Here is a 57,671-nt window from a genome sequence, read left to right as displayed (position 1 = left end):
AGGTATACACAATGGAACTTCAATTTTCACGTCATCGCCGTTTACGTTCAAGCGCCAGCATGCGTGCGCTTGTTAGGGAAAATCATTTAAAGGCGGACGATTTCATTTATCCGCTGTTTATTTATGAAGGGGAAAATATCCGTAATGAGGTATCTTCCATGCCTGGAGTATATCAAGTATCGATGGATCACCTCCATGCAGAAATGGAAGACATCGTCAAACACGGCATCAAGGGCGTTTTATTATTCGGTATTCCGGAGACTAAGGATGAGTGCGGCGGCGGAGCGTACCATGACCACGGTATTGTCCAAGTAGCCACCCGCTATATCAAAGAACACTTCCCGGAAGTGTTAGTTGTTGCAGATACCTGCTTATGCGAATACACAAGCCACGGTCACTGCGGTGTTGTTGAAGGCGAAAAAATCCTTAATGACCAATCATTAGACCTGCTTGTAAAAACAGCCATCGCTCAGGCTAAAGCAGGCGCAGATATCATTGCGCCATCCAACATGATGGATGGTTTCGTGGCTGCGATTCGTGCAGGTTTAGATGAGGCTGGCTATACAGAAATTCCAATCATGTCATACGCTGTTAAATATGCATCTGCATTCTACGGACCGTTCCGTGAAGCGGCTGAAGGTGCACCGCAATTCGGTGACCGCAAGACCTATCAAATGGACCCTGCTAACCGCATGGAAGCATTCAGAGAAGCAGAATCAGATGTGGCGGAAGGGGCAGACTTCTTAATAGTGAAGCCAGGCATGCCATACCTTGATATTGTTCGTGATATTAAAAACAACTTTAATTTGCCGGTCGTTGTTTACAACGTCAGCGGTGAATATGCGATGATCAAAGCGGCTGCGCAAAATGGCTGGGTTGACGAGAAAAAGACTGTTCTTGAAATGTTAATGGGCATGAAGCGCGCAGGTGCGGATTTAATCATTACCTACCATGCCAAAGATGCAATCCGTTGGCTGAAGGAAGAAGAATAATATTTTTTGAAAAGAGGGAAAAGGATGCGTTCGTATACCAAATCGATTGAAGCATTTAAAGAAGCCCAAAAATTGATGCCAGGCGGTGTAAACAGCCCGGTTCGCGCCTTTAAATCCGTAAACATGGACCCGATTTTCATGGAACGCGGCAAAGGTTCGAAAATCTATGATATCGACGGTAATGAATATATTGATTACGTTCTTTCATGGGGACCGCTTATCCTAGGTCATTCCAATGACCAAGTAGTTGAAGCGTTGAAAAAAACTGCCGAGTCAGGAACAAGCTTCGGAGCTCCGACGCTATTGGAAAACAAACTGGCCAAGCTTGTGCAAGACCGCGTACCATCAATTGAAATTATCAGAATGGTCAACTCGGGTACGGAAGCTACGATGAGTGCCTTAAGGTTAGCTCGAGGATTTACAGGCCGCAATAAGATTTTAAAATTCGAGGGCTGTTACCATGGCCATGGTGATTCATTATTAATTAAAGCTGGATCCGGAGTTGCTACACTTGGTTTGCCTGATAGCCCAGGTGTACCTGAAGGTGTTGCTTCCAATACAATCACAGTACAATACAATGACCTTGAAGGCGTAAAATACGCTTTTGAACAATTTGGCGATGATATTGCTTGTATCATTGTTGAACCAGTTGCGGGCAACATGGGACTTGTTCCACCACTACCAGGGTTCTTGCAAGGACTACGTGATATTACCACCCAATACGGAGCTCTTCTAATTTTTGACGAAGTCATGACCGGCTTCAGAGTCGGCTACAATTGTGCTCAAGGTTACTTCGGTATCACTCCGGACTTGACCTGTTTAGGAAAAGTAATCGGCGGCGGGCTTCCTGTCGGCGCCTACGGTGGCCGTGCGGATATTATGGAACGCATTGCACCAAGCGGCCCGATTTACCAGGCAGGTACGTTATCCGGAAATCCGCTTGCGATGACAGCAGGCTATGAAACCTTAAGCCAGTTGATACCAGAGCACTACAATGAGTTTATCCGCAAGGGAGATATCCTAGAAAAAGGTATTAAGGCTGCTGGGGAAAAATATGGAGTTCCAGTTACCTTTAACCGTGCTGGCTCGATGATTGGTTTCTTCTTCACGAATGAAGAGGTCATCAATTATGAAACAGCCAAATCATCCAATTTGGAATTCTTTGCCGAATACTACCGCCAGATGGCCGATCAAGGCGTATTCCTGCCGCCATCTCAGTTTGAGGGATTATTCCTATCAACTGAGCATTCGGATGAGGATATTGAAAAGACGGTTAAGGCTGTTGAGGTTGCTTTTTCGAAGCTTAAATAGAATTTGTTTTTATAAGAAGGCAGTGGATTAAATTTTAAAATTAGTCCACTGCCTTTTTTGTGGTAAAATATGTAACAATATATTATTCTTTTGAAAGGGATTTTATTGGTCTTACAAAAGGTCTTTAATCAAATCGTCGTAGAAAAAGTCGTATGAGAAGCGGGTGCAAAAAATGATAGAATACTATATTGACGGCTCAACCAAGGAACACACCATCGGAGTAGGAATCGTAAGGGTAAACGAATTTGGCTTCATAGAAAAACACCATTTTAAAACTGAGCATATCAACCCTACCTCAAATATAGCAGAAGGCTATGCATTAGAAAAAACAATTGAATTAATAAAAGAAAACGACATCCATAAACATGAAATCATCAACATCTACACCGATAGTCTAAAAATATTTCAAACACTCATGTACAACGAAAACAACGAGTTTACTAGAGGTGATTTTTTTGTCAAACAAGAGTCTAATAGCTACCTCCAACATTTAAGAAGCCTGTACATAGCATTGATATCGAGAAACGCCCAGTATCCTTTATATTACTGCGACAAAACAAAAGCGCCCCGGCCCCTTATTAAAATATTTTTTAAAGACCAAGCAGTAGATAAAAAATATTTACAGGAGGCCCACTCATTAAGCCGGACTTATATTAAGGAAGAACCCGTCCCGATTAAGGTAGAATTTAAAGCGGTTAAAGAGAATACCAAGTGGGTCATAGTAAAGAACAATAAAGATGTTGTCGCGGAAAATAAACGGCCAATAATTGCCCTGTCAGATGCCCTAAAACAGACCGATGCACACACAAAGCAAATCAAATTGTGCCCCCAATTAGAAACTATTTTAAAAAACACAATGAAAAACAAGTTATCTAATGACTCAATGAAATCAGCCATTAAAACAATCGAAGATTATAAATCTTTGATAAACCATTAGAACAATCCAGCTCTCCAATTAGGGGAGTTTATTTTTTTGCCTCTTTTCTGCACAATCCAGCTTTTTTATTCATAAATAAAAATTTCCCCTCATAAAGTGTAAGTGACATAGTGATTTTGCATTAGGAAACGAAAGGAGGAGTCGCTTTGTCTCAGGAGAATCAATCGTACCTAAGATTTTCTGTGGAGGAGTCCCTGTGGTTTAGAAAAGGACAGGAAGTCGAAGAGCTTATTTCCATTTCCTTAGACCCGGATATTACCATCCAGGAAAACGATCAGTACGTCACCATACGCGGTTCGCTGGAGCTTTCCGGCGAATATAAATGCTACAAGGACCAAGAGGAAGGAAATGAAGAGGGTGCTGTCTCACAGAAGTTTGTAGAACGGGTGGCTGAGCGTGAGGAGGGAGTAGCTGAATTTTCACATCGATTCCCGGTTGATATCACGATTCCTAACAATCGAATTCAAAGTGTGTATGATATCGATGTCCTTGTGGAAACGTTTGATTATTCCATGCCTGAGCGCAGCTGCTTAAAGCTGTCAGCAGAGTTGACCATCAGCGGCCTCTATGGAAATGAGCAGCAACAGCAACAGCAGCAGGAGGAAGAGCCTGAACTTGAACTCCTGTACCGAGCCGGAGCCGAGGAAGAGGAGGAAGAATACGAATTCCCTCAACCAACAGCACAAAGCCCGTATCAAAACAATTTCTTATTCCAGACGGAAGCACGTAAACCGCAGGAGGAAGAACAGAGCACAGATGCATTTTCAAAGTTCCCAAACTTTAATTATCAACCTCAGGAACAAACTCAGGAGCAGCAGGAATATCGGCCGCCTTGGCAGTACCAGGAGTATAATGCCGAAGCAAACGAACCTGCATGGCGTTATCAGGAGAGAAAAGAAGAAAAACAGCCTGTAGAGGTTGAAGTTCAGTTTGAGGAAGAAATCATTGTGGAGGAATCCCCAGCAGTAGTCGTGGAATATGAAGAGGAAAGCTCGTCATCTTCATCGTCATCTGAAGAGGAGCCAAAGCATAAGAAGAAGCTGTTTGGTGCCAAGAAGAAATCGATGACCCTGACAGAATTCTTTGCCCGAAAGGACGAAGGTTCTTCGCAAACAAGGTTAAAGGTTTGTATTGTTCAAAGAGGGGATACGGTAGAAAGTTTGTCTAAACGATATGATGTTTCAGTTCAAAATCTCCTTCGTGTTAACAATCTTGAATTGAACCAGGATGTTTATGAAGGTCAAGTATTATATGTTCCGGCAGCCTTTGCCAAAAAATAATCAGACCTTAGAAGGTGAGCGGGTTCGAACGGGGCCTGCTCTGCTTTCTTTTTATGCCCTTTTGCTTTTCTAAATGAAAGAGAGTGAATTCTCATGAATGACTCGAATAGGCTGGAGACCCTTACGCCGATTTTGGAGAACTACCAGGTAGAGCCGTATTTTGTAGAGGATTTTGGCGGCATTCAAAAAATTTATTCTAACAAAGGTACCTTTGCCCTGAAAAAAATTCCCCCAGCCTTAGGGACAGATTTTATTCGGCATGTCCATTATCTCTATCAAAAAGGCTTTAACCGGATTGTCCCCATTTATCCCACAATGGACGGCAGATATGCGGTATTGCATGATAATAATCTTTACTATCTCATGCCTTGGATGGCGAATGACCAAAGAGAAGACCACCAGTACAAAAGCCAGCAGCTTTTTCGTGAATTGGCCCGGCTTCATACCCTTTCCGCAAAGGAAATCGAAGTAAACAAGGAGGAGCGGGCCGAGCATTACGAAAAAACCTTGCAGCTGCTTGATAAAAATCAAGAATTTCTTGATGGATACATTGATGTTTGCGAAAAGAAAACCTATATGTCACCATTCGAACTGCTGTTTTGCCTATACTACAATGAAATCAGCCAGGCGCTCCGGTTTTCAAAATCAAAATTTGAAGAATGGTATGAGAGCACAAAGGAAAATGAGAAAGCCCGAATGGTGGTTGTCCATGGGAAGCTTTCATCCGATCATTTTCTTTATGATGAACGGGGATACGGCTTTTTTATTAATTTTGAAAATGCCCGTTACGGCTCACCAATCCATGACCTGCTCCCATATGTATCAAGGACTTTAAACACAAGTCCAAAGCGAAATGATGATGTGATTGGTTTGGTTTATCATTATTTTAAATATTTTCCGTTTAAGCCGGAGGAAAAATTATTATTCAACAGCTACTTGGCCTACCCAATACCCATCATCCAAATGGCAGAGAAGTATTATCGGAAGCCTCGTCCGAAAAATGAGTTAAAATATGTCCGCCAGCTGCAGCATCGCTATTGGCATTTAAAAAATACCGAATATATTGTGATGCGGATGACGGAAATTGAGAATCAGCAAAAAGCAGCCCAAGAGGCAGCACAGCAGGCAAAAGAAGGAGCCCAATAGCAGGATTCATCTGCACATAGGGCTCCTTAAATAATTTCAAAATAAATGGAAATGGCAATGACGATAAAAAGGGATAATAACAGAACATCAAAAATAGTTGGCAGAAAAATGGTTCGTATAAACTGAAAGATAATAAATGGGACCACCAGCTGTCCGGACAATCTCCGAAACGTTCTAAACCAGGGACGGTGTTTATATTTGTGGAAATTCTTCACCCCAAACCCCCCCTTTCCCAATTTACCCTTATCATATGTATATTCGAAAATTTGTGTGAATGCCCCAAAATTCATCCAAAACTTACCGCTTTAAATTCAGATTGAATAAATTGAAAAGAAATGGAATAATTAGAAGTAATTGAAATACTAGGTGTTTTTACACAGGACTTGCGACATAAGGAGTTATTTGAATGTATTGGTTTCTATTGTTTTTTCCGCTGATGATTTATCCTTGGGGGTATGACCCATACTATACAACCATAAAGACAGATTATTTGTATCTATTTGTGATCTGCACATGGGTTTATATTATTCTTAAACGAAAATATTATAGTTTAATCCCTGAAAAAAATAACCGCACTATTTTATATATTATAATTCTATTTTTAAGTTTAATAGAGATATCGACAGCTTTTTCAAAATATAGTTACACAGCGGTGTATGGTACAATTGACCGCTGCGAAGGTTTGATTACTTTCTTTTGTTATATTAGTGTATTTCTATTTTGCTATAGGCTCTTAGACACTCGGAAAATAACGAAACTTCTTTCGGGAATGGCAATAGTTTCGTTAATAGTTTCTCTTTATGGAATATTGCAGCATTATTCCTTGGATTTTTTGCCTAGAAACAGTGCTATGCGTCATTATTCTGGTACATATACCTTTTTCGATAATCCTAACTTTTTTGGGTCTTATCTTGTTTTAGTTTTGCTTTTAAGCATGACCCTATATATTACTGCTCGAGATAAAAATCTAACCAAGTTATTTTTTATTTCTATCTCGGTATCATTTATCTCAATGCTTTTTTCAAATACCAGAAGTGCATATTTAGGTGTTTTTTTAGGAATGGTGTTTCTTACTATATTTGTAATCTTTAAAAGGAAAAATCTTTGGAGGAAATGGGCGGTCCTAGTAATAACTTTAATACTGTTAGCCACGGGAATTAATACATTGGAGAAGAGCCATTATTCATTTCGGGCATATTCAATCATTTCAGATTCATATAAAGTGGTAACAAATCAAAGTAATGGACATGAAGGGTCTTCCCGATTTTTTATATGGAAAAAATCGCTTCCGCTTGTTAAGGAATACTTCTGGATTGGGTCAGGTCCCGATACTTTTGAGTTTATTTTCAAGGCTACCCCTAAGGAAAGAAAGGAATTTTTAGGTAACCAAAATACGGTAGTTGATAAGGCACACAATGAGTATTTACAAATCGCAATTACTCTAGGGATTCCGGCATTAGTAACCTATTTACTATTTTTAATATTTGTTATCCGAAAGGCAATTCGAGCAGTTCAAATGGCTGAAGGGAAAGATAAAATCATTCTTTATGGATTACTGTCAACCGTTTTCGGATATTTAGTTCAGGCTTTTTTTAATATTAGTACTGTACCAGTTGCTCCGATATTTTGGGGGATTCTTGGAATTACCCTTGCGAAAGCTGAATCCATTCTAAAAAATACATTAGGTCTTAACTCATCAGGAGAAACTATGGAAAAATATAAGTCAGCTTAATAACCTGTAAGCAAGCAGCATCCTTTTTGCATATAGTATAAATTATAAAAAATAAGGTTAACCTGATTGACGTGAACCCCGTTTTTTGGGTAGTATAACTATATAATTAAAAATGAAAGCTTTGACAGGGAAGAGTACGGTGAAAGCCAGCTTTTAGAGAGGGGAACCATTAGCTGAAAGGTTTCCTAAGCGGATCATCGGAAAGTCGCCCAAGAGCTTCTTCTGTGAACAGGTCAAAAGACTCCAGTAGTAGAAGACGGATGAAATCCGTTATCCGATGAAGTGCCAATCATCACTATGATTGGAAAAAAGGTGGTACCGCGAAGCAACTCCATTCGTCCTTTTATGACGAATGGGGTTTTTTGTTGTTTCTAGAAAGACAAAGGAGGAAAATTCAGATGGAAACAAAAGAAATTACGATGCCGACCAAATACGACCCGCAAACCATCGAAAAAGGTCGTTATGAGTGGTGGCTGCAGGGGAAATTTTTCGAAGCAAAAGATGATGAGGGAAAACAGCCATATACAGTCGTTATCCCACCGCCTAACGTTACTGGAAAACTCCATTTAGGGCATGCATGGGATACAACTCTTCAAGATATCATCACACGCATGAAGCGGATGCAGGGCTATGATGTTCTTTGGCTTCCGGGTATGGACCATGCTGGAATCGCGACCCAGGCAAAGGTTGAACAAAAGCTTAAAAGCGAAGGCAAAAGCCGTTATGACCTTGGCAGGGAAAAATTCGTTGAGGAAACATGGAAGTGGAAGGAAGAGTATGCTTCCCATATCCGTGAGCAATGGGCAAAGTTAGGTTTAGGACTTGACTATTCCCGAGAGCGTTTCACTCTCGATGAGGGACTTTCAAAAGCGGTTCGCGAAGTATTCGTTACCCTTTACAACAAAGGCTTAATCTACCGCGGCGAATATATCATTAACTGGGACCCATCCACAAAAACGGCCCTTTCTGATATTGAGGTTATTTATAAGGATATTCAAGGTGCCTTTTATCATATGAAGTATCCGTTAGCAGACGGTTCCGGCTACATTGAAGTAGCAACAACTCGTCCGGAAACGATGCTTGGGGATTCTGCGGTTGCGGTTCACCCGGAAGATGATCGTTACAAGCACCTAATCGGCAAAACGGTTATTCTGCCAATCGTTGGCCGGGAAATCCCGATTGTTGGCGATGATTATGTTGATATGGAATTCGGTTCTGGGGCTGTTAAAATTACTCCTGCCCATGACCCGAACGACTTTGAACTAGGAAACCGACACAATCTTGAGCGTATATTAGTCATGAACGAAGATGGGTCTATGAACGAAAAGGCCGGCAAATACAAAGGTCTTGACCGCTTTGAATGCCGCAAGCAAATTGTCAAAGACCTTCAAGAACAAGGCGTTCTGTTTAAAATTGAAGATCACCTTCATTCCGTTGGCCACTCTGAGCGCAGCGGAGCAGTTGTAGAGCCTTATCTTTCTACACAATGGTTTGTTAAAATGCAGCCATTGGCAGATCAAGCCATTGCGCTTCAAAGCAAGGAAGAAAAAGTACACTTTGTTCCAGATCGCTTTGAAAAAACATACCTGCACTGGATGGAAAACATTCGCGACTGGTGTATTTCTCGACAGCTTTGGTGGGGACACCGCATCCCGGCTTGGTACCATAAAGAAAACGGTGAGGTATATGTCGGCCATGAAGCACCTGCAGACAGTGAAAACTGGGAACAGGACAAAGACGTATTAGATACTTGGTTCAGTTCAGCGTTATGGCCATTCTCGACTATGGGCTGGCCAGACATAGAAGCGGCTGATTTCAAGCGGTACTTCTCAACGGATGTTCTTGTAACAGGCTACGATATCATCTTCTTCTGGGTATCCAGAATGATTTTCCAAAGCTTAGAGTTCACAGGTGAGCGTCCATTTAAAGATGTTCTCATCCATGGACTTGTTCGTGACGAGCAAGGCCGTAAAATGAGTAAATCTCTAGGAAACGGTGTTGACCCAATGGAGGTTATCGACAAATACGGTGCAGACGCCCTCAGATACTTCCTATCCACTGGTTCATCACCAGGTCAAGATTTACGTTATAGCACGGAAAAAGTTGAAGCAACCTGGAACTTTGCCAATAAAATTTGGAATGCTTCCCGTTTTGCTTTAATGAATATGAACGGTCTCAGCTATGATGAAATTGATTTCAGCGGGGAAAAATCTGTTGCCGACAAATGGATTCTAACACGCTTAAATGAAACAATCGAACATGTGACAAAGCTGTCAGAGCGGTATGAATTCGGTGAAGTTGGCCGTGCCCTTTATAACTTTATCTGGGATGACTTCTGTGATTGGTATATTGAAATGGCGAAGCTTCCTTTATACGGTGAAGATGAGGCGGCTAAGAAAACAACCCGTTCCATTCTTGCCTATGTTTTAGACCAAACAATGAGATTATTGCATCCGTTCATGCCATTTATCACCGAGGAAATTTGGCAGAACCTGCCTCATTCCGGTGAATCGATTACGGAAGCCAAATGGCCGGAGGTTAAACCTGAGTATACAGATGAAGAAGCTGCACAGGAAATGAAGCTTCTGATGGAAATGATCCGCTCTGTACGTAATATTCGTGCTGAAGTTAACACACCTATGAGCAAGAAAATCAACATGTTGGTGAAAGCTAAGGATGAAAAAATATTAACGGCTCTTGAGAAGAACCGCAGCTACATCGAAAAGTTCTGTAACCCAGAAGAACTGCAAATGGGGCAGAACATCGAAACCCCTGAAAAAGCAATGACCGCGGTTATTACGGGTGTCGAAATTATCCTTCCGCTCCAAGGCCTGATCAATATTGATGAAGAAATTGCCCGCCTTGAGAAGGAATTGGATAAATTAAATAAAGAGGTAGAGCGTGTTCAAAAGAAATTAAGCAATGAAGGCTTTATGAAAAAAGCACCTGAAAGTGTTGTAGCCGAAGAACGTGCCAAAGAACAAGACTACCTAGAAAAACGAAATATTGTAGAAGCTCGTATTAAAGAGTTAAGAGGTTAATGAAGCTGAAGGCGAATCCACTTTGGATTCGTCTTGGCTTATTTTTTTAACAAAAGGGGTGTAAGACATGTTTACTACTTATAAAGAAGCCCTCGATTGGATTCATGCAAGGCTCAGGCTCGGCATTAAACCGGGGTTAAAACGGATGGAGTGGATGATGGACAGACTCGGCCACCCGGAAACAAAAATCAAAACTGTCCATATAGGCGGGACAAATGGAAAAGGCTCAACCGTTACCTATTTGCGTTCCGTTCTGCAGGAAGCAGGTTATACAGTCGGTACGTTTACATCTCCTTATATCGAACAATTCAACGAGCGAATTAGTGTTAACGGCAAGCCTGTCACAGATCAAGAAATACTTGAATTAACAAATGTCATTCTTCCTTTGGCAAATGAGTTAGAGGAAACAGACCTTGGCGGACCGACAGAATTTGAAGTTATCACAGCCATGTCGTTCTATTATTTTGCCAATCACCCTGAAATCGATATCGTCCTTTACGAGGTTGGGCTTGGCGGACGATTTGATTCCACGAATATAGTGCAGCCATTGGCATCGATTATCACAAATATTGGTCTCGATCATACCAACATACTTGGTAACACCCATGAAGAAATTGCATTTGAGAAGGCGGGAATCATCAAGGAAAGGACGCCGATTTTTACAGCGGTCAAACACCCTGGAGCACTTAAGGTAATCGAGGAACAGGCGGAGAAAAAAGAGGCACCAATTTATCGATTAAATCAGGAGTTTTCGATAAGTGCTCATGAATCCATACAAAAGGGTGAAATATTTACTCTACTAACAAATGGTGACACCTTAGATAAACTTGTAATCAGTATGATTGGTCAGCACCAAACCGAAAATGCCGCACTTGCCGTCAGTACAGTTCTATATTTAAATCAACATGCTATTATTTCAGTTCCTGAACAGGCCATCAGGAATGGATTAAAAAAGGCCTATTGGCCGGGCCGCTTTGAGGTTTTATCGGAAAACCCTCTAGTCATCATCGATGGCGCGCATAATGATGAGGGAATTACGGCATTGGTTCATGAGCTGTCAACCCGTTATCCTAGTCGCAACATCCATATAATATTTGCGGCGTTAAAAGATAAGAAGCTAGACAAAATGATAGCCAAGCTTGACGGAATTGCTGGGCAAATTTCTTTTGTCAGCTTTGATTTTCCAAGGGCGGCTAATGCTGAAGACTTGCTGAAAATCAGCCAATCTGCAAATAAATTCGCAGTCGAAGATTGGCAGCCTTTTATAAAAGAAGAAATTTCTCACCTGCCTCCCAATGACAATGACATGCTTGTCATCACGGGCTCTCTTTATTTTATCTCAGAAGCAAAGCCAATTATTTGTCAATATTTGAAAAATATGACGATTTCTCTGTGACAGATTGGCTATTTTTTGGTAAAATAAAATTATCTTGAATTAATAATAATTAGGTGAGGAGGGGAAGGAAGATGGGGGTTAAACCGCATGTCCAAACAGCAATTTATCTGATCTGGATTATGTTAGTACCAGCTGGAATGTGGTTCACCTATCAAACTTTTCCCCCGCACCTGTCGGGAAATTGGCATGAACTTATTGCCTTTTTAGCGCTTATGGCCATTGTGGCAAGTATGCCAATTATGATCAATAATGTGCCGATTTTTCTCATTCAATGGGTGTCTTTTACCGTTTTTTTAATTTTCGGATTGTTTGTGGAAATGGTATTTACTCAGATTGCCGTACTTGTTTTATTACTAAAACTAAGAATTCAAAAAGAGCAACTATTTCGCTTGCCGCTTAATATGATCATGTTCTTTATTGTTTCGTTCTTGAGCGGTACTGTTTATTTTCTGCTCGGTGGTCAAACGGCTCCGCTCCTTACGAAGGATAGCGAAGCTTTTTTGCTGGCTATTTTGTATACGGTGTTAAATTATTTTATTAATCAAGTCATTGTTTCTTTCAATCTATTTTTTATCTATAAGCGTAAGAACGCTTACTTTGGAAAAGATTTATTGGTAGAGACTTTAACGACAATTATTACCATTCCAGTCGGTGTTGTGTTATATATTCTTTATAATGAATTAAGGTTATTGTCGCTTCTTTTTGTAGGGATTCCGTTCGTCAGCTTATCGGTTATTTTTAATCTCTATTACTCTAGTGAAAAAATTAATCAGTATCTGCAAAAAGCGGCTGAAATCGGGCATCAAATGGCGGAACGCCTTCAAGTTGATGATGTCGTTACCTTATTTATCCAAAAACTGGGGGGAATGCTCCCAGTAGATTATGCATATGTCTTTGAAGTTTCCGGTGATGAACTGAAATTGACCCGCTATGTTGAAGAAGGAAGGGTAGATCCATATAATAGGCCGCCTTTGAAAAAAAATGAAGGAATTTCCGGGATGGTTTGGGACAAGCAAAAGGCTTGTTTTTATTCACGGAAAAAGGAATGGCAGCATCACACAAGCGGAGGATATCTTCCACAGGATGCTAAAAGTATTTTAAGCGTTCCCATCATGCGTAATAAAATGGTTATTGGCGTACTGTTGCTTGCTTCAAAGCAGGAAAGAGCCTATGAAAAATATCAGCTGACGATTGTCGATATTCTCTGCTCGTATTTTGCCGTTGCCATGGAAAATGCCAAGCATTACGAACGCACGAAAATGCAAAGCGAACGCTGTTCACTCACTAAATTATATAATTACCGCTACTTTGAAAACGCATTAATAAAGGAGTTTGAGCAGCTTAAACGCTATGAGCGAAATGTAATTTCTTTAATTATTCTTGATATAGATCATTTTAAAACGATTAATGATACATACGGTCATCAAAGCGGAAACGAAATTCTGATAGATATTGCAGGAAGAATCAGTAAATTAGTAGGGAGCCAGGGCACTGTTGCCCGTTATGGCGGTGAGGAATTCGTTGTTCTCTTACCTGATGTTTCGAAAGAGGAAGCTTATCAAACGGCTGAATTAATCAGGGAGTCCATCGCCAATTGGCCATTTACCCTCTTTGAAACAATTGATCAGGATAAAAAGAAACAGCAGGTAAAAATAACAGCCTCAATTGGAGTGGCGACCGCACCAGAGGATGCAGAGGATGCCCTTGCCCTGATTCGGCATGCGGACCGGGCGTTGTATGTTGGTGCGAAACGGGCTGGGCGGAATCGGGTGGCTGAATATTCATCATGTTAAAAAAGGTGTGACCTGTTGTCACACCTTTTTTATGATATTCTTAATAGTCAACATTACTAATAATTGGACTAACATCATTGCCCCAGTTTATTTGGAAAGCAGGAGGGACATAGGTTCCACATTGTTTTTTGAATGAGTCAAAATTCATATTTCCTTGTCCTGTAACTTCATTATAATTATAGGTGTTATTAGGAGTTTTCACCCCTTGATAAACTTTTCCTAATACTAAAAGATTGCTTGGATTATCTACTGTTTTGCTATCATTTACATACAAATTCCCATATACACACATTTTTGAGGAGGAAATGGTCAGTTTTAGTACAGTTGCATTTTCCCCTACGTACACAAATGAATTATTAGATATATCAAATTGTTGAGCAACAGATAAACTTTTTTTAACTAATAATTTTGATGTGGTATCAACTTTTAAGTTTTGTTGAAAGGTTGCATTCCCATTTGTTTCAATTAGCATATTGGTTTGGCTATTCATATTTTTCCCAATGATAATATCTCCATCAGCATGAATTTTTAGATTCGTAGTATTGCTTTCGTTACCCTGCCCTGTAAGAGTTAATGTACCAGTTGTATAGATCGTTTTGTCACTAGCTAGTAAATTATTTCCATCATACGCTTTATCCCCCTCAACATAAACGGGGTTACAGGTTTCCAACGTACCACATACCGTTGGTGGTTTCATGATATTTGTGTAATTTGGCAGTTGGTAATTGTTTGGATCATCTGATGTAGGTAAATTAATGATGGTGTCTAAGTTTAGATACATTTCCGCTAATAGTGTTGTCTCTTTGCCATCTTCATTTCCAACAATATAAAAGCTGATATTAACTTTATATGAGTTGGAAGCGGGGTCAGCAGCTGCAACAAAATTTTTTAAGTAAAATGAAGCATTTGGATGCTCATCAACTTTTATTGGGGCCAGGGAAGTCCCGCTAGGAATCAATCCCTGCAGCTCAGTTGCCATTTTTAAAGTTGCTTCCCGTTTAAAATCTTTTGTCGTTGAAGCGTTAGGTTGACTCATGATGGAACTGACATATGAATTGACTGCATCTCTTTTTGATTCGTACATTTGTTGGATTGCCACTTGATAATAGGAGATTCCCATTTCGGCTGCCGAAACTGAACGCGTGCTTTTTTCAACTACTTGATTTTGTTTAGTTGTTGAAAGAGCTTGTCCCATAAAGGAAAGGGATAAAATCATAAAAACTGTTATAATGACCAGTACGATTACAAGAGCATAACCTTGTTCATTTTTATTATTTTTCATTGATATTTAACTCCCTTTACTCGATAGAGAAATGTATCTATTGCTATTTTATTATTGGGATCTTTTTTGTCACTGGTAGTCAACTTTAATTGAACATCATTTCCAGTTCGATTAGGTATAACAGGATTGGTAATAGCATTTTTAATTTCAAACTTAAAGCACATATTAGGATGATTAAATATTTCTGTTCTTGTAGAGTTATCTTTATTCGTTATAGTAACGGTTATTTCACAACTGGAGCTAGTGTTTAGGATGGTATATTGTTTAGCTGATTGATGAATCTTTAGCAAATTGGTAATTAAAAGGTTTGTTTCTTGTTGCATCTGGTTTTTTGAAATTGCTTTTTGTGAAAAGTTATAGCCTTGGAAAAAGACACTCCATATAATGACACTTACAATTGCAAAGATTGTTAAAGTGGCTAAAACTTCGACTAATGTTAAACCGCTCTCATCCCGATTCAAAATCATCCTCTCCTATCTCCTATCTAGTAACATATCCGAAAGTTTCAGCCACAACATTCCCTCTTTTATTGATCAGCTGAACGATTATTTGATGAACGTAGGAAATACTTGAACTTTTGTTTGGTGATTTCTTGATTTTTATCTGAGCATTATAATTATTTTTTGTTGTTTCAAAATAATAATAGCCAGTGTATTTTGTTGAAGAAAAAAAAGTATAATTTACTTTTTCGTCCACATACGCGGGGGTAAATCCAGCTGTTTGGTTATCACTTGCTAAATATGTTTTCACTACAGTAGATTCTTGCCAATTAATTAGAACTTCTTTAGCCGAATTAATTGCCTGAGTTTTTTCTTCGTTTTGCTTATTCACTAGTCCCATTTGTGGAAAAAAACTCATAGTTGTCAAAAGAACCATAGATAATAGGACAATTGATATAAGAACCTCTAATAGAGTTAGACCTTTTTCATTTTTTAACAATTCCATGCTAATCAATTCCCTTCTTGGGACTATAAATAATTTAATAGATACATTTTATCAAATTTTAGTGAAATTGATTTCCGAAAGTCAGTAGTTATTACCTATAAAAGTTTTCCATCTTCTTTTAAACTCATTTAAAATATTATACAATATTTAGTAGGCGAAATTTGTCTATTTTTTGGATAAAATAAATAAATCTAAGTTAATTTGAAAAAAATTGTAGATTAATAGGATAAAAGTTCAGTAAAAGAGAGAGGAAGTAATTGAATGCAAACAATCATTTGGGCTTTTGGGGCTATGTTGATTTTGATGTTAATAGTAGCCTTTATACCTATTGGCATAACGTTAAGAGGAAAAACTCTCGTTGTCATAACTAGTTTCGTGCTGGCCCTTGGAGGACTTGCAGCTGTTACAACTTTCCCGCTTTGGCAAACGGCATTAATTATTTTTTTACTAAGCTTAGTTACGGCATACATGATGAACAGTCGTCTTGCGAAGATGATCTTTAATCAGCAAATAGACTCAGTTGAAGATGAGAATGACGAAGGTCCAGTATCATTGGACTTTGCCAATCAATCAGAAAAAACTGCAGACTTAGACTTTTTTGATTTGGGAGAAATTGACATAACAGAACCGTCCATAAATGCTAACGATAATCAGGATGATCTTTCTTTAGAACCACAATTGTCCAAAGAAAATGATGATTTTATTGAACAGGCTGTTGATGAAGACATTTCATTTCTACATGACAGAACTGAAACGGACCCTGTTGAAATCAATGATGAACCCGAAACGGAATCTGGTTATTTAGCTGATATTGAAAGTTTAATCTTTAATGATTCAGTTGAATCGACAACTCCAGAAGACGACTACTTACTTGAGGAAATAGTTGATAAAAAAGATGTTAAGCTTCAAGAAGAAAAAGTAGATTATGATGATGAAACTGACTTGGAAGAGTTGTTTTTTGCGATAAAAGAAGCTGCTGCAAGTAATGAAGAAGATACAGGTGAAGAAAGAAATATAAAAAAACCGGTGGACTTGCAAAAATAATGTAAAGGAAAGGAGGAATAAGAATGAGAAAGAATCAACAGTTTATTAATCTCTTTGTCGTCCTTTTTTTCGGCACCGCCTTTATTTTTAGTTTTTCTCATTTTGGGGCAAGGGCATTCGGAGTGTTAGGAAATGCAGATGGGAAATATTCAGATGGAACGGCAATCGGAAGTTTAGATATTTCCGGAAAAACAGACAGTGAAGCGGCTAGTATGCTAGAACAAAAATATGTCGATTGGCTGAAAAACACAAAGTTTGACCTTCAATATAGTGAGTTAAGTGTGCCTTTTGACCTGAATAACTTACAACTAGATAAAGAAACTACAATTAATTCAATCAAGGACGGTCAACAAAACCCAGTTTATATTCGCATTAATCAAATGGATGCTGAAGATCAGTTAAAAATCCTTTTGCCTCAGATAAATAGTAAAGAAATAGATCTAAATAAACTAAATACCAATATTGAAACGACTGCGGCAAAATTTACGGCAGGAACATTTACATTCAATCTAGCTAATGATTATCTACTTGGGGGTAAAAAAGATGTTATCGTAAGTGAATCACTGCTTAATTTAAAGGACATTCCTGCAGACCTTCAAACGTTTGTGGAGAAAAATCCTGAAATTAAAATTGCTGATGGCGCTACTTTTTCTATGCTTGAATTTGCCAAGAATCAAAAGATAGAAAAATCAACTGTGCTTAGTGTAATTGCTACCGGAATTTATCAGACAGTCTTGCCAACCAATTTTTCAATTGTTGATCGGAATATTAGCAGTTCACTACCTGATTATGCCGTGTTAGGATTTGAAGCGATGGTCAGCCCTTCACAAAATACAGATTTTGAGTTTACTAATCCAAATAAATCCAGCTATACGATTCATCTGGAATTAAATAACAATCAGCTTAGAGTGAGCCTCCTCGGTGAAAAACTGCTATATAATTATAAGATTACTATAAAGGACCAGCAGCAATTAAAACCGAAAACAATTGTACAATACAGTCCACTGCTTAAAGCAGGGCAAACGATGGTTAAAACCGAGGGAGCAGATGGCATCTTTGTACAGGTATATCGAGATATTTACCAAGGAGAGCAGTACTTGAAAAGTGCACTGATAGCTAAAGATTACTATCCACCTGTTTATCGGGTAGAGGTTCATTCTTTAACTGGAACACAACAAGGTACCCCGGTTCCAACAACTGGAAGCCAAACTAACACTACTTTGAATTCTTCAACTCAAACTAATCCTGATGGAAGTCAAACTACTTCAACATCTATTACCACACAACAAGATTCTGATGTTGATGACCTTTGGGGGAAGCCAAATGAACAGCCGAAATAGTGCTGAAATAAATAAAAAGAAGCAAGGCAGAACACGTCTTGGTGATTTGTTAATTGAAGAAGGACTCATCACTGTCGAACAGTTGGAAACTGTCCTAGATGAAAAAGGGGCAAACCAAAAAATTGGCGAAGCCTTGCTGCAAAGAGGATACATTACGGATCAGCAGCTGGCTGAGGTGCTTCAGCGCCAGCTTGGCATTCCGCATGTAAATCTTTTTCAGTATCCTTTTGATGCCAATCTCTTTTCAATCATTTCCAAGGATACGGCAAGACGGAATTTAATTGTGCCTCTCAAAAAAGAGGGCAACAAGCTATATGTTGCCATGGTTAATCCGATGGATTTTATCATTATTGATGATTTGCGTTTATCAACTGGATTCCAAATCGAACCTGCAATTTCAACAAAAGATGATATTTTACGCACTATTAATAAATATTATGATGATGACGATGCCTTGGAAGAGCTTTTCGATGATTTGTTGCCAAGTGAGCGTGGCCGGGATGAGGATGTCACAAACCAGGACTCTCCGGTTGTTCGGTTGGTCAATCAAATTCTTACAAATGCCGTTATCCAAAAGGCTAGTGATATTCATATTGACCCGCAAGAAACAAAGATTGTTGTCCGTTATAGGGTCGACGGAGTATTAAGGGTTGACCGTGTTTTGCCACGTCAAATGTTAAGTGTGTTAACAGCAAGAATTAAAATAATGTCGAATCTTGATATTACTGAACACAGGATCCCCCAAGATGGCAGGATTAAGCTGCACCTTGATTTCCATCCGATTGATCTTCGTGTCTCAACACTGCCAACCGTATACGGTGAGAAAATCGTTATGCGTCTTTTGGATATGGGGGCAGCCCTCAATGACTTAAATAAGATTGGTTTTAATGCGCTGAATTTTAAGAGGTTCAATGACATGATTGAACAGCCAACCGGAATAGTTCTAATTACCGGACCGACTGGATCAGGGAAGTCTTCGACATTATATGCTGCTCTTAACAAGCTAAATAGTGAAGAGGTTAATATTATTACCATTGAGGATCCTGTTGAGTACCAATTGGAAGGGATTAATCAAATTCAGGTTAACACCAATGTCGGGATGACGTTTGCTGCTGGACTTCGTTCAATACTCCGTCAAGATCCTAATATTATCATGGTTGGAGAAATTCGTGATAAAGAAACAGCAGAGGTTGCCATCCGTGCATCATTGACCGGGCATTTAGTTCTAAGCACACTCCACACGAATGATTCATTGGGCACCGTAACACGCTTAATAGATATGGGAGTCGAACCGTTTTTACTTGCCTCTTCACTTACCGGAATTGTTGCTCAGCGCTTAGTCCGAAAAGTCTGCAAGGATTGTGCTGAAGTTCAGGAGCCTTCATTGCGGGAAAAGGATATTTTTGCAAAACGCGGCTTGAAAATAGATAAGGTAAAGCGAGGAAAGGGATGCCCTTCTTGCAATATGACAGGTTACAAAGGAAGGATAGCCCTTCATGAAGTATTGGTGCTTAATGACGATATGCGAAGAGTCATTATGAATGAAAATTCCTTTCAAAAGCTTAAGGAACATGCGATTAAAAATAAAACCATCTTCTTGATCGATGATGGCTTATTAAAAGTAAAACAAGGCTTAACAACAACAGAAGAAGTATTACGTGTAGCCATTCTGGAGTAGGAGTTCGAACATATGAAAGAAAGAATCGACAATATATTACGAGCCGCACTTGAATTTAAAGCATCCGATATCCATTTAACCGTAGGAGTTCCTCCTGTTTTCCGTATTAATGGAGATATTAAGCGCTATGGGAAGGACATGTTGTTACCTGCGGATACAGAAGCGATTGCCAAAGCAATTGTCCCAGAAAACATGTATGACTTATTTAAGGAAAAAGGAGAACTGGATTTCTCATATGGGATTCCTGGTGTATCACGTTTCCGTGTCAATGCCTACCATCAACGGAAGAGTGTTGCCCTTGCGCTTCGTGTCGTCGCATCAAAAACGCCAACGATTGAAGAGTTGGATTTGCCAGAGATTGTTCCTAAGCTAATGGAAAAGCCTCAAGGATTAATTCTCGTAACAGGACCTACTGGAAGTGGTAAATCAACGACACTAGCATCGATGATTGATTATATGAACCGAACAATGCGAAAGCATATCATAACCCTTGAAGATCCAATCGAGTATCTTCATAAACACGGCAATTCCATTATTGACCAGCGTGAGGTGGGGTTTGATACGAAATCCTATGCCAACGGTTTAAAAGGAGCACTCCGTCAGGACCCGGATGTTATTTTAGTTGGGGAAATGCGTGACTTAGAAACGATCGGTATTGCCATCACGGCAGCAGAGACTGGGCACTTAGTCCTAGGGACCCTTCATACCTCAAGTGCTCCGGCAACCATTAACCGGATTATTGACGTTTTTCCTCCGGCACAGCAACCGCAAATAAGAGTACAGCTTGCATCCGTTTTAGTAGGCGTTATTTCGCAGCGCTTATTTCCGACGGTTGGTAAAAAGGGACGGAAAGCTGCAACGGAGATTTTAGTAAATAATCCGGCAATTGCCAACCTCATTCGGGCTGAAAAAATCCACCAAATTTCAAGTACAATGCAAACGTCTCGTGCCCAGGGAATGCATACACTTGAAATGAGCATTCGAGACATGCTTGACCGTAATTTGATTGAAAAAGAAGCTGCAACAAAATACCTCCATGAAAAGATGATGCAGGATGCCTAGGTTTAAGTATTCAGGCCGTGATAAGCGTGGCAAAAAGCAGGGCACTATTACCGCCGCTTCTAGACGGGAGGCAATGGTTAAGCTTAAAGATGATGGCGTAAGGGTTGTCGAAATGAAGGAAGTGCCTGAAACCCTTATGACAATGGAACTAACGATTGGAAATCCGGTTAAACTTCAGGATTTTGTTATTTATATTCGACAATTTGCAACCTTATTAAAGGCCGGGGTTACCATTGTTGAGGCTACATCGGTACTTGCTGCCCAAACAGAAAGTAAAGCGTTAAAGCGAATATTACTGGATGTAGAGCAGGAACTTCGTGAAGGGAACCCGTTTTCGGAGGCTGTTTCTAAGCACAAAAAGGTATTTAATTCGATGTTTGTTAATATGGTAAAGGCAGGAGAAGTTAGTGGTAATATAGATGAGACTCTCGAGCGACTTGCAGAGGATTTTGAAAAACAACATCACACAAGGCAAAAGGTTGTTTCAGCACTTACTTATCCGCTTGTAATCGGTATTATAGCTATCTTTGCAGTTATCTTCTTGCTAGTAGGAGTTGTCCCTAAATTTGTAACCATGTTTGCAGACATGCATGCAGAGCTTCCCGGAATAACGAAGTTCGTTTTAGCGTCAAGCGAATTTATGAAATCATATTGGTGGATTGTTTTACTTTTATTTATTGCTATATACCTATTCTTTACGTTTATGAGAAAAAATAAGCAGACTAAATACTATTTAGATTATGCTCTTTTAAGAATGCCGGTTTTCGGCAAAATGATGCAGAAGGCACAATTAGCGAGAATGATGCGGACACTTAGCACTCTATTTTCTAGCTCTGTTCCTATTCTACAATCAATGGCAATTGTAGAAAAAGTAGTTGAAAATGAAGTGATCTCCAAGGTTATTCGTGAATCTAGAAACTCTCTGGAGAAGGGTCGATCCATGACAGAGCCAATGAATGATCACTGGGCCTTTCCTCCACTTGTTACACAAATGATTTCGATCGGTGAGGGAACCGGGGCTTTAGACGTAATGCTGTCAAAAATTGCTGATTTCTACGAACAAGAAGTGGAAGCCGGAACAGATCGGCTAAAGTCATTAATTGAACCAATCATGATTGTCTTTCTTGCGGGTATTGTTGGGGTAATTGTTCTATCCATCATGATGCCGATGTTCTCAATGTTCGACCAAATGAGCTAAGAAATGTAAATTTTCTGTTAAATATTACAAAATTCCATATTTTGAGACAAAAATTGATAAAAAATCTCTTTTTTATTGCTGTCATATATTGTATACTCATAGAGAAATATTACTAGGTTCATAGAACCAGAAGGAGCGGAAAAATGGTACAAGCGTTAAAATTAAAAATGAAAGAACAAAAAGGTTTTACCCTAATTGAATTGCTTGCAGTTATTGTTATTTTGGGGATTATTGCTGCGATTGCGATTCCGGCAATTACTGGTGTTATTAACAAATCAGACAATAAGGCGGCAGCTCAAGAAGGCCTATCAATTGTAAACGCAGCAAAGATGTATGTAGCTGAAAATCCTACAGTCACTAATGGAACTGAATTAACTAATACAGAACTCGGATCATATCTAGATCATGTAGATGATTCTACCTATAAGGTAACTGTAGGTAAAGCAACAACAGGTGCAAAATTTACTTTTACCTTATCTGGCCATAAGGCAAATGATGTATTTAATGCTGCGTCATTAGATGAACCAGCACTAATTTCACATGCAAAATAATGAATTATAGTTTACTTTTAATTTATGGTTTACTTCTTGGCTCCTTCTTCAACGTAGTCGGCCTAAGAGTCCCATTAAAGAAATCAATCGTAAAACCAAGATCATCATGTCCAACTTGCGGACATCAGTTGACACCATTAGAACTAATTCCGGTTTTATCTTATATGTTTCAAAAGGGGAAATGCCGCGGCTGTCAGTCGCGGATTTCTCCTATCTATCCATTTTTTGAATTACTTACAGGAATTTTGTTTGCAGCTGCACCATACTTGGTTGGATGGTCTGGAGAATTAATCGTTGCTTTAACGTTAATTTCATTGTTTATGATTATCACCGTTTCCGATATTCATTATATGATCATCCCTGATAAAATTTTAATTTGGTTTGCAGGGATTTTTTTATTGGAACGAATTTTTATGCCGTTAGACCCATGGTGGGACAGCGCACTTGGTGCTGTCACTGGGTTTTTACTGCTGTTTATTATTATGATCGTCAGCAAAGGTGGCATGGGCTTTGGTGATGTCAAACTATATGCCCTGCTTGGTCTTGTCTTAGGATTTAAATTGGTATTATTATCATTTTTCCTTTCAACATTGTATGGTGCTGTGATAGGCGGTTTAGCTCAATTGTTTAGAATAATAAAAAAACGAGAACCGATTCCATTCGGTCCCTTTATTGCAGCAGGAACATTGACAGCCTATTTTTTTGGTCGGGATCTGATTGATTTATATTTTCAAATTCTTTTATAAGGATTTTTATAAGGGGTTCATGATATGGCATTTTCCCTCTTTTCAACTAAAAACCGAATAATCAACCTAGTAATAAATGACCACTCGATTCGCTTTTTAGAATTGAAACAAGCGAATCCCCCTGCGCCGCAAAGGTGGAATGAACGCTTCTTGCCGCCTGGCATTATTACGGATGGAAAAATTGTCGATATGGATTCACTTTCAACCATTCTTGAGGAATGCATTGATGAATGGAAAATTCGTAGACGATCAATTCGTTTTATTGTTCCAGATCCGCTTGTCATTATTCGGAAAGTATCGATTCCTGCCGATGTACAAGAGGATGAAATTAAGGGATACCTTTATTTAGAACTAGGTTCTAGTATACATTTACCGTTCGAGGAACCAGTATTTGATTATTACTCGCTTCCGGATCGCGGAAAGACAAAGGATTTGCTGTTATTTGCAGCACCGGAACAGAACGTGATGGAGTATGTCGATTTACTCACCAGCCTTAAGTTAAATCCCGTTGCTGCAGATATCTCGCCACTCTCTCTCTATCGACTTTATCATCATTTAGAACAGGCTAGCGAGAATGAAGTACTATTTACGGTCCAATTTGATTTAACGAGCGTTAATTTATGTATCTTTGATGAAACGGTACCGTTAGTTATGCGTCATTTCGCTTTACCATTTGATTATGACAAATGGGAAATTTCTAAAGATGTACTTGGTTTAATGGTTTGCAAATATACGGGTGAACCGGAAGATTTGGTTCTTCAGTTTGAAGATATTTTTAAAGAAATTAATAAATTATTGGATTTTTATAGGTATTCCCTTAATAGTGAAAAGCATGATGTCACAAAGTTTTTATTAAATGGTGACCATCCAATGCTTATGGCTATTTTTGAAGAAATGAAAGAAAGATTTGAAATTTCTGTTGAATTAATCAATATCGAAAAGGAAGTAAATAGTAAACCGTTTAGTGTACCGGCTAATTTAATACTGCCTATAGGTCTTGCTTTAAAAGAGGTGCAATGATGTTAGTAGAAATTAACCTGCTTCCTCAAAAAGAGCCCAAAAAATTCAACATAATTTATTTAACATCTATAGTTGCTGTGTTAGTGCTCATAGGCGGTATCTACTTTTGGCAAATTCAGTCTGTTAAAAGTGATTTGGAAGCTGTTGATAGTCAAATTGCGGTGACAAAAAAGCTTGCTGATAAACAACAGCAAAATGCAAATCAAGCACAAGTAGCATCTTCTGCTGGAACATTAAAATCAGCCGTTGAATGGGCGAAAAACTATCCTATTCAAACGGTACCGGTTATGAGACACCTGACTTCGTTATTGCCGGAACGCGGGTTTATTCAATCCTTTGCTTATACAGAGGCGGGAACTGTTACACTTAGTGTTCAATTTGACAGCGCTAGGGAGGCAGCATACTTTCTAGACAACTTAAAGGAGTCAAAGTGGATTGCAGATGCCAGTCTTAGTTCTTTAACTGCTGTCGAGTCTAAGGAAACCACTCAGACTACAGCACAAAATACCACAACTAATACAAGCAGCCAAAACACAGGTACAACTACAACGGTGGAAAATCAAAATACGGCTGGTACAAATACTGCAAACACTAGTGATCCAGCAGGTCAAACTACTACAGCAAGTCCTGTAGTAAATACCGCAAATAATTCAGGTGTTGCAGCCAATGACACAACTACAGAACCTGATAAAAATATTCTTCCTAGGTACCTTGGGCAATTTGAAATTAAGTTTAATAAAGATGTAATCAAAACTGATTTGAGCAAGAAGAAGGATGAAGGGGGGACTGGATCATGAAGTCTCGCCTTTCAAAATTAGATAAAATCATCGTTGGCGCTGGATTACTAATAATAATTCTGGTATTTGTCTATGCCCAGTTCCTATCGCTTACACCTTTGAAATCAGATTTAGCATCTAAGCAGCAAGAACAAAAGACTGAACAAAAACTGCTAGATATAATGACTAAGAAACAGACTGATTCCCAAAAGACAGAACCTGAAAATACAAGCGAACTGCAAAAGCAGCTGCCAGTGATGCCGCTGCAGGAACAGTTTATTTTGGATTTAGAAAAAGCTGAAACAGTATCCAACAGTCAAATCAAATCTATGAGTTTCACAAAAGATGCCGATGTGACACCACTGGCTAATGAAACTACTGCAGCGAATACTGGTTCGAATCAAGGGGCAGCACAAAATCAAGGCACAACAAATCAAGCGAATGCTCAAAATCAATCAACTTCGCAAACTCTAAATACAACCAATCAGGGTACTAATAATCAAGCCGCTGCTCAGCAACCAGCTACAGGTACTGCTCCAAACGGATTAAAAAAGATCACTGTTCAGCTCCAGGTGGAATCTCAAACCTATGGGGATTTAGAAAAATTTATTGAAACATTGGAGTCCTTACCTCGAATTGTTGTAGTTGAGGCGATTAATTATTCAGGCGGAGAAGAGGTCACTACCCTCGATCAAGAGAAGAAACCGTTAAGCTATTCGCTCACCGTTTCTGCATTCTATATGCCCGGTTTAACTGACCTTGCGGGACAACTGCCAAAAATTGAGGCACCTGCCCCTGCAGGTAAGGATAATCCGTTAAGCCAATTTGCTGAAACGGCAACAACTCAACCATAATTAAAACCATGCCGAACTTATAAATAATTTGACGAAACTCTAAGATAACAAGACGACAAAAGTCTTGTTATTTTTTTTTGCCGGTATGTTAGGATGGAACATATTACTGTCGAACAGAAAGGAGAACGTAAAGTGGACAAGCCTAAAAAGGGCCATACCATCACGATTAAATTAAATGGAGAACCCAAATCCTTTCGTGAAGAACCCCGTAAAAATGTGCCGGAACCTACACCAGAACCTATTCCAAGCGAAATAAAAATAGATTCAGAATTACACGAATCAGAAGGAGTCAATGAAGCAGCAGCGGCTCAGGAATCGATCGAAGAAAGCTTTGATTGGATTATTCCTGAATCCTCTGAAAAAGATGTAGAGGAATTTACAATAGTTAATTCCCCGAACACTAAAAACAGCAAACCAAAAAAATCTTCGATTTCATTAACTAGTTTTTCGAACAAAAACAATCGCCGGCCAATTGGATCTATTGTCATTACCGCCGTTTGTGCGATTCTCATTGGCTTAACGATTGGCTTTTTTATGCTTAAGCTAGTCATAACAGAATCCGGTGAAAAGCCTGTCACCGAACCAAATGTGGTTGGAGAAACAGGAAATGAAAAAGAACAAACGGAAACAACAGATAAAACAGCGGCAACTTCGACCGAACAGCTTTCTACTTATGTAGTTCAAGGCGGTGTTTTTACCTCGAAAGCAGGAGCAGAGGATACTGCTAAACAATTAAAGTCTAAAGGTATTCCTTCTGAACAGGTAGAAATCGGCGGAAAGTTTTATTTATTTTTGAGCGTGGCGGATTCGCTTGAAACGGCCAAATCAATAAGTACTAAATACAAAGATAAAGGTGCAGAGGGGGCCTTCGCCAAACCGTTGATGCTAGATGAAAAGCAGCTTTCAAAACTTACAGATAATGAAAAGAGTTTTATCGAATCGCTTCCTAGTATCTATCAATCTCTTTCAACCCAGGTATCTGGAGCGCTTGTTTCTAGCAGAGTTTCTGCAGATGCCGGTATAAGTGAAAAACTAAAAATAAACAATATAAAAAACGAAAATATCAATAAAATGAAATTAGAGTTAGTGGGTGCTGATGAAAAGGTAAAAGCTTTTCAAAAATCTAAGGATACAAAAAGCTTGCTTGATGCTGAGCAGCATTTACTAAACTTCCTGTCCATTTATAATTCGTTGTAGCATCTTTTGACAAACTAAACCACGGCTCGATATTTTCCGGGAAATTATTGCAAAATAAAGCCTGCCGAATCGACGGCGGGCTTTTTATAGCACACATTCGGCAAATATTGATATAGGTTGTATAATCTGACAAATTTCTTCAAAATTTAATAATATAAAAATTGTTTGCACCGCTCTTTTTTGATACGATTAACTTGTATCTCCCTAATGCGATGCAAAAAAAGGTAAGGTGATGAAATGCAGAACCTCATTTTAGCCTCTTCTTCTCCACGGCGAAAAGAACTTCTAGAAAATCTCCAACTAACATTCACAATTTCAAGCAGTGATGTGGATGAAAGCTTTGACCCCAAGCTTTCTCCGGAAGAAGTCGTAATGGAATTGGCCGAACGCAAGGCGCAGGCTGTTTTTAAAAAAAACAGGGATGCCTTTGTGATTGGTTCCGACACGATTGTGGTTGCGAACAATCAAATTTTGGGAAAGCCAGCTGATGAGGCAGAAGCCGTACAAATGTTAAAGACCCTTTCAGGCAGTCAGCATGATGTATTTACAGGTGTAACAATACTATCTCCTACTAGCTCGACTAGGTTTTATGAAAAAACAGAAGTTTGGTTTTGGGAGTTAACGGATGATGAAATACGGTCATATGTAAAAAGCGGTGAACCGCTTGATAAAGCAGGGGCATATGGCATTCAGCAGCTTGGAAGCATGCTTGTCAAAAAAATCCATGGGGACTATTTTGCGGTTGTCGGCCTGCCGGTTGCAAGAACCAGAAGGGAATTGAAACGGTTAGGCTATCATTTGCCGTACTAATTTTTTCTGACATTAACTCCCGACACTAAGGGAGGGAAAAGTTATGTCAACCAACACATTAATGATTCGTGATTTCCCGCAAGATGAACGGCCAAGAGAACGGTTTATCCAGCATGGCCCGCAAAGTTTATCCAATCACGAGTTAGTTGCAATATTGCTTCGGACCGGAACGAAGGATGAATCAGTGCTGCAATTATCGAATCGCCTTTTAACTCATTTTGAGGGTTTAAGGCTTTTAAAAGCGGCCACTTTAGAGGAAATTACCGAAATAAAAGGGATTGGCTCGGCGAAAGCGATACAGCTTCTAGCGGCTGTCGAAATTGGCAGGAGAATTGCCAATTTGGAATATAATGACCGCTATGTAATCCGCTCGCCGGAAGACGGAGCCAAGTATGTCATGAACGATATGCGCTTTCTTTCACAGGAGCATTTTGTCTGCTTATATTTAAATACCAAGAATCAAGTCATGCATAAACAAACGGTATTTATTGGCAGCTTGAACGCTTCCATCGTTCACCCGCGTGAGGTATATCGGGAGGCATTAAAGAGGTCTGCAGCATCCATCATTGCTCTTCACAATCACCCGTCCGGTGACCCCGCTCCAAGCAGGGAGGACATTGAGGTGACAAAGCGGCTGGTGGAATGCGGGAAAATCATTGGCATCGATCTCCTTGATCATATCATCATCGGAGAAAATAAGTTTGTCAGCTTGAAGGAAAAAGGATATTTGTAATGCTATGATTTTATTTGACGTTAGGATATAATATTGGTTATGATTTTTTAGGACTGCCTATTCAATTACGTTACAATTATTGGAAAATTTTATGATAAACACCTGCCTTAGGACAGAGCATTTAGTATCAGAAAGGGAGATACAACGTTATGTTTGGAATTGGAACAAAGGATCTTGGGATAGATTTAGGGACTGCCAACACCCTTGTGTATGTAAAGGGGAAAGGGATTGTCACAAGGGAGCCATCTGTGGTGGCGATGCAGACGGATTCAAAACACATTGTTGCGGTCGGAAATGACGCGAAAAACATGATTGGCCGGACTCCGGGAAATGTGGTTGCCGTTCGTCCGATGAAGGATGGCGTCATTGCTGATTTTGAAATAACAGCTGTCATGATGAAGCATTTATTCCGCGAGGCCCAAAAGAATAAAGGCTTTTTCGCCGGTAAGCCGTATGTAATGGTCTGTGTACCATCAGGGATTACAGCGGTTGAAGAGAGAGCGGTTATTGATGCAACAAGACAAGCGGGAGCAAAAGATGCCTACACGATTGAAGAGCCGTTTGCTGCCGCTATTGGTGCCAACCTTCCAGTCTGGGAACCGACGGGAAGCATGGTTGTTGACATCGGCGGCGGAACAACGGAAGTAGCGATTATTTCTTTAGGGGGAATTGTTACTTGCCAATCAATCCGTGTTGCCGGTGATGAGATGGATGAGGCGATTATTTCCTATATTAGAAAAACATATAATTTGATGATTGGTGACCGAACAGCTGAAACAATCAAAATGGAAATCGGTTCTGCAGGCACGCCAGAAGGTATCGATAACATGGAGATTCGCGGCCGTGACCTTCTGACTGGTCTGCCAAAAACAATTGAAATTTCCGCCAAGGAAATTGCCTCCGCTTTAAGTGATACTGTTTATGCCATTGTTGAAGCAGTGAAGAATACGCTTGAAAAAACACCACCGGAATTGGCTGCCGATATTATGGACCGTGGCATCGTCCTCACCGGTGGCGGGGCGCTGCTGCGCAATATTGACCGTGTCATTAGTGAGGAAACAAAAATGCCTGTCCTGATTGCAGAAAACCCGCTCGATTGCGTGGCAATCGGCACAGGAAAAGCTTTAGACCATATCCATTTGTTCAAAAACAAAGCTAAAGATTCAAGATAGATAGAAAAGCGGAAGCGCCTTGTTCAGGGGCGACAGGCATAAGACGAGTCGGCGAGAAGGCTGTTTTTTTAGCCTTCTTGACGAATTGGCTTATGACCCCGAGCCCCTAGGCGCTGGAGCTGGACAATGAAAAATAGAGGTGTAATATCATGCCACAGTTCTTTTTGAATAAGCGTTTGATCATTTTGCTCGTCAGCATCATTGTTCTCGTGGCATTGATTGGGTTTTCTTTAAGGGAGAGGAGTAAACTTACCTGGCCGGAGCAGTTCGTCAAGGACTCAACCGGCTGGGTTCAATCCCTGGTTTCAAGGCCTGCCCAGTATGTTGCAGGCTTTTTTGAGAATCTTCAGGATTTGCAGGATACATATGATGAGAATAAGGAATTAAAATCACGCGTTGAGAAAATTGCCAGCCTTGAAGCAGAAGTTCAAGAACTGAAAAAAGACAACAAAGAATTACGTGACGTTCTCGATGAAAAAAAGACCCTGAGAGATTTGGAACCAATGCCGGCAACAGTTATTGGCAGAAATCCTGATCGTTGGCATGAAATGATTATTATCAATAAAGGCAAGTTAGATGGAATTAAAAAAAATATGGCTGTTGTAACAGCAACAGGATTGATTGGAAAGGTGAAAAACGTCACCCAATTTAGCTCAACAGTGCAGCTATTGAGTGCGATGGACCCGAAAAACCGGATCTCCGCTGTGATACAGGGGGAAACCGAGGTTTACGGATTCGTTCAGGGCTTTGATGATAAACAAAAAATGCTTCTCGTTAAAGCTATTCCATCAGGAGCTAAGGTGGAAAAAGGGCAGACGGTCATCACCTCAGGAATGGGCGGTGTCTTTCCTAAGGGGCTGATGATTGGCAAGGTAGAAGAGGTGAAACCGGATCAATATGGCTTAAATCAAACTGCACTAGTGAAGCCGGGAGCGGACTTTTACGATATTGAAAATGTCATGGTCATTAAAAGGTTAATGACGAGCCCTGAGGAAAGTGCGATGAAATCCGGGAAGGAGGAAGACTTGTGAGAAAATTCTTTCTCCCTCTTTTGTTTTTGCTTCTTTTTATTTTTGAAAGTCTTTTTGTTCAATTTTTGCCCGCTGATTCCTTTGGAAACCGTATACTAGTTCCGCGGTTCTTGTTTGCCACTCTGCTTTTTTTGACGATATATGTTGGGAAAAACCAGGGGATTATTTATGCGGCCATTTTTGGACTTCTATTTGATATCGTATATGTCGAAATTATCGGCATTTATTTTTTCTTGTTTCCATTTATCTGCTACCTAGCAGCAAAAGTGATGCAGGTGATTCAGTCCAATATCGTTGTTGCTTTCTTCGTTTCCCTTTTGGGAGTTGCGCTGTTAGAAGTGGGCGTGTATGAAATTAATTATTTAATCCATGTGACAAATCTTGATTTTATGAGCTTTGTCAATTTGCGTTTCTATCCCACTCTTATATTAAATGGAGTTTTTCTCGTGTTAGCATCCTATCCTTTAAAACGCAGCTTTGAAAAACATGCCGAGGCACTGCGGGAGGATTTATGAATCGGGGAATGAGGTAGGTATGGCCGCTTCCTCATACACAGTTTTTTCATGAATAACAAAGTTTGGGGAATGTTTTTTAAAAAAAGGAGAATGGACAGTTCGTGTCGAACTCTTTAAAGATGGATGTTTATGATTTGGATTTGGGAAATAATAGCTTAAATCCGAAATTGCTTTTGTATTTTGAGGTGAAAATTCTCCATGAAAAATCGGCAAAATGTTACAATAAAAGGAACAAAGGACGGACTTGTTCTTCATCTTGATGATACCTGTTCCTATGAGGAATTAAAGCAAGAACTCGACCAAAAGCTCTCCGCCAACTCCAGAACGCAGGAGGAACGCCACTTAATTTCTGTGAAAGTGGATATTGGCAATCGCTATTTAACGGACGATCAAAAGGAAGAACTAAAAGAATTAATCCGCCAAAAGAAAAACTTAATGGTGGATGATATTGAATCGAATGTGATTACGAAGGAAGAAGCCAATCGACTAAAGGAAGAAAACGAGGTCGTAACGGTTTCAAGAATCGTCCGTTCCGGGCAGGTATTAAGAGTACCAGGGGATTTGCTGTTAATTGGCGATGTGAATCCAGGCGGAACCGTGATTGCAGGCGGGAATATTTTTATAATGGGTGTCCTCAAAGGAGTTGCTCATGCAGGGTGTTTTGGCAATGAACAAGCAGTCATTGCCGCTTCGAGCATGAAGCCATCGCAGCTAAGAATCGGCGAATATATAAATAGATCCCCAGATTCGAATCCTGCCAATGAGCACAGAGAAATGGAATGTGCTTACATAAATGAGAACCATTATATTATTATCGATAGATTACAAGCTTTAAATCATTTAAGGCCTAATTTAACGAGATTAGAAGGGGGACATTAAAGTGGGAGAAGCAATCGTAATTACATCTGGTAAGGGCGGCGTCGGCAAAACAACAACCTCTGCTAATATCGGCACTTCGCTGGCTCTTCAGGGAAAGAAAGTATGCTTAATAGATACGGACATCGGTCTTCGAAACTTAGATGTCGTAATGGGGTTAGAAAATAGAATTATCTATGATTTAGTCGATGTGGTTGAAAAAAGATGCAAAACCCATCAGGCGCTCGTTAAGGATAAGCGCTTTGACGGCCTTTTGTATTTGCTTCCGGCAGCCCAGACTGTTGATAAGTCAGCTGTTACACCCGAGCAGATGCAAGAGTTAATTACAGAGTTAAAGCAGGATTATGACTACATAATTATCGATTGTCCTGCCGGAATCGAGCAGGGCTATAAGAATGCCGTGGCCGGTGCGGATAAAGCCATTGTAGTTACAACGCCGGAGGTTTCTGCTGTCCGCGATGCCGACAGGATCATCGGCCTTTTAGAAAAAGAAAAAGACATGGAACCGCCAAGACTAATCGTCAACCGGATTCGCAACCATATGATGAAGACCGGTGATATGCTTGATATTGATGAAATTACCCAACATTTATCAATCGAACTGATTGGCATTGTCGCTGACGATGAAGAGGTTATCAAAGCATCGAATCATGGTGAGCCTATTGCACTAAACCCAAACAGCAAGGCATCGATTGCCTACCGAAATATCGCCAGAAGAATTCTCGGAGAGTCCATCCCACTTCAATCACTCGAAGATCAAAATAAAGGTGTATTTTCAAAACTGAAGAAATTCTTTGGAGTTCGATAAAATTCAAAGCCTGTTCACAACATCTGGACAGGCTTTTTTATATGCTTGTCATACTCTATAAAAACTCAACATAAACTTGTACAAACTGTGTGAAAAGGGTTGATGGGTATGGCGCGGTCTACTCCGGATGAAATACGGCGGCGAATCGCAAAGAGAAAAAAAGAAATGGGCGGCAGCAAGGCAAATGCGCCAGATCGGAATTTGTTATGGCCAGGGGATGAGGAAAAATATGAATTTAATTATATACCCCCGTCTGCAGGCGGTGATGGTGATGATGGACACCCCTTATTTAAAAAGGAAGTATTCTTTTTCAAAATTCTAGCGTCGGTCCTCTTGTTCTTAGTAGTTGCGATTATGTTCCGCAATCAAACTGCCACTTTTCAGCCGGCGAGGGACGTCGTCTTAAAAACAATGGATCAAGATTTCAAGTTTGCCGTTGTTTCCAAGTGGTATGAAGATAAGTTTGGCAAGCCGCTTGCTTTGTTGCCTTTTTCTGAAAAAGACAAATCAGATGCGAAAGAGCAGGTCCAAAAAGGGGCTGTTCCTGTAACAGGAAAAATTCTTGAGAACTTTGAGAAGAACGGCCAGGGAATCATGATTGAGACTGGCAAAGGAGCGGCTGTCCAAGCGATCAGTGACGGGTTTGTCATGGATGCTGGAGAAAAGGAAGGGATCGGGAAAACCGTCGTTATCCAGCATTCCGATGGAACAGAAACATGGTATGGGAATTTAAAAGATATCAAGGTCAAGCTCTATGAATATATCGATAAGAGAGCAGTGGTGGGGACAGTTTCTGATTCAGCGGGAGAAGACAAAGCAAAAGGCCAGTATTATTTTGCTGTTAAAAAAGGCGATGAGTTCATCGACCCGATTCAGGTGATTCGTCTTGAATAAAGCGATTGAGTTACTCCGGCATGTTCATATCCACCCGCTGTTATGGTTAATCGTTGCACTCTCAATCGCCACGGCCCATTTTATGGAAGTCAGTTTACTCCTGGGCATCATTTTTGTTCATGAAATGGGGCATGCGGCGGCGGCTTCTTTTTTTTCCTGGAGAATCAAAAGGATCACCCTCCTGCCATTTGGCGGGGTCGCGGAGATGGATGAGCACGGGAATCGTCCGTTAAAGGAAGAGGCCATTGTTGTCTTGGCAGGTCCGCTCCAGCATGTATGGATGGTGGGAGCGGCATTTGCTCTCCTTCATTTCAATCTGTTTCCCGAGGATTTATTTCCATTATTTATTGAATATAATCTGATGATTTTAATTTTTAACCTTTTTCCAGTTTGGCCGCTGGATGGTGGGAAACTGGTATTTTTACTGTTATCATTGAAAAATTCTTTTGCAAGCGCCCATCGCACCACGCTGATGATTTCCTTCGTCAGTTTATGCATTTTTTCATTTGTAATATTAGCTACAGCACCAGCCCACATCAATGTTTGGGTAGTAATCGGCTTCTTATTCTTCTCGCTTTATTACGAATGGAAGCAGCGGCGCTTTATTTTCATGCGCTTTTTACTTGAACGTTATTACGGGAAAAAATCATCAAGTCCAGACTCCTTGAAACCTATCCAGGCAGACGAGCAGGATCTTTTGATTAACGTTTTGGAAAAATTCCAGCGCGGCTGCAAGCACCCTATAATAGTCGAGGTCGACGGCAGGGAAAAAGGCACTCTCGATGAAAACGAATTGCTGCATGCCTATTTCACAGAAAAACGTTTAAACGACAAAATTAGCGACCTTCTCTTTTTGTATTAGTAAGGTATAATAGATAGAAAGCAGAGAGCGCTCGTCTGGGTACGAGCGCTTTTTCATGTAACTTTGGGTAAAATAATATGGATGAAGGACATTCTCGGTGTTAGACTCGTTAATTTTGTCCTTTTGAGGTCGATGAAGGACATTTTTGGGAAACGCGACCCGGTATTATCCAATTGAAGGAATCTAAAGGACATTTTGAAAGTAACGTGACCTATTTTTGTCCAATAGAAGCCGCCTAAAGGACACTTCGAGTGCAACGCGACTTGTTTTTGTCCAATAGAAGCCGTCTAAAGGACACTTTGAAAGCTATGCGGCCCTATTTTGTCCAATAGGAGCCGTCTAAAGGACACTTCGAAAGCAATGCGGCTCTATTTTGTCCAATAGAAGGCGTCTAAAGGACATTTCGAAAGTAACTCGACGCTATTTTGTCTTTTATATGTGTCAAGTACACCCAATAAGCTATTATAAAAAGGTGAGGAAACAAGGTTTGGAAACATTAATTATAAATTACATAGGACGGGAAAAGCGCTTCGCTTATCTTCGTGGAAATCGTATAGAAAAGATTATTTTTGACCGGCCAGAACAAGGATCGCTGGTTGGTAATATTTATTATGGGACCGTGACAAAGGTTTTACCCGGGATGAATGCAGTTTTTATCGATATCGGGGAAGAGAAAAATGCTTATTTACATCGTGATCAGCTTCCAGCATATGTGTTAGCATCAGAAAAACAAGGAAATGTCTCGTCCTACGTCCATCAAGGGGAAAAGCTGCTTGTACAGGTTGACAAGGATGCAACAGGTACCAAAGGTCCGAAAGTTTCAGGTATTATCGAAATACAAGGCACAAGCATGATTTACATGCCAAAAGGGCGATATGTTGCAGTATCCAAAAAAATCGCGGACGAAAAACAAAAAGCACAGCTTCGACAAAAAGGTAACCACGTGAAAACCGAAGAAGAAGGCCTGATTTTTCGGACATCAAGCATTATCGCAACCGAAGATGAGCTCCGCGAAGAAATAAGCAGCCTGCGTGAACAATATCAGGAATTTACCAAAAAAGCCGCTACCTTAAAAAAGCCGGGACTAATTTTTCAAAAAGATACCTTTTTGGAAATGATTCAACATCAAGCTGAAAAAATGTCATCGGGTGAAATCATCGTAGATGACCTAGAACTAAAAAAACTACTCGGAGAAAAGCATGCCTGCACCTATTATAATGGAAAAGAAAATATCTTTTCCGCCCACCAAATTGAGCATGAAATTGATAAAGCTCTTAAGCGGGTTGTTTGGCTTGACCATGGTGCCTATCTCATCTTTGATGAAACAGAGGCCCTCACCATTATCGACGTAAATACCGGGAAATTTTCCGGCAAGCAAGATTACCAGGATACCGTACTTAAAACCAATCAGCTGGCAGCGAAAGAAATCGTCAGACAGCTGCGGCTTCGTGATATTGGCGGGATTGTGCTCATTGATTTTATTGATATGAATCGTGAATCGGACAAGCAATCGATTCTAAATCTTTTTGAAAAAGAGCTGTCAAAGGATGAAAAAAGAACGAAAGTGATTGGCTTTACGCCGCTAGGGATTCTGCAGCTGACTAGAAAAAAAACGAAGGTTACTTTGTCGGAAGCGTTGCAGGAAAAATGTCCGGTATGTGAGGGGACAGGAAAAATCTTAAGTGCAGAGACGATTGCGTTCCGACTAGAAAGGGAGCTATTGGAGCATCGCTATTCTGAATTTGAAGCAGTCCTGGTAGAAACGACAAAAGAGGTTAAAGAGCAGTTTCTTCCCCATTTAGAAATCTTGGAAGAAATGCTTCATTTTAAAATGTTTTTTACAACCACCATAGCCCCAGCACATTATTATTTATTGAAGCAATTCGGGCCAGTGGATGAGATATCCCAAAAAGCTGTTGACACTTCCGTCTAAATTATGTATGATTTTAATGTTATGTTTGTAGCGCACCCGTGCTACAACCGCACATGACAGGTAGTAAGTCTTACGCTTTAGCATAAGCGCCTGTTTTTGGCGAGTCTGAGTTTATAAGGAGGTGCAGTTCATGTACGCAATTATCGAAACTGGCGGAAAGCAAGTGAAAGTTGAAGAAGGTCAAGCTATCTACATTGAAAAACTAAATGCAGAAGCTGGCGAAACAGTTACTTTTGACAAGGTTCTTTTTGTTGGCGGTGAAAATGTAAAAGTAGGAAGCCCTGTTGTTGCAGGCGCTACTGTTACAGCTAAAGTTGAAAAACAAGGCCGTCAAAAGAAAATCATTGTTTTCAAGTACAAGGCGAAGAAAAACAACCGTAAGAAGCAAGGTCATCGTCAACCTTATACTAAAGTAGTCATCGAAAAAATCAACGCGTAAGGTGTTGAGTAATAGATGATTCACATTACGATTAATCGTACTGAATCCGGACTCGTTCATTCCTTTACGATGAGCGGACATGCTGACTTTGCAAAACGCGGCCGAGATATTGTTTGTGCTGGTGCATCGGCTGTTTCATTTGGAACAGTGAATGCCATCGAGGCTCTTACGGGAGTCAAAGCACAGGTTAAACAAGGGAATGGCGGCTTTCTCCAATGTACGTTTCCAGAGAATATTTCAAACGAAACACAAGAGAAAGTTCAGTTGTTGCTTGAGGCGATGATTGTCTCACTTGAAGGGATTGAAAAGGAGTACGGAAAGCACATAAAATTAACCTTCAAACAGTAGGAGGTGGAACAAATGTTAAGATTAGATCTTCAGTTTTTCGCTTCTAAAAAGGGAGTAGGTTCAACAAAGAACGGACGTGACTCTATCGCAAAGCGCCTTGGTGCTAAGCGTGCGGACGGTCAATTTGTAACTGGCGGTTCTATCCTGTACCGTCAACGCGGTACTAAGATTTACCCAGGTGAAAACGTTGGCCGCGGTGGAGACGACACTCTATTTGCGAAAATCGACGGCGTTGTAAAATTCGAGCGCTTTGGTCGTGACCGCAAAAAAGTGAGCGTATATCCAGTAGCTCAAGAAGCTTAAAGTTACTAGAAAACTCTAACCATAACGGTTAGAGTTTTCTTTTTACCTTAACACCCTCACCTGTTTATTCATCATCATTGCACTTTTGCCTCTCCAAATCGTATCATTCAACATAAAAATTGCTTACTCATGGTTGTTTTTTTGATATACTAACAGAAAATAGTTTCCGATAAAGGATTGGGAGAGTACGCATGGAGAAAGAATGGGATATTATCGAAGTGCTGCGGCATTCACGACATGATTGGTTAAATAAGCTGCAACTCATTAAAGGTAACCTCGACTTAAATCGAATTGACCGGGTTAAAGAGGTCATTACGGAAATTGTAGTGGAGACACAGCATGAGACAAAACTGTCTAATCTGGGACTTCCGCAATTTGCCTCATTATTATTTACAGCTAATTGGGAAAGTCATGCCTTTCAGCTAGAATATGAGGTTTTTGAGGATTCTGAGTACATAAAGATTAATGACTTCCAATTAACTGAATGGACAAAATCCCTTTTTGCCCGTTTAAATCAGACGATTGAAGCATTTCAAGAAAACCATTTATCCATAACAATTGAACCGCAGTCAGATGGAATTCGTTTCTTTTTTGATTTTCGCGGGATAATAAATAACAAGGAACTGATTGAACAATTCCTGGCTGGTTCACAAGAGGTGACCATTAAGGAATTTACCGAAGGCGAATTCGCGTTAGAGGTGTTTATGCCTGCAGTTTAATTCTGAGTGCATACGCCCGCGATCTCGTCGCATTCATCAGTTATTTCAAAGTACGACGGGAGGATCAACATGTTTGTCGATCAAGTAAAAATTTATGTAAAAGGCGGCGATGGCGGTAACGGAATGGTTGCGTTTCGCCGTGAGAAATATGTACCTAATGGAGGTCCAGCTGGTGGTGATGGCGGCAAAGGTGCAAATGTAGTTTTTGAAGTGGAAGAAGGCTTGCGGACGCTGATGGATTTCCGTTATCAGCGTCATTTTAAGGCACAGCGGGGTGAGCACGGCATGTCCAAGGGGCAGCATGGAAGAGGCGCCAAGGATATGATTGTTAAAGTGCCGCCGGGAACGGTTGTGATGGATGCGGCTACAAATGAGGTCATTGCCGATTTAGTTGAGCACGGTCAGCGCGCGGTTATTGCCAAAGGAGGCCGCGGAGGCCGTGGGAATACCAGATTTGCGACACCGGCAAACCCAGCTCCTGAGATTGCTGAAAACGGCGAACCGGGCCAAGAGCGCGACGTCATTCTAGAATTGAAGCTTCTTGCCGATGTAGGCCTTGTTGGGTTTCCAAGTGTCGGAAAATCAACATTATTATCAGTTGTTTCTTCAGCCAAGCCGAAAATTGCGGAATATCATTTTACGACCATCGTTCCCAATCTCGGAATGGTTGAAACCGAAGATGGCCGAAGCTTTGTCATGGCCGACCTTCCTGGGCTTATTGAAGGCGCACATGCCGGTGTTGGGTTAGGGCACCAATTTTTACGACATATTGAACGGACAAGGGTCATCGTCCATGTTATTGATATGGCGGCGGCTGAGGGAAGAGATCCATATGAGGACTATCTAACGATTAACAGGGAATTGCAAGAATACAATCTCCGTTTGACCGAGCGGCCGCAGATTATTGTCGCGAACAAAATGGATATGCCTGATGCGGAAGAGAATTTGCAAATATTTAAAGAGAAGCTGCAGGAGAATTATCCGATTTTTCCAATTTCTGCGATATCACGAAAAGGTCTTCGTGAGCTGTTGTTTGCAGTTGCTGATAAGATTGAGGAAACACCGGAATTCCCGCTTCAGCATGAAGAAGAAGAGGAAACAGGCGTTCACCGCGTTGTCTATAAACACGAAGCCGATGCTGATGCGTTTAACATTACAAGAGATCCGGATGGAGCATTTGTCCTTTCTGGTGATAAAATTGAAAGACTGTTTAAGATGACTGATTTTTCAAGGGATGAATCTGTGCGCCGTTTTTCACGCCAGCTCCGCGGCCTTGGGGTTGACGATGCCTTAAGAAAAAGAGGAGCCAAAGATGGGGATATCGTGAGGCTGCTGGAATTTGAATTTGAGTTTTTAGAATAAGTTGAGGTCCCTAAGAGGGAGAGATGAGCATGGCTAACTTTGATAAAAAATTTTATTTGGTCCGTGAGGATGTTCTGTCGGATGCGATGAAGAAAACCATCGAAGCGAAGGACATGCTGGAAAGAGGGAAGGCAGAATCCATTTGGGATGCAGTTCAAAAGGTGGATTTAAGCAGAAGTGCTTTTTATAAATATAGAGATACTGTCTTTCCTTTTTCTTCGGTTTCAAAGGACAGAATCATTTCGTTATTTTTCCATTTAGAGGACCGTTCCGGAACCCTATCAAAACTGTTAAGTGTTGTTGCGGGTTCAGGCTGTAATGTTCTAACGATTCACCAAACGATTCCGCTTATGGGGCGAGCTAATGTTACACTTTCATTAAACACTGCCGGTATGTTACATGATATAGATTCTTTGCTGGCCGAACTAAGAAAGCTTGAATTTGTAGAAAAGGTTGAAGTGCTGGGAACAGGTGCATAGTGAACAAAAGTTCACTGGCCCGGCTCTCAGCTTTCTTTTTAGAAAGGGAGTAGAGAAAAGTGAAGGTAGGATACTTAGGACCAAAGGCGACATTCACAGAGATAGCCGTTAGAAGAGTTTTTTCGGGATTTGAACATATACCGTTTCAGACGATTCCGGGATGCATGGATGCTGTTGTTGAACAGGAAGTGGATTTCGCTGTTGTTCCGCTTGAGAATGCCCTCGAAGGATCCGTCAATATTACCCTTGATTATTTAACCCAGGAAGTCGATCTTCCGATTATTGGCGAAATTACGCTTCCTATTAAGCAGCATTTAATGGTTCATCCTGCAAATGCTTCGGACTGGCAGCAGGTTTCAAAAGTCTACAGCCATTCGCATGCGATTGCCCAGTGCCATAAATTTTTACATACGCAATTAAAAGGTGTTCCGTTTGAAAGTGTGTCATCCACAGCGGCGGCTGCAAAAATGGTGATGGAAGCACCTGAGGCTAATATTGCGGCCATCGCTAATGAGCTTGCGGCGGAGGAATACGGCCTTTCAATTGTCCGTAGAAATATCCATGATTTTGATTATAACCATACTCGATTTGTTGTTTTGGCAAAAGAACAAACCGAATTAAAGGGATTAAGCGGATCAGGCCACCATAAAACGACCTTAATGGTTACTCTTCCATCAGACCAGGCGGGTGCGCTGCATCAGGTGCTGTCTGCATTTGCGTGGAGACGGATTAACCTCTCGAAAATAGAGTCTAGACCAATGAAAACCGGTATCGGCAATTACTTTTTCATTATTGATTTAGAAATGAAGCTTGATGAAGTGTTAATTCCAGGGGCCATGGCTGAGTTGGAAGCATTAGGCTGCGGCGTGAAGCTGTTGGGGAGTTATCCCTCGGTTATGGTTGAGATGAATTAGTACTATAAGGGAAAATCAGGACCCGTCAACCGACGAGTCCTTTTAATATTCCATCAAAAATCCTGCTTCCTTCATGGCTGCTTCCGTACGCGTTATTGCTTCCTCACTAGAGGCAGTAATTGTATGCAGATGGATGCCATCTGTCAGCTCTGATAAAAAAGCTGCCTTATTGCTGCGAATTCTTTCGATAAACTGCTTCACTTCCTGCCGGTTCGAAACCATAATCGAAGCTGTTAAGTCCCCGTAAACAGCATGCTCAATTCTAACATCCTTTACGGTCACGCCATGATCAACAAAAATATACAGCTCTTTTTCCGTGTCCTCTGGGTTATGGCGGCAGGCAATTGTTTTTTCGTAAACATGGGCGCCGGGAGTTTGGCTAAAATACAAGTACCCCTGACTTGTCGCAATTATCGGTTCATTTTTCGCTTTAAGGAGAGTGATATCGCCTACGATGACCTGCCTGCTTACATTAGTTCTGGCAGCAAGGTCGCTTCCAGTTAGTGGCGAAGCACTTTCCTTTAGCAGTTTTAATATCAGAGTCCTCCTTTCCTCCCCTAAGATTTTCTTTTGCTCCGTCATAAAAACCCTCCCATTTGATATCTGTGAACCTATTCTAACATAATATCGACTAATTAAATAACAGATGAGACCGCAAATTCATTGGCAATCTTCAATATCCCTGCGCCCAAAGCTTCGACTTCATTCATCGTTGTGGGATGGCCGAATGAGATCCGGATAAATTCCTTGGATTCATCAATTGTCAGCCCCAATGCCTGGGTAACCTTTGCAGGCGTCTGCATGCCAATCTGACAGGCGCTTCCGGTTGATATTGCAAAGCCCAACCGGTTGCATTCGAGCATCATCCATTGTCCCTCGATGCCGGAAATCCGCATGCCGATGATATTCGGCAGCTGTGAATCAACCAAGGACTGGTACACGTGGACACGCTCACTAATAGGTTGAAGGGCGTTAAGAAATGTGTGCCGAAGTTCAACAAATCTTCGCGCATTCTCCTGAACTTTGCCCGTAATTTTCTGGGCTGCGGTGGTCATCGCGGCAATTGCAGGCACATTCACCGTACCGGGCCTAAATCCTTTTTCATGAGAAGTCCCCGGAAAAAATGGACTACATGCAATTTTTGGATTAACATACGCTCCTCCAATTCCTTTTGGACCGTAAATTTTATGTCCGGAAAAAGAAAAGCTGCTTACCAAAGATGTAACGTTTCGTACATCGATTTTTCCAAACGACTGGACTATATCGGTATGAAAATGGATATCGTGTCCAGTGCATATTTTAGCAAGCTGCTCAATAGGCTGGATGGTGCCTATTTCAGAATTAACATGCTGAATGGTAACAAGAATGGTCTCAGGCTTTATTGTCTTTAATAGATTTTCAGGATCAATCACCCCGGATGAATTGAACGGTAAATAGGTAATAGAATACCCATCTTTTTCAAGCCGTTTCAAGATTCCATGGACGGACGAGTGCTCCGCCATTCCGGCAATGATATGTTTGCCGGTTTTTTTTGGAGCGGATAATAACGCCTCAATAGCCAAGAAATTTCCTTCAGAACCCCCGCTTGTAAAAAACAACCCCTGTTTATCCACGCCCAAAAGGTGGGCCATTTCTTCCCGGCAATGCTCAAGCAATGCGGCAGATTGTCCCCCGATATCATGGAGGCTGCTGGAATTACCAAAGAACTCGGTCGACGCCTTTACAAAAATCTCTGCAGCTTCCGGATCCAACGGGGTGGTGGCAGCATAATCAAAATATTTCATATCCGCTCTCCCTATAGTTTAATAGAAAAATATCTTGTGTTTAGTGTAATTCTGTGTAAATATATATGTCAAGACACCTGTTAATCCAGGAGGGTCAAACAATGACAAAATCAGATGTTGTAATTATTGGAAGCGGGATAGCGGCTTTACAGCTAGCTGCCCACTTAAGTGAACATAAAAATGTGAGAGTTCTCACAAAGTCGAAATTACGAACAGCAAACTCTTACCTTGCCCAAGGCGGAATAGCCGCAGCCATCGGACCAGCAGACCATCCGGAAAAACATGTAGAGGACACCTTGGAGGCGGGGGCGTTTCATAATGACCCGGAAGCTGTTCGAGAAATCATTTATGAAGCACCTAACCTAATACAAGATATTTCCAAGGTATTTGACCGTGATTCGGAAGGGAAATTGCTGCTTGGAATGGAGGGTGCCCATAGTGAACACCGAATTGTCCATGCCGGCGGTGATGCGACGGGTAAGAACGTCGTGGAGCACCTTATTAGCACACTTAAAGCACATATCACGGTTGAAGAGGACGCCTTTGCATATGAGTTGGTCATCAACCCTGAAAACAACCGCTGTATTGGCGTAAAAGTTAAAGACTCAAAAGGTAACCTCAAAGAGCATTTTGCCAGCCACATCATTCTTGCATCTGGCGGCTGCGGGCAATTGTATCGCTATACCTCCAATGCCCAAACAGTCAATGGTGATGGGATTGCCCTTGCTTACCGGGCGGGTGCTGACCTTATCGATATGGAATTTATTCAGTTTCATCCGACGCTTTTATATGTCAATGGTGAAACCAAAGGCCTTATTTCTGAGGCGGTGAGAGGAGAAGGGGCAAAGCTAATAACAGAGGAAGGCACTCCGATGATGGAAGGAGTTCATCCCTTCAAGGACCTTGCCCCAAGACATATTGTCTCGCAAACCATCTATGACTATTTGAAAAATGGCCATAAAGTATTTTTAGATATAACGAATGTAAGAGATTTTGAGACAAGATTCCCTACCATCACTGAGCTTTGTGAAAACAATGGGATTAACTTAACTGAAGGGAAAATTCCAGTTGTTCCCGGAAGCCATTTCTTAATGGGGGGAATAAAAACGGACCTTATCGGCCGCACATCCGTCCAAGGATTGTATGCCATTGGGGAATCGGCTTGTACAGGACTGCACGGAGCCAACCGGCTGGCCAGCAACTCCTTGCTGGAAGGACTGTATCAAGGAAAGAAACTGGCGGAATGGATTAATAAAACTCCGACAGAAATCATTTCAGCAATCTCAGTCACAAACAAAAGCAGGCACACCCATAAAAAACTAAAGCTGCCATCCATCCAGCAAATAAAAGATTCGATGATGGACCAAGTAGGAATCGTCCGCAATGAACTTGCCTTAACAAATCAAAAAAAGTGGCTTGAGCAATTTAAAATCGATAAATTGCAAACGATTGATTCTTTTTCAAAACAAGAATTAACAAAAATCTTTATGCTGATTACCGCCAAATTGATAACAGAATCAGCCCTAAAACGGGCAGAAAGCCGCGGCGGGCACTTCCGAAGCGATTACCCAGCCGAGGATGATGAAAATTGGCTTCAGAAATCCATCATTCATACAAAAAAAGAAGTGGAGAGGAATCATGAACAAATTAAAACTGCGCTCACTACTTGAAAGCTTTTTTATCGAGGATATCGGCGAACAGGATATCACAACAGATTTAATTTTTTCGGATGATACGCAAGGCGAAATCGTTTTTCTTGCCAAGGATGAAGGAATTTTTTGTGGGGAAGAAATTATCAAAACGGGATTCGAATTATTAAATCAGGATCTTTTAACCCGGGTTCTTGTAAAGGATGGGGAACCATTCGAAAAGGGACAGCAGCTGGCAACCGTTACCGGGAAAATTTCCGACTTGTTAAAAGGGGAACGGGTTGTGTTGAACTTGGTGCAGCGGATGAGCGGGATTGCAACGCTTACCAACAAAGCCGTGACAACTCTTAATAGCGATTTTACAAGGATTTGCGACACAAGGAAAACGACGCCGGGGCTCCGTATGCTGGAGAAATATGCAGTCCGCTCTGGAGGCGGCTATAATCACCGCTTTGGGTTGTATGATGCCGTGATGATTAAAGATAACCATATTTCGTTTGCGGGCTCCATCAGCAGGGCAGTGGAGGCAGTAAGAAAACAAGCCGGTCATATGGTGAAGGTGGAAGTAGAGGTTGAAACCGAGGAGCAGGTAAGAGAAGCCGTCCAATCCGGTGTGGATGTCATCATGTTTGACAACCGGACACCTGATGAAATAAAAGAGCTGATTAAATTGGTGCCGTCGGGAATTATCACTGAAGCTTCAGGCGGGATTCAATTGAGCAATCTTGCTTCCTATGGAGACACAGGTGTTCATTACATTTCCTTGGGATTTTTGACTCATTCCTATAAAGCGTTAGATATTAGTGTAAAAGTGCTATGGAGCAAAGGAGAGGAATAAGATGAGCATTTTGGCAGCCTTCCAGGCAAATAAAATGATTCCTGAAAAATACAAGCAGATGTCCCGCGAGGAGCTCGAAGCGCGAGTTAAGGAAGTAAAAGAAAAATACGGATCCCGTCTGTTTATACCGGGACACCATTATCAAAAGGATGAAGTTATTCAATTTGCCGATGCAACTGGGGATTCCCTGAAATTAGCGCAGTTATCGGCTGAAAATACAGAAGCAGAATTCATTATCTTCTGCGGAGTCCATTTTATGGCGGAAACAGCAGATATTTTAACCAGCAAAAGTCAAAAGGTATTTTTGCCTGACATGAGGGCCGGCTGCTCAATGGCTGATATGGCCGACCTAAACCAAACTGAAAGAGCGTGGGATAAACTCCAAAGTTTATTTGGAGACACCATTCTGCCATTAACCTATGTCAATTCTACTGCAGCCATTAAAGCCTTTGTCGGTGCAAACGGAGGTGCAACCGTTACTTCTTCCAATGCTGAAACAATGGTCAAATGGGCATTTGAACAAAAGGAGCGGATTCTCTTCCTGCCCGATCAGCATCTCGGGCGGAACACAGCTGTCGAGCTAGGGGTTGGCTTGGATGAAATGGCGATTTGGAATCCTATTAGTGACAGCCTCGAATACGAGGGTGATTTTTCAAAAATTAAAGTCATCCTATGGAAGGGGCATTGCTCGGTCCATGAAAACTTTACGGTGCAAAATGTGATTGACACACGAGAACAATATCCAGACATGAAAATCATCGTCCATCCGGAATGCCGTCGCGAGGTAGTGGAAATTTCCGACTTGGCCGGGTCAACAAGCTTTATCATTAATACGATTGAAAAGGCGGAACCAGGCTCTTCATGGGCCATTGGTACAGAAATGAATCTTGTTAACCGCTTAATCCAGAATCATCCGGATAAGCAGATTATTTCTCTAAACCCTCATATGTGCCCATGCCTGACGATGAACCGGATTGACCTTCCGCATCTTGTGTGGAGCCTCGATACCATTGAGGACGAAAATAACAATAATATCATTAAAGTAAGCTCAGAGATCGCGAAAAACGCAAAATTAGCTTTAAAGAGAATGCTAAACCATTCATGACATAGATGCTGTGACTGCATCTATTTTTTTTGCCCTGCAATGGTCCTATTCATAATTTTTCAATAAATAGCATAAGTTTTTGTGAAGAATATTAGCATTTTGCCTATTTCCACATACACTATATGGACTTATGCCATAGGAGGGAAATCAGAGTGAAGATCCATATCGTACAGAAAGGGGATACTCTTTGGAAGATCGCCAAGAAGTACGGCGTGAATTTTGAAGAGCTGAAGAAGTTGAATTCGCAGCTCAGCAACCCTGATATGATTATGCCCGGTATGAAAATAAAGGTTCCGACAGCTGGCGGATCCATAAAAAAAGAAGGCGCAATCAATTTAGGAGCGAAAAAAGAGGTTCCGCTGAAAGAACACCCATTTGCCAAGGAGAAACCAATACCCATTAAAGAAATGCCAGTAAAAGAAATGCCAGTAAAGGAAGTGCCGATTAAAGAGCAGCCTATCGTTAAAGAAGTACCAAAGGTACCATATACTCCAAAAATGCCTCTACAAGTCGTCCCTGAAATTGACATCAATAACTACTACCAAGTGAACATGCAAAAAATGACGGTTAAAGAACAACCGAATCTCCCGCCAAAACCAGTAAATATTCTTCCAGAAGTAAAAGAAGTTCCAAAGAAAGAAATTCCTTTTCCAGCACCTGTTGCTCCTGTACAAGAAATGCCGCAGGATTATTGTGTACCGATGACTCCAGTCATGCCTGGACCGGGATTCTGTCCGCCATACGATGGTTTCCCTGCAGGGCCGTATATGCCGTACGCAGGTGGTCCTGGAATGCCGATGGCCCCGGGTATGGCAGGTGGTCCTGGAATGCCGATGGATCCGGGTATGGTAGGTGGCGCTGGAATGCCAATGGCACCAGGAATGGCTGGTGTTCCAGGAATGGCCGGCGTACCGGGTGCGGTGGGCCCAGCCGGATATCCTGCAGCTGCAGGCCCGGGCTATATGCCATATCATTATGATGATGAATCGTCAGCTTTCATGCCGCATATGCCGGCTGTAAATCCGGGTTATAACCCAGGTGCTGTTATGGGCGCTCAAAACCCAGGATTCAATCCGGCTATGCAAACAACTTACATGGACCCGGCAGCCTTTGGGCAGATGCCTGCGGGATACAGCCAGGCTCCGGTTGGATACGGTCAAGTCCCGGCAGGATACAGCCAGGCCCCGGTTGGATACGGTCAAGTCCCGGCAGGATACAGTCAGGCGCCAGTTGGTTATGGCCAAATGCCAATGGAATATGGCCACGTGCCTGGAGGGTATGGTCAAATGCCAATGGAATACGGCCAAATGCCGGCAGGATATGGGCAGATGCCAGTCGGATATGGCCCTACTCCAGCAGGAGTTCCTCAACAAGGAGGTTATCCGGCAGGAATGGAATTTGGTCCATCCATGCCAGCTGGGCCTGAAGCATCATTTGGCGGCCAGGCACAGGGCGTTCCTTACGGAGCGGGAGCACCATATGGACAATTGCCCTACGGTTATCCGCAAATGTCTGGGCCGGCCCCTCAGGTAATGGGGGCAATGGATTTCCCATCGTCAGACGATATGGTGCAAGGAGCTGCAGCACCATTCATGCAAAATCCTGCACAGGGTCTGCCAGTAGGAACAGGAGCAATGGTTGACTGCGGCTGCGGAGCGCCCGCTCAAGCACCAGCACCACAAGCTTTTGTTCCACCGACCCCGCCAATTTACAGTGCGCCATATACAGCACCATTAAATGTTGCCCAGCCGCCATTTATGAACCCTTATGGAATGGGGCCGGCAGGCTATGGCATGACGGGTTTTCCTGATGAGAGCAGTTAATATAAGAAGTGGAAACGGAGACGATGCATATTTTGATCGTCTCTTCTCTTATTTTCAGTCACAGTTTCAGGGTGAAATAAGCAAATTTGTTCCAATTCGTGGGAATGTTTTTTTAATCAAGACGAAAAAACAAAGCTATATCCTTAAAGGGTATTCGAACCATCGAAAGCTGAAATTGCAGGAGGCTTTTACTGCAACGCTGAGAAAAGAGGGATTCAAGAAAACCTATCGTTTTTTAGAACCTCCCTCAAAGGAACAGTTATATTTTGAAGGAACCCATTATGGCTGTCTCGAATATCTTTCCGCAAATAAATCCGCCTTTTCTTTTCATACCCGCAGTAACCGCCAAGAAGGATTGGACCTAATTGAACAATTTCACGATACGACTAAGTCTTTTGAAAAAAGGTATCGCACATTGATGCCGAATGGAGATATTCTGGCAAAATGGACGGAAAGGTATCATTTATTTTTAAATAATCTTCCCTTCCTTCGCCATTTTATAAAGGAGCCTTTTGTCTCGGAAATGGTGTCGTGGGCGTATTGGTCTTTAACAGGAATGGAACAGCAACAAACTTTTTTTCATAACGAAGCCGATGTGATATTGCATGGTGATGTTGCCCATCATAATTTTTTACGGGACAAAACAGGTAAACTGCATTTAATTGATTTTGATTTGATTAATATTGGACCGCCGGTTTTTGATTATTTACAATATGCAAATCGAATTCTTCCTTTTATCGATTGGTCCTACGACAATTTGCTAACCTATACTCAAATGAAGAAATACAAAAGAGAGCCAGCTTTTTTATATGCTTTAGCATATCCTGCAGATATTTTTCGGGAATGGAATCGGATTATCAGGGAAAAATCTTATTCTGATGAGACGAAATTAAGGCAGGTTATTGATTTATCCGTCGGCCAGTTTACTGACAGAAAAAACTTTGTGGAGCAATTAAAGGACCTTTTGGAATAATCATGTAGCTGTTCTACGAGAATGAAACTCCCTTAAAATTAACACCCTAATAAAGAGCATGCTTCATATGCTCAGGATGTTTAGAAGGGGGTTTTTCGCTTGAACAAGAAACAGTGGATGATTCCTTTTTCTGCCCTAATGCTAATGGGTGCAGCTGGCTGTGCAAACAACAACAAAAGCTCCGACCAAAATAATAATCTGATGCGGCCGGTTGGTTATTATTCCAATGAAAACCATTCCGATAATAATTATGGGTACTTAAGGGATAATGACGGTGCCTTGCCGGAAGTATTGGATCACACAATTGGCGACGAGGACAACGTAATTAATGAAAACAGACGTAATGCGCTGCAAACAAAAGATGAAAATGGGAATCCGAAAAATCCTACAACACCTTTAGCCAAAACTGACCGGAATTTTTTCCAGCGAGATAACCGTTTCAGTACGGCGGATATGAATTATCACGGCCACTTGAATAAACCTATAGGGTCTGGAACAGTGACTGATCCAGGGTTTCAAGAGCAAGTGACAGATCAAATTAGAGACAGGGTAGCCGATATCGATAATGTTCGCAGCATAAGGTCGGTTTCTTTCGGTGATCAGGTGATTGTCTCGGTAAAACTAAACAACCAAGACCGTGCTGCTGAAACTAAGCGGGCAATCAAGAATGCGGTAAAGAAATATGCTGAAGGAAGAAGCATTAACGTTATCACCGATGAAGGTTCTCTAGGACGGGACCGCAATCATAACAACGAACTTCCACAGCCAGAGCCTGATGGCCGATAGAACTGAGGGGCAAAGCAAAAATATGCTTTGCCCTTTTGTATTGTTTGAGTTCGGATAAAAAAGGAAAAAAAGGCTAAACTAGAATTGTAAACATGTTCAATTCTTAACATTTAAGAGGTGATTAGCATGAGGTTCAAACAACAAATGCTGTCGTGGTCATGGTTTGCTATTCTCTTAATAGGAGGAGAAGTCTTTGGTGGAACAAGCACTGTCACAGCAGCCCAGCTCAATGACCAAAGAAATACCGAACCTCTGCAAATGACAGTGACTTTAGAACGAGTCTACCTTGATGGTGAAATCAGTCAAGAAACATTCCAGGAAACAGTCTGGTCCATGGAAAACTTTTGGGCAAAGTATGACCAATGGCAGGTTTTGAGTATTGATGAATCTACTGTAGTATTTAAACAGCAGGTCGATGATATTTCCCCGTTATTAAAGGGAAACGGCTATTTTGGAATTACTGATGACGGCGTCTTAACTATTTTTAATGGAAGACCTGACCGCTCGCGAATTATTCAATCGTTTTTTCAAATAGACATCAAAAAGCTCGAAAGTAAGGCGCAAAAAGAACTGCTTCAAGGAATTCCTATTAAAAACAAAGATCGATATGTCGAGGTTTTGGAGACATTTAAGCCTTATTCGATAAAAAAAGAATAAAAAGGAATCAAATCAGTCTGAAATTAAGTTATCAGCCTGATTTTTTTTCGTTAACTCTGAAATATTTACCTGTTTTTTAAAAGAGTAAACTTCTATCGGCGAATTTTAAGTTTCTATCAGCGAATTAAGTCACTTTATCGGCGAATCTAAGGGATCTATCGGCGAATTTTGCCATTCTATCGGCGAATCGCAATCACGACTTGAATTTTATTTTTCCGGCACCGATTTTCTTCAACTCACCCAAAATTGTATGATAGAATGGAATACAGTGTGTAAGCACAGCAGGAAACTAGGGGAGAGAACCAGATTGTTTGAATTTATAAAAGGTACCGTTGAGTTTGTCGGTCCAGAATATATCGTTATCGAAAACAATGACATCGGCTACCAGATTGCCACGCCAAATCCGTTCGTTTATTCGCGAAAAATCGAAACCAAAGTGACGGTCTATACGTATCACTATGTACGGGAAGATGTCATGGCGTTATACGGTTTTGAATCTCGTGAGGAAAAAAGGCTTTTTACAAAGCTGTTAAATGTATCAGGTATCGGGCCGAAAGGGGCTCTGGCGATCCTGGCATCAGGCGAGGTCCAGCAGGTGGTCAACGCGATTGAAAATGAGGACGAAGGCTTTTTAATTAAATTCCCTGGGGTCGGCAAAAAAACTGCGCGGCAAATGATCCTTGATTTAAAAGGGAAATTACAGGATATCGTTCCGGATTATTTTCCGAATCTTTTCAATGCGGATACACTTCCAGTACATACACAGGACGGCGGCGAGGCATTTGAGGAAGCAGTGCTTGCTTTAAAAGCTTTGGGCTACTCTGATAAAGAAATTAAAAAGATTTCCCCTGAATTAAGAAAGGAACAGCTGACAACTGACCAATATATCAAAAAGGCCCTTCAACGGCTTTTGAAATAGGTGATGGTTTATGGAAGAACGGATTATTTCCGGTGAAGTAAACGAGCAGGAAATAAGCTTGGAACAAAGTCTTAGGCCGCAGACATTAAAGCAATACATCGGGCAGAATCAGGTGAAGGGGAATCTGGAGGTTTTTATCAAGGCTGCAAAGCTGCGGAGAGAAACCTTGGATCATGTCCTCCTTTACGGACCGCCCGGACTAGGTAAGACGACGCTTGCTGTCATCATCGCGAATGAAATGGGCGTCAATATCAGGACCACGTCCGGGCCGGCAATTGAACGTCCGGGTGATCTAGCTGCGATTTTGACTGCTCTTGAACCGGGAGATGTATTGTTTATTGATGAAATACATCGGCTCCCAAGGTCCATTGAAGAAGTTTTATATCCGGCGATGGAGGATTTTTGTCTGGATATCGTCATCGGGAAGGGGCCGACCGCTCGATCGGTGCGCCTCGACCTTCCGCCGTTTACCCTCGTCGGTGCCACTACAAGGGCTGGGGCACTTTCCGCCCCGCTTCGTGACCGATTTGGAGTTTTGGGCAGGCTCGAGTATTATAAAGAGGATGAGCTTAAAAATATCGTTAAACGAACGGCTGAATTGTTCGATACGGAAATCGATGACCAATCGGCCGGAGAAATTGCCAGACGTGCTCGTGGAACCCCAAGGATTGCCAACCGCCTTCTTAGACGCGTCCGTGATTTTGCCCAGGTAAAAGGGGACGGTTCCATCAATCTTGACCTGGCCAAGGAAGCATTGGAACTTTTGCAGGTCGACCGGCTTGGCCTTGACCATATTGACCATAAACTCTTAAAGGGAATTATCGAAAAATTTCGCGGCGGCCCTGTCGGACTGGACACAATTGCTGCTTCCATCGGAGAAGAGGCAGAAACAATTGAAGATGTATATGAGCCTTATTTGCTGCAAATTGGTTTTCTTCAGAGAACTCCAAGGGGCCGGATGGTCACCCCTAAAGTTTATCATCATTTCGGCATGGAGGTACCTTCACCGTGATGGGGCTATCGAAAACAATTATGATCATAGGCGGAGTCCTTTTTCTAATCGGTTTTTTAATGCAGTTTTTGCATCTCGGAAAGCTTCCGGGGGATATTGTTTTTAAAAAGGGGAATACTACCTTTTATTTCCCTGTGGTTACCTCCATTTTGGTTAGTATTGTGTTATCCCTGATTTTTTACATCATGGGAAGATTTCGTTAAGAGTAGGGATGTTTAAATATGAAAGTTGATATTTTTGATTTCCATTTGCCTGAGGAATTAATCGCGCAGGTACCGCTTAAAAACAGGACGGATAGCCGATTAATGGTCCTAAATAAAGAAACAGGCGACATAAAGCATGAAGTGTTTAAAAATATTACCGAATACTTGCGTGAGGGAGACTGCCTTGTCCTTAATGATACCAAGGTACTTCCTGCACGCCTTTTTGGTGTCAAAAATGATACTGGCGCCAAAATTGAAGTGCTTCTCCTAAAGCAGACCGAAGGTGACCGATGGGAGACCTTAGTAAAGCCTGCAAAACGTGTGAAGGAAGGGACCGAAATCGAGTTCGGCGATGGTCTTTTAAAAGCTGTTTGCACTGGAACTTCGGACCATGGCGGACGTATTTTGGAATTTAGCTACGAGGGAATTTTTTACGAGGTGCTCGACCAGCTCGGCGAAATGCCGCTTCCGCCATACATAAAAGAGCAGTTGGAAGACCGCGATCGCTATCAGACAGTCTATGCCCGCGAACCGGGGTCGGCAGCGGCGCCGACGGCCGGCCTCCATTTCACGGAAGAACTGCTGGAAAAGATTAAAGCAAAAGGGGTCCATGTTACCTTTATCACCTTACATGTTGGTCTCGGTACCTTCAGGCCGGTAAGTGTGGATGATGTTGAAGGGCATGACATGCATTCTGAGTTTTATATAATGACCGAAGGAACGGCTGAGCTTCTTAATGAGGTAAGAAGGAACGGCGGCAGGATCATTACGGTCGGAACCACTTCAACACGGACGTTGGAAACAATTGCTTCCGCAAACGATGGCAATTTCAAGGCAGGCAGCGGCTGGACAAGTATTTTCATTTACCCAGGTTACGAATTTAAAGCCATCGATGGCATGATTACAAACTTTCATTTACCAAAATCCACACTAATTATGCTGGTCAGTGCCTTGGCTGGCCGGGAAAATATTTTGCGAGCTTATCATACAGCCGTTGAGGAACGTTACCGCTTCTTCAGCTTTGGCGATGCGATGTTTATCATTTAGTGGAAAAGGGGCGGAGCGACGCATAAATGAATTACTTTAGCAAAGCTTGGTATAAAAAATACATTCTTCACTTAAATAAGTTTTTGCTTAGCACTAATCACACCGCCTTTTGGAAGGAGAAAACAATTTGACTGCAATTCGCTATGAATTAATCAAAACGTGTAAGCAGACGGGGGCCCGCCTTGGCCGGGTTCACACCCCGCATGGTTCTTTCGACACCCCGGCCTTTATGCCGGTAGGAACGCTTGCAACCGTTAAAACAATGTCACCGGAAGACCTTAAAGAAATGGGTGCCGGCATTATTTTAAGTAATACTTATCATCTATGGCTCCGTCCCGGCCATGAAATCATTAAAGAGGCGGGTGGACTGCATAAATTTATGAACTGGGACCGGGCGATTTTGACCGATTCGGGCGGCTTCCAGGTGTTCAGTTTAAGTGAATTCCGAAAAATTGAAGAAGAAGGAGTTCATTTCCGCAACCATCTTAGCGGCGAGAAATTATTTTTATCGCCGGAAAAAGCGATGGAAATTCAAAATGCCCTTGGTTCGGATATCATGATGGCTTTTGACGAATGCCCGCCCTTCCCGGCAACCTTTGAATATATGAAAAAATCGGTGGAGCGGACTTCAAGATGGGCCGAACGCTGCTTAAATGCCCACCAGCGCCCTGAGGATCAAGGATTATTTGGAATTGTTCAAGGCGGGGAATATGAGGAACTGCGCAAGATGAGTGCCCAGGATCTCGTGTCGCTGGATTTCCCAGGGTATGCTGTTGGCGGTTTGTCTGTCGGCGAACCTAAGGATGTTATGAATCGTGTGCTTGAATTTACCACGCCGCTGCTGCCAGCCAATAAACCTCGCTATTTAATGGGGGTTGGTTCACCAGACTCACTTATCGACGGGGCTATTCGCGGGATTGACATGTTTGACTGCGTCCTGCCGACTAGAATTGCCCGGAACGGGACTCTGATGACAAGCTCTGGCCGGCTTGTTGTAAAAAATGCCCAATATGCAAGAGATTTTGGCCCGCTTGACCCTGAGTGTGATTGCTATACATGCCGAAATTACAGCAGGGCGTATATCCGCCACTTAATTCGCTGTAATGAAACGTTTGGAATTCGTCTAACGTCTTACCATAATCTATATTTTCTGTTAAGATTAATGGAGAAGGTCAGACAAGCCATCATGGAAGACCGGCTTGGTGATTTCCGCGAAGAATTTTTTGAGCGTTACGGGTTTAATCAGCCAAACGCGAAGAATTTCTGATAGATATTTTTTGAAAGGAGGGAAACAGTATGGGAAATCTGGGATCCATTATTCCATTAATTTTAATGTTTGTCTTGTTTTATTTCCTGTTAATTCGCCCGCAGCAGAAGCGCCAAAAGGCGGTTCAGAACATGCAAAGTGAATTGAAAAAGGGTGACAAGATTGTCACGATTGGCGGCTTACATGGTTTTGTCGATTCAATCGATGAAAATAAGGTTGTCATCAAATGTGGCGATGGAAGCCGTCTTACATATGACCGCTCTGCCATTCGTGAAGTGACTGAGTCAAGTAAGGAAGCACAAGTATAAGACAGGAAAGGAAGCTGTTTCGATAACAGCTTCCTTTTTTTGCTCTTTTACGCAGTTCTTGAATTATTAGTTGCAATATTAACTCCTAAAATTCCGCCCATCATTGAAATTAATGTATAGCAGGTATGATAGATTACTTGCTCAGCAGAAAACAGCCGGTCATAGCCGAGGTATTGAAATAAAAAGACGATTAGTGAGTAAATCAGACCAGTAACGCCGCCGATCAGCCAGCCCTTTTCTTTCCGCTTGCCCCCGGACAGAAACCCTCCCCCAAACAAGCCAATAAATGATAGGGCCGTTACCACATATTGAAGTGTTGACTCCTGGGCGGACGTGAATCTTAACACAAAGGAAAAAATAAGGCTGGCAATGCTTGCAAAAGCGAAAATAAAAATTAATCCGTACAGTATGGCTGTACCAAAGCTCTTTGATTCGATGACTCTCTCCCCCTTTTGTTCCTGCCGGGCTAAATTTAATCTATTTTGGATATTTTATTCACGAAGGCCCGGAATACAGTTTTCTTCCTAGTACAAGCGTATTCAGAAGGGCGGCAAAGTAGAATTAAATTTTCGTTTATTCCTAAAATCACATCTGGGATATTATACCTTTCATGATTTTTTCTTTAGGAGCAAACAATATAATGGAATGCAATTAAAGGAGCGACAATAGGGTGGAAGATTTTCTAACGATACTTTTTAGGACTCTTTTTTTATATGCTGTTATTCTTGTCATTTTTCGCTCTATGGGAAAACGGGAAATTGGGGAACTTAGTATTCTTGATCTTGTTGTCTTTATCATGATTGGTGAATTGGCCGTTGTCGCAATCGAAAGACCAAACGTTAAATTATTTCATGCTGTTTTGCCGATGTTCTTGCTCATGATTATCCAAATTGTAATGGCGCTTCTTTCCTTAAAAAGTAAAAGGTTCCGCGATATGGTCGATGGAAAGCCGACTGTTATCATTAACAGAGGGAAGGTAGACGAGGATGCAATGCGGAAGCAGCGCTATAATTTTGATGATTTATTGACCCAATTAAGAGAGAAGGACATTCGCAGCATTGCAGATGTTGAGTTTGCTATTTTAGAGTCATCTGGAAGCCTGTCTGTAATTGAAAGACAGAAGGGAAGTCAGAACGAGCCGAAAAATGGCGATATCACCATTCCATTAATTATGGATGGGACGATTGATGAGGAGAACCTAAAAAAAATAAACAAAACAAATCTCTGGCTTCGTCAGGAATTAAAGAAAAAGGGATATCGTGACATTAAAAAAATCTCCTTCTGCAGTTATGAAAACGGAAAGTTTTTTATCGATTTATTAGACGAAGAATAAAAGACACGCCAAGAAATGTGCGTGTCTTCTTAACGCGTAAATTCAACTACGCCTCATGAACCGCCCTATTGGACCCGCCAATCGGCGAGGTTTCATTTATTTTGCTATAAAAAATTTTTTAATCCATGGGATTCTTTGCAGTTCATCTTTTTTAATTAGACCTAATAATAAAAGCATCAAACAATAGGATATACTCATCGCGAATAAAGCGGCCAGAACTCTCACAGCTAAAGGTTCTGATAAAAGCATGTTATCAAATAGCCAGAACCCCATCCAGCCTGATGCCCCCATTACCAAAAATCCTTTTAAGTAGTCGCGGATATAAAAGGGAAAGGAAATCCTTTTTAAGACCGTCGCAAAGTGAAGGAGGGTAACAGCGACAAAGCCTACGATAATCCCTAGCGCAGCACCGGTAATTCCGAAGGCAGGCTGGGCAGCAAGGATAAAG

At 41.3% G+C, this 57,671-nt stretch carries 58 protein-coding genes, 1 pseudogene and 2 other annotated features (1 of these 61 running past the window's edge); of the genes and pseudogenes, 51 read left to right on the top strand and 8 right to left on the bottom strand.

Going from position 1 to position 57,671, the window contains the following annotated elements; translation table 11 throughout:
- Positions 1-11 precede the first annotated feature (11 nt).
- From hemB to ysxE, 5 genes are all read left to right on the top strand, one after another.
- A complete protein-coding gene (hemB, locus tag ACFPA1_RS16695) occupies positions 12-992 on the top strand; it encodes a porphobilinogen synthase (RefSeq protein WP_213144685.1) in 981 nt (326 codons plus the stop codon).
- 24 nt (positions 993-1,016) lie between these two features.
- A complete protein-coding gene (gene hemL / locus ACFPA1_RS16690) occupies positions 1,017-2,303 on the top strand; it encodes a glutamate-1-semialdehyde 2,1-aminomutase (protein WP_378584217.1) in 1,287 nt (428 codons plus the stop codon).
- Between the two features lie 163 nt (positions 2,304-2,466).
- On the top strand, positions 2,467-3,240 hold the full coding sequence (locus tag ACFPA1_RS16685; protein ID WP_378584215.1) for a hypothetical protein: 774 nt from the start codon (positions 2,467-2,469) through the stop codon (positions 3,238-3,240).
- Between the two features lie 146 nt (positions 3,241-3,386).
- Positions 3,387-4,520, top strand: coding sequence for a stage VI sporulation protein D (gene spoVID / locus ACFPA1_RS16680; RefSeq protein ID WP_213144689.1), 1,134 nt, complete (start codon positions 3,387-3,389; stop codon positions 4,518-4,520).
- Positions 4,521-4,613: 93 nt separating this feature from the next.
- Positions 4,614-5,666 carry a spore coat protein YsxE gene (gene ysxE, locus ACFPA1_RS16675; RefSeq protein ID WP_378584213.1) on the top strand — a complete coding sequence of 351 codons (1,053 nt, stop codon included), beginning with the start codon at positions 4,614-4,616 and terminating at the stop codon, positions 5,664-5,666.
- Positions 5,667-5,692: 26 nt separating this feature from the next.
- On the opposite strand, the gene ACFPA1_RS16670 is transcribed toward ysxE, so the two are convergent.
- Complete coding sequence (locus ACFPA1_RS16670; RefSeq protein ID WP_213119996.1) at positions 5,693-5,881, bottom strand: hypothetical protein; 189 nt, start codon at positions 5,879-5,881, stop codon at positions 5,693-5,695.
- A 191-nt stretch (positions 5,882-6,072) separates the two neighbouring features.
- On the opposite strand from ACFPA1_RS16670, the gene ACFPA1_RS16665 reads away from it, so the two are divergent.
- From ACFPA1_RS16665 to ACFPA1_RS16650, 4 genes are all read left to right on the top strand, one after another.
- Positions 6,073-7,398: an O-antigen ligase family protein gene (locus ACFPA1_RS16665; protein ID WP_378584212.1), complete on the top strand. Its 1,326-nt coding sequence runs from the start codon at positions 6,073-6,075 to the stop codon at positions 7,396-7,398.
- Positions 7,399-7,510: 112 nt separating this feature from the next.
- Positions 7,511-7,744 (top strand) — a binding site (T-box leader).
- A gap of 52 nt (positions 7,745-7,796) precedes the next feature.
- On the top strand, positions 7,797-10,439 hold the full coding sequence (locus ACFPA1_RS16660) for a valine--tRNA ligase (protein ID WP_378584211.1): 2,643 nt from the start codon (positions 7,797-7,799) through the stop codon (positions 10,437-10,439).
- 67 nt (positions 10,440-10,506) lie between these two features.
- Positions 10,507-11,835, top strand: a complete 1,329-nt coding sequence (locus ACFPA1_RS16655) for a bifunctional folylpolyglutamate synthase/dihydrofolate synthase (protein ID WP_378584209.1) — start codon at positions 10,507-10,509, stop codon at positions 11,833-11,835.
- 71 nt (positions 11,836-11,906) lie between these two features.
- A complete protein-coding gene (locus ACFPA1_RS16650) occupies positions 11,907-13,628 on the top strand; it encodes a sensor domain-containing diguanylate cyclase (RefSeq protein WP_378584207.1) in 1,722 nt (573 codons plus the stop codon).
- Positions 13,629-13,668: 40 nt separating this feature from the next.
- Here the strand turns inward: ACFPA1_RS16650 and ACFPA1_RS16645 are convergent, their stop codons facing one another.
- The 3 genes from ACFPA1_RS16645 to ACFPA1_RS16635 are packed head-to-tail and all read right to left on the bottom strand — an operon-like array spanning position 13,669 to position 15,855.
- Positions 13,669-14,910 carry a hypothetical protein gene (locus ACFPA1_RS16645; RefSeq protein ID WP_378584206.1) on the bottom strand — a complete coding sequence of 414 codons (1,242 nt, stop codon included), beginning with the start codon at positions 14,908-14,910 and terminating at the stop codon, positions 13,669-13,671.
- Entirely contained in the window at positions 14,907-15,371 is a 465-nt protein-coding gene (locus ACFPA1_RS16640; RefSeq protein WP_378584204.1) for a PulJ/GspJ family protein, read from the bottom strand. Before ACFPA1_RS16640 ends, ACFPA1_RS16645 begins: the two co-directional genes overlap by 4 nt.
- A 19-nt stretch (positions 15,372-15,390) precedes the next feature.
- On the bottom strand, positions 15,391-15,855 hold the full coding sequence (locus ACFPA1_RS16635) for a prepilin-type N-terminal cleavage/methylation domain-containing protein (RefSeq protein WP_378584203.1): 465 nt from the start codon (positions 15,853-15,855) through the stop codon (positions 15,391-15,393).
- Between the two features lie 261 nt (positions 15,856-16,116).
- Here ACFPA1_RS16635 and ACFPA1_RS16630 point away from each other — a divergent pair, with 261 nt between their 5' ends.
- The 28 genes from ACFPA1_RS16630 to pheA all read left to right on the top strand — a co-directional run bounded on the left by ACFPA1_RS16630 (position 16,117) and on the right by pheA (position 41,519).
- Entirely contained in the window at positions 16,117-16,899 is a 783-nt protein-coding gene (locus tag ACFPA1_RS16630) for a hypothetical protein (protein WP_378584202.1), read from the top strand.
- Positions 16,900-16,922: 23 nt separating this feature from the next.
- A complete protein-coding gene (locus ACFPA1_RS16625; RefSeq protein WP_378584200.1) occupies positions 16,923-18,239 on the top strand; it encodes a VanW family protein in 1,317 nt (438 codons plus the stop codon).
- Positions 18,223-19,917 carry a GspE/PulE family protein gene (locus ACFPA1_RS16620; protein WP_378584199.1) on the top strand — a complete coding sequence of 565 codons (1,695 nt, stop codon included), beginning with the start codon at positions 18,223-18,225 and terminating at the stop codon, positions 19,915-19,917. Before ACFPA1_RS16625 ends, ACFPA1_RS16620 begins: the two co-directional genes overlap by 17 nt.
- Before the next feature lie 12 nt (positions 19,918-19,929).
- A complete protein-coding gene (locus tag ACFPA1_RS16615) occupies positions 19,930-20,979 on the top strand; it encodes a type IV pilus twitching motility protein PilT (RefSeq protein ID WP_378584198.1) in 1,050 nt (349 codons plus the stop codon).
- A complete protein-coding gene (locus ACFPA1_RS16610; protein ID WP_378584197.1) occupies positions 20,972-22,177 on the top strand; it encodes a type II secretion system F family protein in 1,206 nt (401 codons plus the stop codon). The genes ACFPA1_RS16615 and ACFPA1_RS16610 overlap by 8 nt, the downstream gene beginning before the upstream one ends.
- 143 nt (positions 22,178-22,320) lie before the next feature.
- The gene (locus tag ACFPA1_RS16605) at positions 22,321-22,728 is read left to right on the top strand and encodes a prepilin-type N-terminal cleavage/methylation domain-containing protein (protein ID WP_378584195.1); all 408 of its coding nucleotides are present in this window, start codon (positions 22,321-22,323) and stop codon (positions 22,726-22,728) included.
- On the top strand, positions 22,728-23,474 hold the full coding sequence (locus tag ACFPA1_RS16600; RefSeq protein WP_378584193.1) for a prepilin peptidase: 747 nt from the start codon (positions 22,728-22,730) through the stop codon (positions 23,472-23,474). The genes ACFPA1_RS16605 and ACFPA1_RS16600 overlap by 1 nt, the downstream gene beginning before the upstream one ends.
- A 24-nt stretch (positions 23,475-23,498) precedes the next feature.
- The gene (gene pilM, locus ACFPA1_RS16595) at positions 23,499-24,494 is read left to right on the top strand and encodes a type IV pilus biogenesis protein PilM (protein WP_378584191.1); all 996 of its coding nucleotides are present in this window, start codon (positions 23,499-23,501) and stop codon (positions 24,492-24,494) included.
- On the top strand, positions 24,491-25,291 hold the full coding sequence (locus tag ACFPA1_RS16590) for a PilN domain-containing protein (RefSeq protein WP_378584189.1): 801 nt from the start codon (positions 24,491-24,493) through the stop codon (positions 25,289-25,291). Before pilM ends, ACFPA1_RS16590 begins: the two co-directional genes overlap by 4 nt.
- Positions 25,288-26,124, top strand: coding sequence for a hypothetical protein (locus tag ACFPA1_RS16585; protein WP_378584187.1), 837 nt, complete (start codon positions 25,288-25,290; stop codon positions 26,122-26,124). The genes ACFPA1_RS16590 and ACFPA1_RS16585 overlap by 4 nt, the downstream gene beginning before the upstream one ends.
- A 132-nt stretch (positions 26,125-26,256) precedes the next feature.
- Positions 26,257-27,321, top strand: a complete 1,065-nt coding sequence (locus tag ACFPA1_RS16580) for an SPOR domain-containing protein (RefSeq protein WP_378584185.1) — start codon at positions 26,257-26,259, stop codon at positions 27,319-27,321.
- A gap of 237 nt (positions 27,322-27,558) precedes the next feature.
- Positions 27,559-28,131, top strand: coding sequence for a Maf family protein (locus ACFPA1_RS16575; RefSeq protein WP_378584183.1), 573 nt, complete (start codon positions 27,559-27,561; stop codon positions 28,129-28,131).
- A gap of 43 nt (positions 28,132-28,174) precedes the next feature.
- Entirely contained in the window at positions 28,175-28,864 is a 690-nt protein-coding gene (radC, locus tag ACFPA1_RS16570) for a RadC family protein (RefSeq protein WP_213144708.1), read from the top strand.
- A gap of 149 nt (positions 28,865-29,013) precedes the next feature.
- On the top strand, positions 29,014-30,036 hold the full coding sequence (locus ACFPA1_RS16565; RefSeq protein WP_378584181.1) for a rod shape-determining protein: 1,023 nt from the start codon (positions 29,014-29,016) through the stop codon (positions 30,034-30,036).
- A gap of 149 nt (positions 30,037-30,185) precedes the next feature.
- Positions 30,186-31,067, top strand: coding sequence for a rod shape-determining protein MreC (gene mreC / locus ACFPA1_RS16560; protein ID WP_213144710.1), 882 nt, complete (start codon positions 30,186-30,188; stop codon positions 31,065-31,067).
- A complete protein-coding gene (gene mreD, locus ACFPA1_RS16555; protein ID WP_378584179.1) occupies positions 31,064-31,582 on the top strand; it encodes a rod shape-determining protein MreD in 519 nt (172 codons plus the stop codon). Before mreC ends, mreD begins: the two co-directional genes overlap by 4 nt.
- 198 nt (positions 31,583-31,780) lie before the next feature.
- Positions 31,781-32,461 (top strand): septum site-determining protein MinC, encoded by a 681-nt coding sequence (gene minC, locus ACFPA1_RS16550; RefSeq protein WP_378584177.1) that lies wholly within the window; start codon positions 31,781-31,783, stop codon positions 32,459-32,461.
- 1 nt (position 32,462) lies between these two features.
- Entirely contained in the window at positions 32,463-33,266 is an 804-nt protein-coding gene (gene minD, locus ACFPA1_RS16545) for a septum site-determining protein MinD (protein ID WP_213120020.1), read from the top strand.
- 108 nt (positions 33,267-33,374) lie between these two features.
- Positions 33,375-34,160, top strand: coding sequence for a peptidoglycan DD-metalloendopeptidase family protein (locus tag ACFPA1_RS16540; protein ID WP_378584175.1), 786 nt, complete (start codon positions 33,375-33,377; stop codon positions 34,158-34,160).
- Complete coding sequence (locus ACFPA1_RS16535) at positions 34,153-35,022, top strand: M50 family metallopeptidase (protein WP_378584174.1); 870 nt, start codon at positions 34,153-34,155, stop codon at positions 35,020-35,022. Before ACFPA1_RS16540 ends, ACFPA1_RS16535 begins: the two co-directional genes overlap by 8 nt.
- A 487-nt stretch (positions 35,023-35,509) precedes the next feature.
- On the top strand, positions 35,510-36,955 hold the full coding sequence (locus ACFPA1_RS16530; protein ID WP_378584173.1) for an Rne/Rng family ribonuclease: 1,446 nt from the start codon (positions 35,510-35,512) through the stop codon (positions 36,953-36,955).
- A 35-nt stretch (positions 36,956-36,990) separates the two neighbouring features.
- Positions 36,991-37,072 (top strand) — a sequence feature (ribosomal protein L21 leader region).
- A 13-nt stretch (positions 37,073-37,085) separates the two neighbouring features.
- Positions 37,086-37,394, top strand: a complete 309-nt coding sequence (gene rplU / locus ACFPA1_RS16525; RefSeq protein WP_213120024.1) for a 50S ribosomal protein L21 — start codon at positions 37,086-37,088, stop codon at positions 37,392-37,394.
- Between the two features lie 15 nt (positions 37,395-37,409).
- Positions 37,410-37,742, top strand: coding sequence for a ribosomal-processing cysteine protease Prp (locus tag ACFPA1_RS16520; protein ID WP_213144716.1), 333 nt, complete (start codon positions 37,410-37,412; stop codon positions 37,740-37,742).
- A gap of 12 nt (positions 37,743-37,754) precedes the next feature.
- Positions 37,755-38,045 carry a 50S ribosomal protein L27 gene (gene rpmA / locus ACFPA1_RS16515; RefSeq protein ID WP_213144717.1) on the top strand — a complete coding sequence of 97 codons (291 nt, stop codon included), beginning with the start codon at positions 37,755-37,757 and terminating at the stop codon, positions 38,043-38,045.
- Between the two features lie 191 nt (positions 38,046-38,236).
- Positions 38,237-38,764, top strand: a complete 528-nt coding sequence (locus ACFPA1_RS16510) for a Spo0B C-terminal domain-containing protein (RefSeq protein WP_378584170.1) — start codon at positions 38,237-38,239, stop codon at positions 38,762-38,764.
- 69 nt (positions 38,765-38,833) lie between these two features.
- Positions 38,834-40,126: a GTPase ObgE gene (gene obgE / locus ACFPA1_RS16505; protein WP_378584169.1), complete on the top strand. Its 1,293-nt coding sequence runs from the start codon at positions 38,834-38,836 to the stop codon at positions 40,124-40,126.
- A 23-nt stretch (positions 40,127-40,149) separates the two neighbouring features.
- On the top strand, positions 40,150-40,605 hold the full coding sequence (locus ACFPA1_RS16500) for an ACT domain-containing protein (protein WP_378584168.1): 456 nt from the start codon (positions 40,150-40,152) through the stop codon (positions 40,603-40,605).
- 59 nt (positions 40,606-40,664) lie between these two features.
- The gene (gene pheA / locus ACFPA1_RS16495) at positions 40,665-41,519 is read left to right on the top strand and encodes a prephenate dehydratase (RefSeq protein WP_378584167.1); all 855 of its coding nucleotides are present in this window, start codon (positions 40,665-40,667) and stop codon (positions 41,517-41,519) included.
- Between the two features lie 42 nt (positions 41,520-41,561).
- Here the strand turns inward: pheA and ACFPA1_RS16490 are convergent, their stop codons facing one another.
- Both ACFPA1_RS16490 and ACFPA1_RS16485 read right to left on the bottom strand, forming a co-directional pair.
- Positions 41,562-42,101 (bottom strand): transcription repressor NadR, encoded by a 540-nt coding sequence (locus ACFPA1_RS16490; RefSeq protein ID WP_378584166.1) that lies wholly within the window; start codon positions 42,099-42,101, stop codon positions 41,562-41,564.
- A gap of 53 nt (positions 42,102-42,154) precedes the next feature.
- Positions 42,155-43,303, bottom strand: coding sequence for an IscS subfamily cysteine desulfurase (locus ACFPA1_RS16485; RefSeq protein ID WP_378584164.1), 1,149 nt, complete (start codon positions 43,301-43,303; stop codon positions 42,155-42,157).
- Positions 43,304-43,404: 101 nt separating this feature from the next.
- Here ACFPA1_RS16485 and nadB point away from each other — a divergent pair, with 101 nt between their 5' ends.
- From nadB to yajC, 13 genes and pseudogenes are all read left to right on the top strand, one after another.
- On the top strand, positions 43,405-44,973 hold the full coding sequence (nadB, locus tag ACFPA1_RS16480; RefSeq protein WP_378584163.1) for an L-aspartate oxidase: 1,569 nt from the start codon (positions 43,405-43,407) through the stop codon (positions 44,971-44,973).
- Entirely contained in the window at positions 44,942-45,790 is an 849-nt protein-coding gene (gene nadC, locus ACFPA1_RS16475; protein WP_378584162.1) for a carboxylating nicotinate-nucleotide diphosphorylase, read from the top strand. The genes nadB and nadC overlap by 32 nt, the downstream gene beginning before the upstream one ends.
- 1 nt (position 45,791) lies before the next feature.
- A complete protein-coding gene (gene nadA / locus ACFPA1_RS16470; RefSeq protein ID WP_378584160.1) occupies positions 45,792-46,895 on the top strand; it encodes a quinolinate synthase NadA in 1,104 nt (367 codons plus the stop codon).
- Positions 46,896-47,047: 152 nt separating this feature from the next.
- Positions 47,048-47,195, top strand: a pseudogene (safA, locus tag ACFPA1_RS29425) (SafA/ExsA family spore coat assembly protein); the annotation flags it as partial.
- A gap of 1,509 nt (positions 47,196-48,704) precedes the next feature.
- Positions 48,705-49,691 (top strand): phosphotransferase, encoded by a 987-nt coding sequence (locus ACFPA1_RS16460; protein ID WP_378584156.1) that lies wholly within the window; start codon positions 48,705-48,707, stop codon positions 49,689-49,691.
- Between the two features lie 99 nt (positions 49,692-49,790).
- Entirely contained in the window at positions 49,791-50,477 is a 687-nt protein-coding gene (locus tag ACFPA1_RS16455) for a YhcN/YlaJ family sporulation lipoprotein (RefSeq protein ID WP_378584155.1), read from the top strand.
- Positions 50,478-50,603: 126 nt separating this feature from the next.
- Positions 50,604-51,134 carry a BofC C-terminal domain-containing protein gene (locus ACFPA1_RS16450; protein ID WP_378584154.1) on the top strand — a complete coding sequence of 177 codons (531 nt, stop codon included), beginning with the start codon at positions 50,604-50,606 and terminating at the stop codon, positions 51,132-51,134.
- Between the two features lie 307 nt (positions 51,135-51,441).
- Positions 51,442-52,053: a Holliday junction branch migration protein RuvA gene (ruvA, locus tag ACFPA1_RS16445; RefSeq protein ID WP_213144732.1), complete on the top strand. Its 612-nt coding sequence runs from the start codon at positions 51,442-51,444 to the stop codon at positions 52,051-52,053.
- A gap of 10 nt (positions 52,054-52,063) precedes the next feature.
- Positions 52,064-53,065: a Holliday junction branch migration DNA helicase RuvB gene (gene ruvB / locus ACFPA1_RS16440; protein WP_213144733.1), complete on the top strand. Its 1,002-nt coding sequence runs from the start codon at positions 52,064-52,066 to the stop codon at positions 53,063-53,065.
- Positions 53,065-53,268, top strand: a complete 204-nt coding sequence (locus ACFPA1_RS16435; RefSeq protein WP_213145286.1) for a DUF2905 domain-containing protein — start codon at positions 53,065-53,067, stop codon at positions 53,266-53,268. Before ruvB ends, ACFPA1_RS16435 begins: the two co-directional genes overlap by 1 nt.
- Before the next feature lie 18 nt (positions 53,269-53,286).
- Positions 53,287-54,315 carry a tRNA preQ1(34) S-adenosylmethionine ribosyltransferase-isomerase QueA gene (gene queA, locus ACFPA1_RS16430; RefSeq protein ID WP_213144734.1) on the top strand — a complete coding sequence of 343 codons (1,029 nt, stop codon included), beginning with the start codon at positions 53,287-53,289 and terminating at the stop codon, positions 54,313-54,315.
- A gap of 127 nt (positions 54,316-54,442) precedes the next feature.
- A complete protein-coding gene (gene tgt, locus ACFPA1_RS16425; protein WP_213144735.1) occupies positions 54,443-55,582 on the top strand; it encodes a tRNA guanosine(34) transglycosylase Tgt in 1,140 nt (379 codons plus the stop codon).
- A gap of 29 nt (positions 55,583-55,611) precedes the next feature.
- On the top strand, positions 55,612-55,890 hold the full coding sequence (gene yajC / locus ACFPA1_RS16420; RefSeq protein WP_213144736.1) for a preprotein translocase subunit YajC: 279 nt from the start codon (positions 55,612-55,614) through the stop codon (positions 55,888-55,890).
- A 47-nt stretch (positions 55,891-55,937) separates the two neighbouring features.
- On the opposite strand, the gene ACFPA1_RS16415 is transcribed toward yajC, so the two are convergent.
- Positions 55,938-56,297 (bottom strand): TIGR04086 family membrane protein, encoded by a 360-nt coding sequence (locus ACFPA1_RS16415; protein ID WP_213120644.1) that lies wholly within the window; start codon positions 56,295-56,297, stop codon positions 55,938-55,940.
- 263 nt (positions 56,298-56,560) lie between these two features.
- Here ACFPA1_RS16415 and ACFPA1_RS16410 point away from each other — a divergent pair, with 263 nt between their 5' ends.
- On the top strand, positions 56,561-57,223 hold the full coding sequence (locus ACFPA1_RS16410) for a DUF421 domain-containing protein (protein WP_213144737.1): 663 nt from the start codon (positions 56,561-56,563) through the stop codon (positions 57,221-57,223).
- 96 nt (positions 57,224-57,319) lie between these two features.
- On the opposite strand, the gene spoVB is transcribed toward ACFPA1_RS16410, so the two are convergent.
- A protein-coding gene (gene spoVB / locus ACFPA1_RS16405) for a stage V sporulation protein B (RefSeq protein ID WP_213144738.1) crosses the window boundary here: on the bottom strand, positions 57,320-57,671 show its 3' portion. Its footprint extends 1,202 nt past the window's final position; the window shows 352 of its 1,554 coding nt (coding positions 1,203-1,554); its start codon lies beyond the right edge, outside the window; its stop codon occupies positions 57,320-57,322.

Source organism: Neobacillus sp. GCM10023253 (assembly GCF_042653105.1).
Taxonomy (GTDB): Bacteria; Bacillota; Bacilli; order Bacillales; family Cytobacillaceae; genus Neobacillus; species Neobacillus citreus.
Note: the sequence above shows the minus strand (reverse complement) of the source record. Positions and strands in the feature narration are given on the sequence as shown.

Coding starts and splice junctions, on each gene's coding strand:
- hemB (WP_213144685.1), top strand. CDS start 12: ATGGAACTTCAATTTTCACGTCATCGCCGTTTACGTTCAAGCGCCAGC.
- hemL (WP_378584217.1), top strand. CDS start 1,017: ATGCGTTCGTATACCAAATCGATTGAAGCATTTAAAGAAGCCCAAAAA.
- ysxE (WP_378584213.1), top strand. CDS start 4,614: ATGAATGACTCGAATAGGCTGGAGACCCTTACGCCGATTTTGGAGAAC.
- ACFPA1_RS16665 (WP_378584212.1), top strand. CDS start 6,073: ATGTATTGGTTTCTATTGTTTTTTCCGCTGATGATTTATCCTTGGGGG.
- ACFPA1_RS16660 (WP_378584211.1), top strand. CDS start 7,797: ATGGAAACAAAAGAAATTACGATGCCGACCAAATACGACCCGCAAACC.
- ACFPA1_RS16655 (WP_378584209.1), top strand. CDS start 10,507: ATGTTTACTACTTATAAAGAAGCCCTCGATTGGATTCATGCAAGGCTC.
- ACFPA1_RS16650 (WP_378584207.1), top strand. CDS start 11,907: ATGGGGGTTAAACCGCATGTCCAAACAGCAATTTATCTGATCTGGATT.
- ACFPA1_RS16645 (WP_378584206.1), bottom strand. CDS start 14,910: ATGAAAAATAATAAAAATGAACAAGGTTATGCTCTTGTAATCGTACTG.
- ACFPA1_RS16635 (WP_378584203.1), bottom strand. CDS start 15,855: ATGGAATTGTTAAAAAATGAAAAAGGTCTAACTCTATTAGAGGTTCTT.
- ACFPA1_RS16630 (WP_378584202.1), top strand. CDS start 16,117: ATGCAAACAATCATTTGGGCTTTTGGGGCTATGTTGATTTTGATGTTA.
- ACFPA1_RS16625 (WP_378584200.1), top strand. CDS start 16,923: ATGAGAAAGAATCAACAGTTTATTAATCTCTTTGTCGTCCTTTTTTTC.
- ACFPA1_RS16620 (WP_378584199.1), top strand. CDS start 18,223: ATGAACAGCCGAAATAGTGCTGAAATAAATAAAAAGAAGCAAGGCAGA.
- ACFPA1_RS16615 (WP_378584198.1), top strand. CDS start 19,930: ATGAAAGAAAGAATCGACAATATATTACGAGCCGCACTTGAATTTAAA.
- ACFPA1_RS16610 (WP_378584197.1), top strand. CDS start 20,972: ATGCCTAGGTTTAAGTATTCAGGCCGTGATAAGCGTGGCAAAAAGCAG.
- ACFPA1_RS16605 (WP_378584195.1), top strand. CDS start 22,321: ATGGTACAAGCGTTAAAATTAAAAATGAAAGAACAAAAAGGTTTTACC.
- ACFPA1_RS16600 (WP_378584193.1), top strand. CDS start 22,728: ATGAATTATAGTTTACTTTTAATTTATGGTTTACTTCTTGGCTCCTTC.
- pilM (WP_378584191.1), top strand. CDS start 23,499: ATGGCATTTTCCCTCTTTTCAACTAAAAACCGAATAATCAACCTAGTA.
- ACFPA1_RS16590 (WP_378584189.1), top strand. CDS start 24,491: ATGATGTTAGTAGAAATTAACCTGCTTCCTCAAAAAGAGCCCAAAAAA.
- ACFPA1_RS16585 (WP_378584187.1), top strand. CDS start 25,288: ATGAAGTCTCGCCTTTCAAAATTAGATAAAATCATCGTTGGCGCTGGA.
- ACFPA1_RS16575 (WP_378584183.1), top strand. CDS start 27,559: ATGCAGAACCTCATTTTAGCCTCTTCTTCTCCACGGCGAAAAGAACTT.
- radC (WP_213144708.1), top strand. CDS start 28,175: ATGTCAACCAACACATTAATGATTCGTGATTTCCCGCAAGATGAACGG.
- ACFPA1_RS16565 (WP_378584181.1), top strand. CDS start 29,014: ATGTTTGGAATTGGAACAAAGGATCTTGGGATAGATTTAGGGACTGCC.
- mreC (WP_213144710.1), top strand. CDS start 30,186: ATGCCACAGTTCTTTTTGAATAAGCGTTTGATCATTTTGCTCGTCAGC.
- minC (WP_378584177.1), top strand. CDS start 31,781: ATGAAAAATCGGCAAAATGTTACAATAAAAGGAACAAAGGACGGACTT.
- ACFPA1_RS16540 (WP_378584175.1), top strand. CDS start 33,375: ATGGCGCGGTCTACTCCGGATGAAATACGGCGGCGAATCGCAAAGAGA.
- rplU (WP_213120024.1), top strand. CDS start 37,086: ATGTACGCAATTATCGAAACTGGCGGAAAGCAAGTGAAAGTTGAAGAA.
- ACFPA1_RS16520 (WP_213144716.1), top strand. CDS start 37,410: ATGATTCACATTACGATTAATCGTACTGAATCCGGACTCGTTCATTCC.
- rpmA (WP_213144717.1), top strand. CDS start 37,755: ATGTTAAGATTAGATCTTCAGTTTTTCGCTTCTAAAAAGGGAGTAGGT.
- ACFPA1_RS16510 (WP_378584170.1), top strand. CDS start 38,237: ATGGAGAAAGAATGGGATATTATCGAAGTGCTGCGGCATTCACGACAT.
- obgE (WP_378584169.1), top strand. CDS start 38,834: ATGTTTGTCGATCAAGTAAAAATTTATGTAAAAGGCGGCGATGGCGGT.
- ACFPA1_RS16500 (WP_378584168.1), top strand. CDS start 40,150: ATGAGCATGGCTAACTTTGATAAAAAATTTTATTTGGTCCGTGAGGAT.
- ACFPA1_RS16490 (WP_378584166.1), bottom strand. CDS start 42,101: ATGACGGAGCAAAAGAAAATCTTAGGGGAGGAAAGGAGGACTCTGATA.
- ACFPA1_RS16485 (WP_378584164.1), bottom strand. CDS start 43,303: ATGAAATATTTTGATTATGCTGCCACCACCCCGTTGGATCCGGAAGCT.
- nadB (WP_378584163.1), top strand. CDS start 43,405: ATGACAAAATCAGATGTTGTAATTATTGGAAGCGGGATAGCGGCTTTA.
- nadC (WP_378584162.1), top strand. CDS start 44,942: ATGAACAAATTAAAACTGCGCTCACTACTTGAAAGCTTTTTTATCGAG.
- nadA (WP_378584160.1), top strand. CDS start 45,792: ATGAGCATTTTGGCAGCCTTCCAGGCAAATAAAATGATTCCTGAAAAA.
- ACFPA1_RS16460 (WP_378584156.1), top strand. CDS start 48,705: ATGAGAGCAGTTAATATAAGAAGTGGAAACGGAGACGATGCATATTTT.
- ACFPA1_RS16450 (WP_378584154.1), top strand. CDS start 50,604: ATGAGGTTCAAACAACAAATGCTGTCGTGGTCATGGTTTGCTATTCTC.
- ruvB (WP_213144733.1), top strand. CDS start 52,064: ATGGAAGAACGGATTATTTCCGGTGAAGTAAACGAGCAGGAAATAAGC.
- ACFPA1_RS16435 (WP_213145286.1), top strand. CDS start 53,065: ATGGGGCTATCGAAAACAATTATGATCATAGGCGGAGTCCTTTTTCTA.
- queA (WP_213144734.1), top strand. CDS start 53,287: ATGAAAGTTGATATTTTTGATTTCCATTTGCCTGAGGAATTAATCGCG.
- yajC (WP_213144736.1), top strand. CDS start 55,612: ATGGGAAATCTGGGATCCATTATTCCATTAATTTTAATGTTTGTCTTG.